Raw genomic sequence first — 56,439 nt, forward strand, 5'->3', positions numbered from 1 at the left:
ATCGACTACCAACCCTGCGTCCTGCCAGGCGACGTCAAAAGCCGCCAACGCGCCCACGGCGACTTCATGTGGCGCCAGTTCTACAACATGGTCCGTACCGGCGCCCAAGGCATCTACATCTCCATGTTCGACGAATACAACGAAGGCAACCAGATCGCCAAAAGCGCCGAAACCCTCGCCATGGTCCCCGCCAACTCCGGCATGCTCGCCCTCGACGAAGACGGCACCTTCTGCTCCTCGGACTACTACCTGCGCCTCACCGGAGACGGCGGACGCATGCTCAAAGGCCAGATCGCCCTCACCCCCACCCGCCCCACCCCACCGTCGGTCAACGGCGGGGGAGGAGACACCAACCTGGCGCGGGGCAAGGCGACGTCCGAGAGCGGTCACGTGCAGAATCTCGGGTCGCCCAACGTGGTCGACGGGGACGCCAACAGCTACTGGGAGAGTGTCAACAACGCGTTCCCGCAGTGGGTGCAGGTGGATCTGGGTGCGGCGGCGGCGGTCGGGCGGGTGGTTCTGAAGCTGCCGCCGTCGTCGGCGTGGCAGGCGCGGACGCAGACGTTGTCGGTGCAGGGGAGTTCGAACGGGTCCTCGTTCACGACGATCGTGGGTTCGGCGGGGTACACGTTCAATCCGTCGTCGGGGAACGCGGTGACGATCTCGTTCGCGCCGACCTCGGTGCGGTATGTGCGGCTCTCGTTCACCGGTAACACCGGCTGGCCCGCGGCGCAGCTCTCGGAGTTCGAGGTCTACGGTACGGCCGGTGACGGCGGCGACAAGCAGGCGCCGAGCGTGCCGGGCAACCTGACGGTGACCGGGAAGACGGCCACCACCGTCTCGCTGTCGTGGACCGCCTCCACCGACAACGTCGGCGTAACCGGCTACCAGGTGCTCCGCGCGGGCACGGTCGTGGCCACCGCCCCCGGCACCCCCTACACGGTGACCGGCCTGACCCCGGCCACGGCCTACACCTTCACCGTCACCGCCCAGGACGCGGCCGGCAACACCTCGGCGGCCTCGAACGCCGTGAGCGTGACCACGGACGCGGCGCCGAACACCAACCTGGCGCGGGGCAAGGCGACGTCCGAGAGCGGTCACGTGCAGAATCTCGGGTCGCCCAACGTGGTCGACGGGGACGCCAACAGCTACTGGGAGAGTGTCAACAACGCGTTCCCGCAGTGGGTGCAGGTGGATCTGGGTGCGGCGGCGGCGTTCGGGCGGGTGGTTCTGAAGCTGCCGCCGTCGTCGGCGTGGCAGGCGCGGACGCAGACGTTGTCGGTGCAGGGGAGTTCGAACGGGTCGTCGTTCACGACGATCGTGGGTTCGGCGGGGTACACGTTCGATCCGTCGTCGGGGAACGCGGTGACGATCTCGTTCGCCCCCACCTCGGCCCGGTATGTGCGGCTCTCCTTCACCGCCAACACCGGCTGGCCCGCGGCGCAGCTCTCGGAGTTCGAGGTCTACGGGGCATGACGCCCCCACCGGCTCCGGCCGTACGGACCGTACGACCTCGGGTGGCCGGAGCCGGCCAGATGCGGCTCGGCGGCGGCGTCAGGTGACACCGCCGCCGGTTTCCGCGTCCGGCTCGGCGTCCGGTTCGGCGTCCGGGCCGCCGCTCACTGGTGAAGGCTGGTCCAGACGGCGAGCGCCGTCCGCCACGCGACCAGCGTGATCTCAAGGCCCAGCCGCAGCCATTCCCGTCGTTCACGGTCGGAGTGCCTGCGGTCGTGTCGATTCCGCCTCTCGCCCATCTGGTCCCCCTCTGTCGTTCAGGGCCTGTTCAGAAGGCGGATGATCCGGGCCGGGCTCCGCCTGGTGTGCCGCTCCTCGTCGAGCGTCCCGCGCGGGGATGGGCGAATCCCTGGCCGAGGACCGGGGGGTTGGTCCGCGAGCCGTTTTCGAGGTGCGGCCATGCCGGGCGCGGCGGTAGGTGTCATCTCAGGTGCTCGCGCCGGCGGCAGGAGTTGCGCTTCGGCCGCGGTGCGAAATGTCGCACCTCACGCGCGCGAGTGTTGTCGCCATGATCGTACCCATGAGTAACAGGCCTATAACCTGCGAAGATCCTCCGGCTCGCCGCCGACCGCCCTGCCCGCGCCCGGCTCGCTCTCGTGGTGCGCCCGGTTCAGGGCCGTCACGTAGTAGGTGTACGCACCGGTGGGTGAGGCGGTGGTGTCGGTGAAGGAGGTCCCGCGCGTCGTGCCGAGCAGGTTACGCGCGTCGGCGAGCCGGCACGGGTCCGTCGTGGGTGTGCCGTCGACCCGGTAGACCGCGTACGAGGCCGCGCCGTGCGAGCCCCGCCGCCACGACAGCGCCACCCCGCCGGGGACGCGGGCCGCCGACCTGATCGAGGGCGCGCGCGGCGCGGTCGCGGTGCCGTACGCCGGTACCAGCGCGGGCCTCGCGTAGTGGTCGGCCGCCATCTGGCCGATGGCGCCGATCCGGTCGGCGCGGACGTCCTTGGCGCTGAAGAAGACGTCGCCGAGCACCTCGGGACGGCTCCGGTTGTAGTACAGGTGGTCGCTGAGCTCGCCGGGCCGCTGCCACGCCGGGTCCTGGCCCGCCACTCCGGCGCGGTAGGCGGCCTGCCCGACGAACAGTTGAACGCCGGTGTCCCTCACCACGTCGGCCCACCAGGCGGTGAGCACCTTGTAGTCGGCGACGGCGAATCCGATGTGCCAGTAGATCTGCGGCGTGAGGTAGTCGACCCAGCCCCGCTTCACCCACAGGCGGCTGTCGGCGTAGATCGCGTCGTAGGACTGCAGCCCGTTGGTGCCCGAGCCGAGCGGGTCGGTCGCGGCGTTGCGCCAGATGCCGAAGGGGCTGATGCCGAACCTGACCCAGGGCCTGGCCGCGTGGATGCGCCGGTCCAGCTCGCTCACCAGCAGGTTCACGTTGTTCCGCCGCCAGTCGCCGATATCGGAGAAGCCGCCACCGTACTCGGCGAAGGTCGCGTCGTCGGGTATCGTCTGGCCGCTGACGGGATACGGATAGAAGTAGTCGTCCAGGTGCACACCGTCGATGTCGTAACGGGTGACCGCGTCCATGATGGCGTCTTCGATGAAGGCGCGGACCGAGGGGATTCCCGGGTTGTAGTAGAGCTTGCCGCCGTAGGCGAAACGCCAGCCGGGGTTGCGCCGGGCGGGGTGGTCCGGCGTCAGCAGGCCGGGGTCGGCGTTGTTGGCGACGCGGTACGGGTTGAACCACGCGTGCAGCTCGATGTCGCGCGCGTGCGCCTCCTTGACCATGAACGCCAGCGGGTCGTATCCCGGGTTCACGCCTTGGGTGCCCGTGAGCCACTGCGACCACGGCTCGTGGCGTGACGGCCAGAACGCGTCGGCGGTCGGCCTGACCTGCACGACGACGGCGTTCATGTTCCGCTGCTCCGCGAGGTCGAGCCAGGAGCGGAACTCGGCCTGCTGCTCCGCCACGCTCAGGCCCGTCCGGCTCGGCCAGTCGATGTTGGCCACGCTGGAGATCCACATGGCGCGGAACTGCCGCTTCGGCGTCGCCGGGTCGGTCGGGCAGCCGGTGGGGACGCCGCTGGCGGGGGGCGCGGGATCCGCCCGCTGTGCCGCGGGACCGTCGTCCGCCCTCGCGAAGGGCGCCAGGGCGCCGGCGAGGACCAGGGCGAGGGCCATCGCCGTGCCGGCGGCGAGCCGCCTGGCGACGCCGCGATCGGGGGCTGCCGGGGTGAACCGCTCACGGCTCGCTCGATACGTGGTCACAGAAGGAAATCTTCAGTGCCTTCTTAGCGAAGTGCAATAGTCTTCAGCGGGTTTCCCTCCGGCGAATGTGGGCCCAGCGCCCGGTCCCGATGCCTGGAACGTGCCACCACGGGCGAGGGCGAGAATTTTCGGATACCACCCCAGTAATGTCAATTATCGACATTTGTCAGAAGTGCTCTTACTGTGACGGCACCCCCCACGCAAGGAGCACCCCCATGGCAGCCCCTCGATCCCGATTAGCCGCATTCGTCACCTGTGTCCTGGCCGCCTTCCTGGTCCTCGCCGGCGGCCCGGCGCTCGCCGCGCCGGAAGGCACCCTTGCCGCCGCCTTCGCCCAGGCCTCGACCGCCCAGGACGTGCCCCGTGACCTGCTCGTCGCGCTCGCCTACTCCGAGACCCACCTGGACGCCCACGGCGGCGAGCCGAGTGCGAGCGGCGGCTACGGCGTGATGCACCTGGTGGCCAACCGCACCACGCACACCCTCGAACGGGCGGCCGAGCTGGTCCGCCTGCCGGTGGCGACGCTGCGCACCGACACCGCCGCCAACATCCTCGGCGGCGCGGCGCTCCTGCGGTCGTACGCCGACGAGGCGGGGCTGGACGCCGGGGCCAGGAAGGACGCGGGCCGGTGGTACGCCGCCGTGGCCAGGTACGGCAATGCCTCCACGCCCGAGGTCGCCCGGCTCTACGCCGACACCGTCTATGAGCTCCTCGGCCTCGGAGTCCGGGCGGCCGGGGTGACGGTCGCCCCGAGGGAGGTCACGGCCGACCGAGGAGCCTACGCCCAGACGCTCGACCTCAACGCGCAGGCCGCGAGCCCCGACTACCCCGCCGCGAGCTGGGTGGCGGCGAGCTCCTCCAACTACACCGCCTCCAGCCGCCCGACGAGCTACGCGATCGACCGGGTCGTCGTCCACGTGACCCAGGGCTCCTACGCGGGCACGATCTCGTGGTTCCAGAACCCCAGCGCGCAGGTCTCGGCGCACTACGTCGTCCGGTCGTCCGACGGCGCCGTCACACAGATGGTCCGCGACAAGGACATCGCCTGGCACGCCGGGAACTGGGACTACAACACCAGGTCCATCGGGATCGAGCACGAGGGCTACGTCAGCGACGCCTCGTGGTTCACCGACGCGATGTACCGCTCCTCGGCCGCGCTGACCCGCGCCATCTGCGACAAGTACGGCATCCCGAAGGACCGCTCGCACATCATCGGGCACAGCCAGGTGCCCGGCGCGACGCACACCGACCCCGGCGCGTACTGGGACTGGACCAAGTACATGCAGTACGTCACCGGAGGCGGCGGCACCGCGTGGTCGGTCACCGTCGACAACGCCACCGCCGGGAAGTTCACCGCGGGCGCGAACTGGGGGACCTCCACCTACTCCGCACAGCGTTACGGCGCCGACTACCGTTACGCCACGCCCGTCGCCGCCAGCGATCCGGCCTGGTACCGGGCGGCCCTCCCCGCCTCGGGCGCCTACCGGGTGGAGGTCTGGTATCCGGCCGACGCCGGCTACAACAGCTCCGCGCCGTACATCGTCGCCGCCTCCGGCGGCAACCAGACGGTGTACGTCGACCAGCGCGCCGGTGGCGGCGGCTGGCGGAGCCTCGGCACCTTCACGCTCAACGCGGGGGACTACGACGTCGTCGCGGTGAGCAGGTGGACCTCCGGAACCGGCTACGTGGTCGCCGACGCCGTGCGGATCGTCCGGGTCTGAGGCCTCACGAGGGGCAAGGCTGGAGCGCGCCGCGGCCGAGCCGTGGCGCCTGCGGTCGCGATTTCTCCTCCCGGCTCGCCTGCGGCGCCTGCGCGGAGCCTCTGCGGCGACCAGGTCGGGGTGGACCGGGGGGAGGGCCGGTAGACAGGGACGAGGGTCCTTCGCTCAAGGGGACTTCGACTCTGTGATCGCGGGTCGCGCCGGAGGACCCTTGGAAGCGTAAGGCGATCTCGCCCTGAGTGTCAGCGGCGCGCGGCCGCCTTGCCGGCCAGGTGCGACGCTCCGAGAAAGAGGATCCTCATGAACAACCGCATCGCCCCTCCCGTACTGGAAGAGCTCGACGCCGACGAGTGCCTGAGGCTCATCTCCCCGGGCGGTGTCGGCCGGGTCGGCTTCAACACCCCCGCGGGTCCCGCCGTGCTCCCGGTCAACTACACGATGCACGGCAAGGCGGTGCTCTTCCGCACCGCGTTCGGCGGGCCGATGGACGAGGACCTGAGCACCGGGGTCAAGGGCGTCGAGTTCAAGATCGCGTTCGAGGTGGACCGAATCGACACCGAGACCCGCGAGGGCTGGAGCGTGCTCATCCAGGGGGCCGCGCACCGCATCTCCTCGGAGGAGGAGCTGGCCGCGCTGAGCGACTCCGCCGTGGAGCCCTGGGCCGGCGGCGAGCGGCGGCTGTACATCCGCGTCGACCCCGTGCAGCTCACCGGCCGCCGCATCCATCACTGACGAGTGGCGTCCCGGCTCGCCGGTCCCCGCCGGACCGGCTCGCCGGCGCTCCGCCCTGATGGAGCGTTCCCACCTGAGCCATGACAGGGACGGGCCCACTATCGCCGGAGGACCCGGGGGGAATAGCGTCCAAGGCATGATTCGGGTGTTCCTGGTGGATGACCATGAGGTCGTGCGGCGTGGCGTCGCGGCCCTGCTGGAGACGGAGGACGACATCGAGGTCGTCGGGGAGGCCGGGACGGCGGAGTCCGCCGTGGCGCGCATCCCGGCGCTCAGGCCGGACGTCGCGGTGCTCGACGTCCGGCTTCCCGACGGCAGCGGCGTGGACGTCTGCCGGGAGGTCCGCTCCCGCGTGCCCGGACTGGCCTGCCTGATGCTCACGTCGTTCGCCGACGAGGAGGCGCTGTTCAACGCTGTGATGGCGGGCGCGGCCGGGTGCGTGCTCAAGCAGATCCACGGATCGGACCTGGTCGGCGCGGTACGGACGGTGGCGGCGGGCCAGTCGCTGCTGGATCCGCAGACCACCGCGACCATGCTGCGGCGGCTGCGCGACCAGGCGGCACAGCAGGACCCGCTCGCCGCCCTCACCGGCCAGGAGCGGCACATCCTTGAGCTCATCGGCGAGGGGATGACCAACCGCCAGATCGGCGACCGGCTCCACCTGGCCGAGAAGACCATCAAGAACTACGTGTCGAACCTGCTGGCCAAGCTGAACATGCAGCGCCGTACCCAGGTCGCGGCCCTGGCGGCCCGCCTGAGGGCCGGCCACCCGGAAGGCGGCGGCCAGGGCGGCTGAGCGCCGCCCGTCCTCACCGCCGCGACCGCTCAGTATCAGGGGCCGCACGGGAGCGCAGCGGCCGGAGGGAGCCGCGGAGTGGTCGGGTGGGAGCGGAACGCACCGCGGGCCGGGGCCGTACACATGTGCCGGCGCCCGCCCTTCTCGGTGAAGGACGGGCGCCGCCGGTGCCATGAGAGGCCTACTTGAGGATGGGGTAGCGGCGCACGATCTCGGTGCCGCCCCACCACTCGCCGATGCCGAGGGTGTTGCCGGCGCCCACCAGGGCCAGGCCCGCCAGCACGACGGCGTAGATGAGGTGCTCGTCCATGAACGGGTTGGTCGCCAGCGGGAGTTCGGCGGCCCACATGAACACCAGGAGCACGCCGCCCGTCGTCGCGGCGATCCTCATTCCGGCCCCCAGGATGAGGGCGACGCCGATGCCGAGCAGGCCGGCCATGAACAGCCAGTCGAGCCACGCCTGGCCGGCCAGGCCGCTGAAGAACCCGCCGAGGGCATGGTCTGCGGTGCCCTTGAGGAACCCGGTGGTCGGGCTGCCGCCGTGGATCCAGGCGCGGTCGGCGGCGGTCGAGAAGCCCCAGCCGAAGGCCTTGTCGAGGAAGGCCCACAGGAAGATCCATCCGAGGGCGATACGGGCGACGGCCCAGACGTAGCCGGCGGCGCGGCTGTCCGCCTGCGCGGCGGCGGCCTTCACGACGGGGGTGCGGGGAGCGGCGTCACTGGTGTGGCGGCCTTCGGTGAGTGCCATGGCTGGCCCTTTCAGTGCGGGGGTCACTGTCTTTCTTCCACCTCGATCTCACCGTTTCCGCGCCCTGACGAGCAGCGCCATACGGCTGGGCCGCTCCCACCGGACTTCCCGGCTCACAGGGACCTTCGGCCCTGTCCCATCCCACCGGCCCGTGATCCGCCAGCCCAGGAGACGAGCCACCGGCCTTGGCAGGAGATGCCGCCTGGGCCCGGGCTTGGTGACTGGCCTTGGTAGGACGTGCCGCCTGGGCCCGCGCTTGGTGACTGGCCTTGGTAGGACGTGCCGTCTAGACCTGCGCGTGGTGCCTGGCCTTAACCTATGTTGAGGAAAGGTGTTAGGCTCGGGCCATGCCTCGCGCCCGTACCACGTTCCACGAACTGACCGTCGGCCAGCTGTCCGGCCGCAGCGGCGTGGCGGTGTCCGCCCTGCACTTCTACGAGCGCCACGGTCTCATCACCAGCACCAGGACGGCGAGCAACCAGCGCCGCTACGCCCGCGACGCCCTGCGCCGGGTCGCCTTCATCCGGGCCTCCCAGCGCGTCGGGATCCCCCTGGCCAAGATCCGCGAGGCCCTCGACGAGCTCCCGCACGAGCGAACCCCCACGCGTGACGACTGGGCGCGGCTGTCCACCGTCTGGCGGGCCGAGCTCGACACCCGCATCGCACGCCTGCTGGCCCTGCGTGACAACCTCACCGACTGTATCGGCTGCGGCTGCCTGTCCCTGCGCACCTGCCACCTCGCCAACCCGCGTGACGTCCTCGCCAGCGAGGGCCCAGGCGCCCGGCGCCTCCTCGACTGCTCGGCCGGCTCATCGGCGGACGGCGTCTGCCAGCCATCGGCGGACGACGGCGCCCGCGAGCGGCAGCGGCACGGTTCCCGCACCGAGGCCCACATCGACGAGCAGGTCGAAGACCTCCTTGCGCCGGGCGGCGGTGCCGATCGCCGCGTCGATGAAGCCGGGTGACTGGGCGGCACGGGCGAGCACGTCGGTGGTGCGCAGGTGGCGTCCGAGGGCCATCCGCACCCCGCGCCGGTACGCGGGCAAAGGGTCCCGGTCCGCCAGCACGGCCGCCTCGCCCGCGAGCCGGCCCGACAGCAGGGCGTAGTAGATGCCTTCTCCCGTGAGCGGGTTGATGAGGCTGGCGGCGTCCCCGGCGAGCATCACCCGGCCCGCGCCGAGCCTCGGCCGGCCGGGGGACAGCGGCAGGTGGTGGGCGCGCAGGTCGCGGGCGGGCAGGTGGGGCAGCAGTTCGGCGAGCCGTCCGTGGAGCACCTCGCGGCCGGGCAGCCCGGTGGCGCGCAGCCGGGGCAGGAGCATCCCGAAGCCCACGTTCGCGGTGCCGTCGCCGATCGGGAACGACCACGCGTACGCGGGCCATCCCTCCTTCTGCATGGCGATGAGCTGCACGTCGTCCTCGCCGGGCACGTCGGCGTAGCCGCGGACGGCGATCGCGACGTGCTTGTCCGGAGTTGCGGCGACGCCGATGAGGCGCCGTACGGCCGAGTTGGCCCCGTCGGCGGCGACGACGGCACGGGCGGCGATGACCCCGTCGAGGACGACGTGGCCGTCCTCCGCGGCCAGCGCGCGAACGCGGTGGCGGCGTACGTCGACGCCGAGGGCCCGTGCGGCGTCGACGAGGCGTGCGTCGAAGACCATGCGGGGGACGACGTGGTTGGGCCGGGCGACCGTGGCGGAGACCCGCGCGCCACCGGGGGAGACCACCGTCAGCCGCCGCGTCGGCCGGTAGTCGGCTATCAGGTCGGGGATCCCGAGCAGGGCCAGCTCGTCGCGACAGTGGGCGGCGATGCCGTCGCCGCAGGCCTTGTCGCGGGGGAAGTCCGCCTTGTCGAGCAGCAGCACCCGCGCCTCCGGCCTGAGCCGTTTGGCGCGGAGGGCGGCCGCGCTCCCGGCCGGGCCGCCGCCGACCACCACCAGATCCCACATGTCGTCCACCTTGGACAGCCTGCCACTCCGCGCGCGGGCGAAACCGCTCCGCCGCGTCAGCGCGCGGTGCGGAGGGCGTCGCGTGCGTCCATGAGCGCGAAGCCGAGCAGGTTGAGGCCCTGCCAGGTGGCGGCGGGCCCGCCATGACGATCAGACACGCGCCCCGCGGGCGCGGTTCGCGGCCAGTCGGAAGCGCCGGAGTCGCGGGTCCGGTTCGCGGTCAGGCGGGAGCGCCGAAGTCCTTGGCGTGGTCGGTGGCCCACTGGCGGAACGGGGTCGCCGGTGCCCCGGTCACCTCCTCCACGGTGGAGGTGACCGGCTCGGTCGCCGTCACCATCTGGGCGTGCGCGCCGAGGACGCCTTCCGCCAGCGCGGCCGGCCACCCCTGGGCGATCATCTCCTGGAGCGCCGACTCCGGTGCGAGCTCCTCCCACCGCACCGGGCGGCCGATCGCCTCGCCGATCGCGTGCACCTGCTCGACCTGGGTCAGCGTCTCGGGGCCCGTCAGCACGTATCTGGCTCCGCCGTGCCCCTCGCCGGTGAGAGCGCTCACCCCCACGGCCGCGATGTCCCGCTCGTGGATCAGCGGCCTGGAGGCCGCTCCGTGGGCCCAGCGGACGACGCCCGTGTCGCGGATCTGCGACGCCCACATCAGGGTGTTGGTCGCGAACCCCCCTGGACGCAGGAACGTCCACTCCGGTCCTGACCGCTCGATCAGGCGCTCAAGGAGTGCGTGCGACCCGAGGATGGTCTCCGGCCCCGCGTCGCCGGACGCGCCGTTCGAAGAAAGGTAGACGATGCGCCCGGCGTGTCCGACGCGCTTGGCGATCGCCTCGATGGTCACGGGCGCGGCCTGGTCGGCCGAAAGGGTGGGCCAGACCAGGAACACCGACGCGACCCCCTCCAGCGCGGCATCCAGGGTGGTGGGATCGGCCAGGTCGCCGCCCGCCACCTCCGCGCCTTCCGGCACGACGGCCGAGGCGGGGCTCCGGGTCAGCACACGCACCCCGGCGCCCCTCTCCAGCAACTGGGCTACAACGTGCCGGCCCACATTGCCGGTGCCCCCGGTAACCAGGATCATCAAAATGCCTCTCTCGTCGTCGGCCACGCGCGATGTCCCGCTCAGCATGTGCCCTCAACTTTGGTTGAGGTCAAGCGCGACGGCGACGGCCACCGCGACACCGCGGACGCCTGGACGGCCGGCGTCGTCTAAGAACGCGGTCACGTCAGGGGCGTCGAAGGTAGCGTGGGGCACGTCGAGATCTTCGGTCGGACGGCGAACGTAGGAACTCCATCCTGGAAGGCCTCGACCCCCGCCCCGCGACCGCCGCGCACACCCCGGCTCCACCCTCAACTGCGGAGAGCCGCTTCCCTGCCCCCACTTCAGGAGCCGACGATGGATAACGAGATTCAGCTGATCAGTGACGGCGATGGACTGGCGGTCATCGGGAATCCGACCGAAGTCGAACGCTGACCGTCAGCCTCGTGGACTCTCCGGTTGGACTGCGGGCCTCACCTACACCCTCGAATGGCGATGAGCCCGTTTGCCGATCGTCGGCGCAGTGGCGGCACATGTTGATATGAATCCAAAGGAGATTCGGCTTTCATGGTTCGACGTAGAACGTGGTTGTGGACCGGATCGATCCTGGGGGTGATCGGCTCACTTGGCGCCGTGACTCTCGTCGCGTCATCTACCGCCGAGACAAATGAGCGAGAAGCACCTGCCTTAGAGGTAGGTGGACGGCTCCCCGGCCACGACCCAAAGATCATTCATGCGGTCGAAGGCCTCTTTGCCGGAGACAGTGGACGTTATGCCGCGACGGAGGAGCTGATATATCGTTGTATGACCGGCAAAGGGCTTCCTTACGTCAAGCGCAAGGGCCCAGACCGGGACGCTAACCCCACGCTGGTAGCCGATACATACGGCACTCCTCTGAGCGAGGCTCGTAGTACTGGATATCGTTCCAAGGAGCACCTTCAGACTTCCGAAGACGGTGACTCGTCCGGACTCGGCCAACTCTCCGAAAAAGACAAGCAGAGGTGGGGGGATGCCTTCTTCGGACGCGATGACGCTCCAGTGGTGAGCGTCACTCTGCCGCAGGGGGGAACCACCGAGACTTCGAGCGACGGGTGTCTGTCAGAGGCGCGTTCGAGGCTGTTCGGATCGCTGGAGGATTGGTTGAAGTGGGGTACCTTCGCGGGCTCGTTCGCGATGGAAGTACAACAGCAGGTGAAATCCGACAGCCGAATCACCGATTTGAACAGGCGGTGGTCGGACTGCATGGCTGAAGCTGGTCACATGGGTCTCAAAGATCCGGAAGCCGCCCGAGAGGTGGCCGCGAGCGGGCATGCGCTCCAAAGGGTCGACTCCGAGGAGGCGCAGAACAGGGAAGTGGAGCTTGCTACAGCCGATGCCAAGTGTGATTCGGCGATCAGCTATTCGGAGAATCGTCGCAAGATCGAAGATCAATTCTATGCGACCGGGTTGGCCAAGCATGAGTCGGACATCGCCGGTCTTCGTAAAATGAACGACCGGGCTTCGGCTGAAGCTCGGAAGATCCAGGAAACCCCTTATTGATGTCCCGGCGCCGTTCTCTCGAATCAGAATCAGCACTGGGGCGCTGATGTTGCGGCGATGAATTCGCTCTCGTCCGCCGCGACCACCCCAACGCTGACCAGTACACCGCCCGGCGGCGACGTCGAGACGGACGAGGACCTTCTCGCACCCGTGGCCGGGAACCCGTCGTGCCGAGCCGCGCCGGGGGTGGTCAGGGGCGTAGTGCTGCGAGGTGCTGCTCGAACGGGACGACGGTGTCGGCGTCCGCCCGCTCCGGGGTGGCCGGTCGGCGTAGGACGAGGTCGGCCAGCTCATCCGCCGCGCGGCCGATCCGGCCGGCGAGGTCGTCGCCGGCGCCCGCGCTCCCGGCCGTCCCCCAGTCCTCGGAGGCGGCGTACACAGCGGTGGGCACGACGATCGCGCGCAGGTAGGCGAACAGGGGACGCAGCGCGTGTTCGAGCGCGAGCGAGTGCCGGGCCGTGCCACCGGACGCCGCGATGAGCACGGGTTTTCCGGTGAGCGCGGCGTTGTCGATCACGTCGAAGAACGACTTGAACAGCCCGCTGTAGGAGGCGGTGAAGATCGGGGTGACGGCGATGAGGCCGTCGGCCTCAGCGATCGCGTCCAGCGCCTCACGCAGGCGGGCGCCGGGGAACCCCGTCACCAGGTTGTTGGCGATGTCGGTCGCCAGGTCGCGCAGCTCGACCACGCGGACCTCGACCGTACGCTCCTCGGCCAGGCGCCGCCTGGCCGCCTCCAGCAGCCGGTCGGCCAGCAGGCGTGTCGACGAGGGCCGGCTGAGTCCCGCCGACACGGCTACGAGCTTCAGGGGCTTCATCTGCTCCTCCATGGGGTGCGGGGGTCGGTCAGGAGGGGGAGCCGGCGGCGACCGCGCGCTCCTCGTCCGCCTCGGCGTCGCGGCGGGCGACGAGGGCTTCGTGGGTGGGGCCGTCCGGCACCTGGGCCGGCCTGCCGGAGGCGAACTCCCTGCGCAGCACGGGCACGACCTCCTCGCCGAGGATGTCGAGCTGCTCCAGCACGGTCTTCAGCGGCAGGCCCGCGTGGTCCATCAGGAACAGCTGCCGCTGGTAGTCGCCGAAGGACTCCCTGAAGGTCAGCGTCTTGTCGATGACCTCCTGAGGGCTTCCCACCGTGAGCGGCGTCTGGTCGGTGAACTCCTCCAGCGAGGGGCCGTGGCCGTACACGGGCGCGTTGTCGAAGTACGGGCGGAACTCGCGCACGGCGTCCTGGGAGTTCTTGCGCATGAACACCTGGCCGCCGAGCCCCACGTAGGCCTGCTCGGGCGTGCCGTGGCCGTAGTGGGCGAACCGCTCCCTGTACAGCCGGATCAGGCGGATGAAGTGCTCCTTGGGCCAGAAGATGTTGTTGGCGAAGAACCCGTCACCGTAGTACGCCGCCTGCTCGGCGATCTCGGGGCTGCGGATCGACCCGTGCCACACGAACGGAGCGACCCCGTCGAGCGGCCGGGGGGTTGAGGTGAAGCCCTGCAGGGGCGTGCGGAAGTTTCCCTGCCAGTCCACGACGTCCTCGCGCCACAGCCGGTGCAGCAGCGCGTAGTTCTCGACGGCCAGCGGGATGCCCTGGCGGATGTCCTGGCCGAACCACGGGTACACCGGCCCGGTGTTGCCCCGTCCGAGCATCAGGTCGACGCGCCCGCCGGCCAGATGCTGGAGCATCGCGAAGTCCTCGGCGATCTTCACCGGGTCGTTGGTGGTGATGAGGGTCGTGGCCGTGGAGAGGATGATCCGCTCGGTCCGCGCGGCGATGTAGCCGAGCATGGTCGTGGGCGAGGACGGCACGAACGGCGGGTTGTGGTGCTCGCCGGTCGCGAAGACGTCGAGGCCGACCTCTTCGGCCTTCAGCGCGATGGCGACCATCGACGTGATCCGCTCGTGCTCACTCGGTGTCCTGCCCGTGGTGGGATCCGTGGTGACGTCGCCTACGGTGAAGATCCCGAACTGCATCGCGCTCATCCGTCCCTCATGTCGTTGAAGTTTCAACCGTCCTCAGCGTAGCGGCGGGGCGACTTATTCCGGTCAGGACGGCCTGACGGGCCGTACGGCGGGGATCATCGGGGGGAGCGGGCGGGGGCCGGGCTCATTCGTCCTCTCCGATGTCCTCGTTCCACAGGGCCGGGTTGGCGGCGATGAAGGCGGTCATCAGGTCGGAGCACTCCTCGGAGTCCAGGACGAGCACGTTCACGCCGTTGGCGGCGAGCCACTCGTGCTGGCCCGTGAAGGTACGGCTCTCGCCGACGACGAGCCCGGTGATGCCGAACTGGCGGATCAGGCCGCTGCAGTACCAGCAGGGCGACAACGTCGTCACCATGGTGGTTCCCCGGTAGGTCCGCTGGCGGCCCGCGTCGCGGAAGGCGGCCGTCTCGCCGTGCACCGACGGGTCGCCGTCCTGGACGCGGCGGTTGCGGCCCCGGCCGAGCAATCGGCCGTCCGCCGCGAACAGCGCGGCGCCGATCGGGATGCCGCCCTCGGCGTACCCCAACCTGGCCTCCTCCAGCGCTACCCGAAGCATGGCGGCCGGACTGACAACGTTGCTGGTCATGAGCCAACTATCGCCCATCCCGCACGCCCTCGCGCGGGGCCCGGGCGCGCGTGCCGGCGTGCCCGGGCCCCGCGTGCCCGTCAGGTGCGGGTCCACTTCTGGTTGGCGCCTCCGGTGCAAGTCCACAGCTCCACCAGCGTGCCGTTGGCGGTCGCCTCGCCGGTGACGTCCAGGCACAGGCCCGACTGCACGCCGGTGACCGTGCCGTCGGTGTTGAGGTTCCACTGCTGGTTCGCGCCGGTGTTGCAGTCCCAGATGATCACCTTGGTGCCGGGCGCGGTGCCGCCCGCCTCGGCGTCCAGGCACTTGCTTCCGTACACCTGGAACTGCTTGCCGGAGGTGAGGTTCCACTGCTGGTTCGCGCCGCCGTTGCAGTCCCAGATCGCCACCTGAGTGCCGTTCGCCTGGGACTGGGCGGGGACGTCGAGACAGCGGCTCGACGCGGCGCCGCGAAGTACGCCGGACGAGCCGTTGCCCGGTCCGGGCGTGATCGACAGGTTGTCGAACTGCGCCGTCTCGGTCGCGCCCGTGCCGATGCCGACCTGGCCGGCACCCCAGGTCGCGTCGGTGACCGTGCCCACCGTCGTACCGTCGATCTTGGCGGTGATCGTCGAGCCCGAGAAGCCGAGGGAGAGGGTGTGCCACCGGTTGGTGCCGAGGGCGGCCACGGTGCCGCCGCGCAGCGTCGTGACGGCGTTGGCGGTGGTGTTGCGCTGGATCGACCAGGCGCCGGAGTCGCTGACCTGCAGGTAGTACGCGTTCTGCCCGGCCGGGTCGTAGCGCTGCGTGCCCCCGCGGCCGATGAGCTTGACGTAGCCCGCCTGCTCCAGCAGGACGTCGGAGGTCACGGTGTAGTTGCTCCAGTTCACGTCGCCGAGCAGCGCGTACGGGTCGTAGTCCCCGTCCCACGTGATCGGCATGCGCGGGGCCATCTGCCGTACGCACCGGCCCGGGCGGCCCGCGCCGCAGGCGGTCACCTCGAAGGCCCCCTGCTGGTCCATCAGGTACTTGGCCTCCTTGCCCACCGCGTAGCCGTCGTAGGTGTCGGAGTACGGCAGCGCCATCGACCCGGACGCGGGGCTCGTGGCGGTGCCCTTGCCCTGGCCCGTGGTCGTCGTGATGGTGTACACGCGGCCGGGCTGGACGGTCAGCGAGTAGGCGCCGCCCGAGGGAGTGATGTCGGCGCCGCGCACCAGGTGGTCGGCGGGGTTGGTGGAGTTGAGGTCGGTCGACCAGACGTGAACGGTGCCGGTGGACAGGCCCCCGGTGACGGTGAGGTTCAGCGTCTGGGCCGCGGTCGCGTCCACGGTCTCGATGATCGTGCTGTAGCCGGAGTTGTCGGGCGACTTCAGCGAGACGTAGCTGCCGTTGGTGCGGACCCCGCCGATGTAGCCGCTGGAGGAGTCCAGATAGCGCCAGCCGGGCGCGGTGAACTGGGTGGTCTGCGCCATCGTCCAGGCGTTCCTGCCGACCGCGTAGTAGCCCGACCACGGCTGGGGCGCGATGGCGACGCCCATCGTGGGCCACGGGATGTTCGGGGTGATGGCGGCGACGATCGGCCAGTTGAGATAGGCGGTCATCTTGCCGTCGATGTAGTCGCGGTTGATGCCACGCGCGAGGGCCTTGGCTCCGTCGTTGTAGTCGTCGGAGCCGTTCTCGCTGGCCCACAGCGCCTTGCCGGAGTTGACGGCGTTCGTGGAGCTGGGGCAGTTGGTCTGGGCGCTCCGGTAGCCGCACACGTAGTGCGATCCGAAGATGTCCACGGCGTTGCGGAAGGCCGTGTTGTTCACCGCGTCGTCGGCCGCCCCCCAGCTGGTGTCGTCAGCCACGATCTTGACGTTGCCGAAGCCGTTGGCGTCCAGGGCGGCGTTCAGGTTGATGTACCAGTTGAGGTCACGGCCCCGCTCGTTCCAGCCGCCCAGGTAGTCGATGGTCAGCCCGTGGCCGTTCTTGGCGCACTTCAGCCAGTCGACCAGGTAGTTCACCATGTCCTGCGACCAGAAGGCGCGGTTGCCGATCCATCCCGGGGCGCCCCAGGACAGGCCCGCCAGCTTGATGTTCGGGTTGCGCGCCTTGGCCTGCTCCATCAGCCACCACTCGTACCCCCGGTCGCAGTCGAGGTCCGCGGCGGTGTGCCTGTGGCTAGGCTCGGCGCCGCTGGTCGAGTTGGTGTCGCCGCCGATCTCCACCTTCAGGATCTGCACGGCCGCTCCGTAGCCGGGCTTGAACATGTAGTCCAGGATCTGCCCGCGCTGGGGCTCGGGGTAGTCGATCAGCAGGCGGCTGTTGCCTCCGCCGCCGCTGATCGCGCCCACGCCGTCGAGCGTACGGCCGCCCGAGCCGCCGTTGATCGTGATGGACGCGGCCGCCAGGGCGGGCGTCTGGACGGCGAGTACGGTCACGACGGACATGACGGTGAGCAGGGCCAGCGCCATGGAGCGGAGCCTGCCTGCTCGGCGGTTTCTGAGGGCCGGTCTGTGGTTCCTGAAGGCCGGTCGAGGAACGGATCCTTGAGCCATGGGGGGTCCCTTCAGAAGGGTCTGGTTCAGCGCGGTGACACCGTCGACCAGGTGTCACATAAAGCACCAGATTCGCACTTGATTGAACACTGGCGCCCCCCACTGAATAGCGGCCGACCGGTCGAGTCAAGGGCGCGTCCACCATGCAACTCCACGTGGTCGACGCCCACATCGGCGGCACCGTGATGGCCGGTGTATGGACTCGCCGGCCCATGCCACGCCGGCATGCCAACTTTTCCTCCGAAAGGCGCGTCTCACCCTTATGGGAATATTGTTTCGCGGTACCGCCGCAGCCGTCGCCTTTCTCGTCTCTACGGGGCCGGCAGCCGCCCACGCCATGGCGCCGGCCGGTCCGTGGAGTGTCGTCCATAATGACCGCCGCGACTCCTACGACGCGGTGACGGTGACGCCGGGCGGGGCGGTCTGGGTCGCCGGGACGAGGCGTCCGGATCGCGGATCGACCGGTGCCGAGTCGCTCCTGTTGAAGGGCGGCCGGTCCACCTTCAAGCGTGTCACCGGGCCGGGCTTCCGGGTGAAGCGGCTGACGTCGGCGTCCGACACCAGGGTCTGGGCGTTCGGCGCGTCGCGATACGCCCGGTGGGACGGCAAGCACTGGCAGGTCAAGCGATGGCCCTACGGCCGGGTGGATCGGGCGTACGACATCGGCAGGAACCTGTGGGTCATCGAGGACTCTAGCGCGTTCCCGTCGGCCGGTAACGCTGGGTGGAAGGCGCGGTCCACGCTGCGGCGCCTGGCCGGGTCGGTGTGGCGCGGGGTCCACACGCCGATCGTGGTCAAAGGACTCGACGGCGCGTGGGCGGCGGGCTCGGTGCGGGGCACGGCGGCTCTGGCCCGCTGGACCGGCACGGCTTGGCGTGCGGTCGCACTCCCAGCGATTCCGTCCGCACACTCGGGCCAGATCTCGGAGCTGACGGATGTCGCGGTCGACGGTGAGACCGGCCGGGTGATGGCCGTCGGCTGGGTCGCCTGGCCGTGCGGCGGTGCGAAGCACTCCTTCTGCGGTGAGACTTTGCTGCTGTCCGGCTATCCGGGCGGCTGGAACTTCGAGGTCCGTGGTGAACCGGGCATCCAGCCGCGCGCCCAGGCGGAGCCCGACGGCAGAGGCGGGGCCTGGATCGTCTACGACGCCAAGGGCGGAGGCAGCGGGTTTCTGCACATCGGCGTCGATAGTGTCGAGTCGGGCACCTTTCCGGCTCCGCCGAACCAGAACGCGTCCGTCCGTGACCTCGCCATCCAGCCGGAGAGCGGTTCCGTCTGGGCGGTCGGCGCGGCACCTTCTGGCGGCAGCGGTTTGATCTGGGCCCACGGCCGCTGAGTGGGTGAACGTCTTGGGGGTCATGCCTCCCCGTGGTGTCCGCGGCCCGCCGTTCCGTCCGTCCGGGCGGCGGAGGTCGCGGGCGGGGGCGTGGTTCGCCGCACCCAGGGTGTTCCCGGGTCCGGCAGCTCCGGCCATGGCGGTACGGCCTCGAACAGGTGCCGCCACGGAAGCACCGGGCCCGCGTGCCTGATGTAGTGGCGCAGGAGCCCGGCCGCTGCGCGCGCGTCGACGAGGGCGTCGTGCTGGCCGTCGAGCGGGACGCCGGCCACGGCGCAGCAGCTCGCGAGGGTACGGGGATCGCCGGGCAGGAAATGGGCCGCCCAGGTCATAGTGCAGACTCCGAGCCTGTGGTCCAGCGGCACGCCGATTCCCAGGCGGCCGAACTCGTAGGCGAGGAACCGGGCGTCGAACGGGAGATTGTGCGCGGCCACGACGCGCCCGCGCAGCAGCGCGGCGACCGTGCCGGCGATTTCCTTGAACGTCGGTGCCCTTTCTGCCTCGGCGAGGGTTATGCCGTGAACATGCTCAGGGCCGAGGTCGCGCTCCGGATTGACCAGGGTGGCCCAATCGCCGGTGACCTCGCCCGCAGGGTCGAGATGTACGAGACCGATTTCCACTATTCGGTCATTCTCTGAGGTCCGAAATCCAGTTGTCTCCACATCGACAACCGCATAACCAGGCGACTGCGATACCGGCCCCATGAGCGGACTTTACGATGAATAACGTCTCGGTTAAACCGGTATTCCGCCCCTGTGAATTCTCGTGAGCCGTCATCGTCTTCCCCGGCCGCCGTCACCGATCCGAGCGCCCCCTTAACCACCCCATCTTTCCAGGTGAGACCTCCCACCGACAACTTGAGTAGTCTTGACAACTCGCATTGTCGGTGAGAACGTTGGAGCATGTTCGAAGTGGCGGTGATCGAAGATCCGGCGGCGGCGGAGGCCTCGCTCGATCCGGTGCGGTCCCGGTTGCTGGCCGAGCTGGCCCGGCCGGCGTCGGCCACGATGCTGGCCGCCAAGCTGGGCATGCCGCGGCAGAAGGTGAACTACCACCTGAAGGCCCTGGAGCGGCACGGCCTGGTCGAGCTGGTGGAGGAGCGCCGCAAGGGCAACACCATCGAACGGGTGATGGCCGCCACCGCGGCGTCGTACGTCATCTCGCCGGTCGCGCTGGCCGCGGTGGCCCCCGACCCCGCCCGTTCCCCCGACCAGTTATCGGCGCGCTGGCTGCTGGCCGTCGCCTCCCGGCTGGTACGCGACGTGGGCGAGCTGGTCACCGGCGCCTCCAAGGCCCGCAAGAAGGTGGCCACGTTCGCGATCGACGGGCACGTGCGGTTCGCCTCGGCCGCCGACCGCGCCGCCTTCGCCGAGAAGCTGGCGGAGGTCGTCACCGCGCTGGCCGGCGAATACCACGACGAGACCGCCGAGGGCGGCCGTGTCCACCGTGTGATCGTCGCCCTTCACCCGCAGCTGCGAACCGAGATATCCGACATTTCAGAGGTCTCTGACATAAAGGAGTCGTAAGATGACCCACCCATTCGAGTTGCGCAAGGAAATCGTGCTGCGGGCGACTGCGGAACAGGTATGGGAAGCGGTCGCCACCGGGCCGGGTCTGGACTCCTGGTTCATGGGGCGTAACGAGATCGAGCCCGGCGAGGGCAAGACCAGGCATTTCTTCGGTGACATCCCGGCGGAGAGCACCATCACCGCCTGGGAGCCGGGCAAGCGTTTCGCCTTTCGCAGCGGAGAGGGCGAGGACGGCACGTTCATGGCGTTTGAGTATGTGGTCGAGGGGCGTGACAAGGGCAGCACGGTGCTGCGCCTGGTGCAGAGTGGCGTCCTCGGCGACGGCTGGGAGGCCGAGTTGGACGCGTTGAACAAGGGCTGGGACATGTACCTTCACACCCTTGACCAATACCTCACCCACTTCCCCGGCCAGTTCGCGCTCGTGGTCTTCGGCGCCCGTCCGAGCGAGGCGGGAGAACCCGCGTGGAAGGTGCTCCAGCGCGGCCTCGGCATCGAGAGCGAGGTCGTCCAGGGCGACCGGGTACGGCTGACCCCCGAAGGGTTCGAGCCGATCGAAGGCATCGCCGACTACGTGGCCCCGGGCTTTCTCGGGGTGCGCACCGGCGACGGGCTCTACAGGTTCATCAAGGGGATGCACGAAACGGTGGTGATCGGCCACCACATCTTCACCGACGAAGCCGACCCCAAGGAGACCGAGCAGGCCTGGCAGAGCTGGCTCGCCAAGCTCTTCGCCTAGTACGACCCGCTCTCCACCGACCAGGGCGGCGGCCAGCCGGCCCACCAGAGTCACCGCGATACGCGCCACCGAAGGTCACATGGCAATGGATGAGAGCACCAACCCACAGAGCGTCGACGAGGGTCAGCCCTCCGGCGAGGACTCCCAGGCGGCCGAGCCGCGCGGCCGCCTGGGCGGTCCCGGAGACGAGAACACCTCTGGAGGCTACGAAGGTTCCGCCAGGGACGACGGAGCCGCCGACAGCCGGGCCGCGGCCGGCGACGCCGGAACCTCCGAAGAGCACGACAGCGGCGACGCCGCGGCCTCGCAGAACCACGAGAACGGCGGGGTCGTGACGTCTGAGGGCCACGGAGCCGTCGAAAGCCACGGCGCCGGCGAGCACCTGGCCGACGAGCGGGGCGGTCCCGCCGTCCGGGGCCGGCGCGATGAAGGCGACCCGAATGACCTGCGGACTCCGGGCGAGGAGGGCATCGGCGGGGACTCTCACGGTTCCAACCGGTCGTTCCTCCTGGGCCTGGCCTGGTGGCCCTGAGCCGCCCCCACGTCCGGTATCCGTGCCGCGAGGCGGCTGCCCGCACGACCGCTCTTTTGAACCACCGCACGTCTGAGCTCCCGGCCCGACGCGTCGTCGCTTGACGGCCACGCTCGACCGGCGGTCCGGCATCGCCGGCCGCGGCCGGAGTAGGACCCCGACGTGCCGGTGCCCACCGCATGGTGCGGTGTCGGTGGGCACCGGCCGTCGGCCCGCGCTCACGCGGCCGCTTCCGGCCGCGCGCAGGATGATCGGAAGCCCCGAAATCCCGTCGTAAAGCGGCCTTGGCGGGCGAGAAGCGTATCGATAACGACTGGATAGCGACCCCAAATACCTTCGTCATTGCGAGCAGGAAAACGGCACGGACGTGAGCCGCCGCCACTGACGAGGGGTCAGCTGAAATGAGCAAGTTCGTAAAGACCATCGCCGCCCGGGTCATCATTTGCACGATCATCAGCGTTGGCGGCGCAGCGGCTGTCAGCACCATGGCCATGGCCGAGACCGCGTCCGTCACCACGGATGACACCCCCACGCCCACCCCGACGCCCACCCCCACCCCCACCCCCACGGGCGGCCACAACACGCCTTGGGGCTGACGGTCCTTTCTTTGAATGGTTCGAGTGCGGCCGGAGCATTTGGCTCCGGCCGTTTTCAGTGTTTCAGGAACAGATGCCGATGAGAAATGACCACCGCACACGCAGGGGCCCGGAATTGAGTCGTGTCTTCTTCGTTCCCACCAGCGAACAGAGGGGAATCCCATGAATAGCCGGGCTATTGCCACCCTTATCGCCGTCCTCCGGCTGACGACGGTTCATGCTGAGCCGGTACGGCTGATCACCACGCCATGAGCCCGTACGACCGAGCGGTGCGCTCCGGGTCCGTACGGCCGAGCGTGCGCGCCGGGTCCGTATGGTCAGGCGGTGAGCGCCGGGGCGGAGTCCCAGGTCGTGCCGGTGGTGCCGGCGGGCGGGGAGTCCCAGGTGGTGCCCGTGGCCGAGACGCGGGACGCGGTGTCCCAGGTGGTGCCGGAGGCGAGGGCGGTGAGGCCGCCGATGGCGACGCTGCAAGCGAGGGCCGCGGCGGCGGCGGACGCTTTCGCGGTGAAAAGGGAATTCACCAGGGATGCGGCGGGGTTCGTCATACTTTCTCTCATTCCTGAGGGCTGTGCACTTCGTCCTCGCGCAATGTGCCGCCAGGGGCGGTGTCGCCGCGCGTCACACCCTCGGATCACTCCGCCGCCACCTCACCCGGCGGACACCAACTTCCCCTGGCCGGCGCGGTGAATCCCTTTCGCCGCACCCCCGGTGCGCACGGCCATCTGGAAGAAACGTGCGGCGCCCGTCACACCACCGCCGCGCGGACGCACAGCACGTCGGGAAGATGGGCGGCCACCAGCGCCCAGGAGTCCCCCTCGTCGCGGCTGGCGTACACCTCGCCCGACCGGGTGCCGAAGTAGACCCCGGCCGGGTCGGCGTCGTCGGCGCACATGGCGTCGCGGAGCACGACCGGATAGAACGGCCCGGAGGGCAGCCCTTCGGACAGGGGCTCCCAGGTCTTGCCGGCGTCCTGCGAGCGGTAGACGCGGCAGCGCAGGTCCGAGGGGAACCGCATCGAGTCGGCCACGAGCGGGTAGGTGTAGATCACGTCGGGGCGCCGGGGATGGGCCACGATGGTGAAGCCGAAGTCGCTCGGCAGGCCGTCCGCGATCGACTCCCAGTGGGCTCCGCCGTCGTCGGAGCGGTAGACCCCGTGGTGGTTCTGCGCGTAGAGCCGCTCGGGGTTCACGGCGTCACGGCTCACCTTGTGCACGCACTGCCCGAACTCCGGGAACCGCTCCGGCATGAACGTGGCCTGGATGCCGGCGTTGCCGGCCGCCCAGGAGGCGCCGCCGTCGGCGCTGCGATAGACGCCGCCCGTGGACATGGCGACCAGCAGCGCCTCCGGGTCGAGGGGGTGGGGCAGGACGGTGTGCACGGCCTGGCCGCCGAACCCCGCCTCCCACCGGGGGCGGTGTGGGTGATCCCAGAGAGCCCGTACCAGCTCGAACGTGGCGCCGCCGTCGTCGGAGACGAACAGGGCGGAGGGCTGGGTGCCCGCGTAGACGCGCTCGGGGTGCCCCGCCGGGTCGGGCGTGAGCTGCCAGACCCGCTCCAGCGCCGTGCCGGTGTCCTCGGGGAACGCGATCGGCCGCAGCGCGGGCTCGTGCCAGGAGGCGCCGAGGTCGTCGCTGAAGGCGACGCTCGGCCCGAAGTGCGAGCTGGTCACGCCCGCCAGCAGGCGGGGTGTGGCACGCCGCTTGTCGACGCACAGGCCGTAGACCCCCGTCATCGGGAAGTGCGGGCCGCTGACGTCCCACGACGCGCGGTCGTCGTCGCTTCGGGCCAGGAACAGCCCCTTCGCGGTTCCCAGGGCCAGCAGGACGGTCATCGCGATCTCTTCTCGTTCCGACGACATGGTGACTGCGCGTAAGTATCCATCCGGTGGGACCGTTATCGGAAGGGCCGACGCGCCACTTTTTCTGGAACATGTGTTTGGATCTCGATGTTGATCAGGCTGGCTCAGGCGGGAAGATCCGATTTTCGGGGATTTCAGGGCCGGATTCCGCACTCGCAGAGCGGTGACTGGGAGGGGCCGGTCCGCGGGCGGTGGGCGCGGGCGCCTCAGCTCGCCGGCATGGCCTCCCGTTCGAGGTCGGCGTCGGTCCTCGGCCGGACGCGCCGCCTGATGGCGAGGCCGAAGGCGACGACCAGCAGGCCGCACACGCCGGACACCACGAACGGCCCCGCGGGCCGCCACGCGTCGTAGAGCGCGCCTCCGGCGGCGGAGACGATCATGATGCCGGCGGCGCCGCAGAGCGTGTGCACGCCGAACGCCGCGCCCCGCACGTCGGCGGGTACCTGCTGCGCCAGCAGCGGGCCCGCTGTCGTGATCCCGGCGATCTCCCCCACGCCGACGAGCACCGCGACGATCATCATGCCGCCTCCGAGCGGATCGGAGATGAGCAGCGTCGACAGATAGGCCGCGGCCGCGAGCGACTGGGCGAGGATGACGAGGTTCTCGCGCCGCACCCGGTCGCCCAGCCAGCCGAACAGCGGCGCGCACACCAGGGCGACGGTTTGCGAGACGCCCACCACGGCTCCCGCCCTGGCCAGCGCCTCCGCGCTCGACATCCCGCGCTCGTTGGTCGCGAAGTCGACGATCCACAGGGTCATGAACCCCACGACGACGGCGAGGTCCGCGCGGGCGACGAAGGACGCGGCGTAGGACAGTGCGACGCCCGGGTCGCGTACGAGCACGAGGCCCTCGCGCGCCAGACGGGACAGCGAGGTGCGCTCGGCGGTGGCGCTGACCTTGGCCGTGGAGAGCGTCAGCCACAGCAGCACGGCGACGACCAGGATGCCGGCCGCGATCAGCAGGAAGGCCAGCCGGGTCGCCGCCACCGGTTCGAGTCCCCGGCCCTCCAGGATCTGCGGCAGCCTGACCAGCACCAGCACGGCGACCACCGCGCCGAGCCCGCCGCAGACGCCGATGAGGCCGTACGACTTGCCGCGCGACCGGGTGCGCACGTAGTCGATCGCGATGGTCGACATCATGGCGTTGAGCGCGGCCACCCCCAGCCCGAACACCACGCGAAGGGCCACGAGGACGGCGGTGTCGCCCGCGAACGGGAACAGCGCGGTGCCGATCGCGCACAGCAGCATCCCGAGGATCACTATCAGCCGCCGGCCGAACCGGTCGGCGAGCGCGCCGTACCACGTGAGGCTGAGGATCATCGCGAGCTCCGCGGCGAAGCCCAGGAGCCCGACGGTCGTGCCCTGGGCGGACTCGGGGACGCCGAGGATCGTGGTGAGAATGTGCGGCTGGGCGGACGGGAGAAAGGAGATCACCGCCGTGCCCGCCGTCGCCATCGACAGCAGGGCCCACATGTTGCCTTTGGTGATGCCGTCGGCTAGCTGAGTGCCCAGCACGCGGCGTGTCGGGGGAGTGGACATGCGAAGATCATGACATTCTGCATTAAGTTCTTCCTCCAAAAGCTGAAATTTCAGTACTTGTTGTTAAGATCGTCATGTGGTGCCGACCAGTAGAGGACAGCGATGAATCCGGCCTCGATAGGGGGAGGTTTCGACCCAAATACCCCCAATGCGGCACGAATGTATGACTATTTCCTGGGTGGCAAGGACAACCTTCCCGCTGACCGGGAAGCGGCCGAGAAGGTCCTGCGGTTCGTCCCGGAGATCCCCATCGGCATCAGGGAGAACCGCGCCTTCCTCGCGAGGGCCGTACGCTTCCTCGCCGAGCAGGGCATCCGCCAGTTCCTCGACATCGGTGCCGGCCTGCCGACGCAGCGCAACGTGCACCAGGTGGCCGCCGAGGTCGCCCCCGACGCCCGCACGGCGTACGTCGACAACGACCCGCAGGTGCTCGCCCACGCGCGCGCCCTGTTGCAGGACAGCCCGCAGGTGCTCGTCGTGGAGGGGGACGTGCGGCGGCCGGCGGAGATCCTGGGCCGGCCCGAACTGCGCGCCCACCTCGACTTCGACCAGCCGATCGCGGTGCTGCTGCTGGCGATCATCCACTTCATCCCCGACGGCGACGACCCGGTCGGCATCATCGCGGCGATCCGCGACGCGCTGGCCCCCGGCAGCTACGTGGCGATCTCGCACGTCGCCGTCGACGAGCGCCCGCAGGCCGCGCCCGGGGTGGAGGGCGTCTACAACAACGCCTCCGCGCAGTTCGTCGCGAGGATGAGCGGGGAGATCGCGCCGTTCTTCAAGGGACTCGACCTGGTCGATCCGGGAATGGTCAACCTGCACGAATGGCGGCCGGACATTCCCGTTGTCGCGCCAGTCCTGGAAAAGGTGAAATCCTACTTCCTCTGCGGAGTCGGACGCGTTTCCTAGCCCCGCCGTACGGCCCCGCGCGGTTGGGCCGGGTGGGGCCGTACGGGAGGGGCCGGGGTTAGCTGACCTGGAGGTCGACGCAGGAGTAGAAGGCGTTCGCGGTGTCGGCGATGTTCCAGACGGCGAGGACCTTCTGGCGGCCGGTCCTGTTTCCGAGGTTCACGGTGTGGGACACCGTGGCGCCGGGCTGCCGTCCCTGGTCGTTGAACTGCGCGATCCGGGTGCTGCCGATGAAGTAGTCCCACGTGCTGGTGGCGTGGCGGGCGGTCAGCACCCAGTTGAAGGTGACGGTCTTGCCGACGCTCGTGGCGGGCCAGTTCTTGCTCTCGTCGGCGAGCTGGGCGAAGCGGGCGACGCCGCCGTTGCAGCTCTTCAGGCCCTTCGGTCCTTCCACGCTCTGCGGCTCGTAGATGATCTCACCGCAGTTGGGGACGCGGCCCTGGGCGCACATGGCCTGCCGGCTCGCCGGCGAGGAGATGTAGCCGTGGGCGAGGGCGGGGGAGGCGACGAACACCGTGGCCCCGATGGCGAGCACCGCGGTGGCGAGGAAAGTGATCGTTCTTCGCATGTCCTGCTCCTTCTGTGGGGGGTGAGGACAATTGTGTAAGAAACTTTCCTAAGAGTAAATCCTGGCCTGACAAGATTTTCTCAGGTCAGTCATGGTGTGCTGCCTGCCGGGGAAGGGGTCAGTGCGACTCCCTTGCCACCTCGTCGCCGCTCGACCCGAGCAGGAAGTCCAAGTCCGCCCCGGTGTCGGCCTGCATGACATGGTCGACGTACAGCCGCTCCCACCCCCGCGACGGGTTCGCGAAGGCCTGGGCGGCGGCGGGCGAGGGGCTCCGCGCGGCGAACTCCATGGCGGGCAGGTCGACGTCCAGCCGCCGGGCCTCCACGTCGAGCACGATGGGGTCGCCCGTGCGGACCAGCCCGAGAGGCCCGCCGGCGGCCGCCTCGGGAGCGACGTGCAGGACGACGGTCCCGTACGCCGTGCCGCTCATCCGCCCGTCGCAGACCCGGACCATGTCCCTGACGCCGCGCGCGAGCAGCTTGGGAGGCAGGGGGAGGTTGGCCACCTCCGGCATCCCGGGATAGCCGCGCGGCCCGCACCCGCGCAGGACCAGCACCGAGGTCTCGTCGACGTCGAGCGAGGGGTCGTTGAGCCGGGCGCGGGCGTCCTCGACGCTGTCGAAGACCAGGGCGCGCCCGCGGTGCCGCAGTAGTTCGGGCGAGGCCGCGGCCGGCTTGATCACCGCTCCGTGGGGCGCGAGGTCGCCGCGGAGCACGGCGATGCCCGCGTCTTCGAGCAGCGGCCTCTCACGGGGCCGGATGACGTCCTCATCGAAGATGCTCGCGTCGCCGAGGTGCTCGGTCAGGGGAGTGCCGTCGACCGTCATCGCCTCCGGGTCGAGCAGGTCCCTGACCTCGCGGAGCACAGCGAGCAGGCCCCCCGCCCGGTACAGGTCGTCCATCAGGTGACGCCCGGCGGGCAGCAGGTCCACCAGCAGCGGCACCCCGGCCCCGGTCCGGTCGAAGTCGTCGAGGCTGAGGTCGACGCCGAGGCGGCCGGCGATCGCGAGCAGGTGCACGACGGCGTTGGTCGAGCCCCCGATCGCGGCCAGGGTGACGACGGCGTTGAGGAACGAGCCGCGCGTGATCACATCGCTGGGACGGCGGCCCTCGGCGATCATGCCGACGACCAGGCGTCCGGTCGCGTGTGAGAGTTCGAGCAGCCTGCTGTCGGGGGCCGGGGTCCCGGCGATTCCGGGAAGCGACATGCCGAGGGCCTCGGTCACCAGGGCCATGGTCGAGGCCGTGCCCATGGTGTTGCAGTGCCCCCTGCTCCTGATCATCGACGACTCCGACGCCGTGAACTCCCTCTGCGTGAGCGTGCCCGCCCGTACCTCCTCGCTGAGCCGCCACACGTCGGTGCCGCATCCGAGGGGGTGGCCCCTGAAGGTCCCGGTGAGCATGGGGCCGCCGGGGACGACGACGGCGGGCAGGTTCACCGACGCGGCGGCCATCAGCAGCGCCGGGATCGTCTTGTCGCACCCGCCGAGCAGCACGACGCCGTCGATCGGGTTGGCCCGGAGCATCTCCTCGGTGGCCATGGCGGCCATGTTGCGCCACAGCATCGCGGTCGGGCGGACCTGGGTCTCGCCGAGGGAGACCACGGGCAGGTTCAGCGGCACGCCGCCCGCTTCCCATATGCCGTTCTCCACGGCGCGCGCGACCTCGTCGAGGTGGGCGTTGCACGGGGTCAGCGCGGAGGCGGTGTTGGCGATGGCTACGTGCGGGCGGCCGTCGAAGGCGTGGCCGGGAAGCCCCCGGCGCATCCAGGCGCGATGGATGTAGGCGTTGCGGTCGTCGCCGGCGTACCACTGCTGACTTCGCTGTCCAGTCATGGGGTGATCTTCCCCGAATTGGAGCGTATGTCTACATTGTGAAATACATCGGCCTGAGCCATCGCCCGACGGCTGTGGCCCAGGCCAGGCGGAGAGGTTCCCATGCGCGTTGTCCCGGCCCGTGCCGGCGGACCCGACCGGTCCGCGGTTCCCGTCATGCCCGAGACGAGCCGGCGATGAGGGCCCTCGTACTGCGCGGGCCCCGCGTGGCTGGGGTCGAGGAGGTGGAGGCCCCCGCGCCCGGCGCCGGGCAGGTCGTCGTGGACGTACACCGTGTCGGGGTGTGCGGCACCGACGTCGAGCTGTTCACCGGGAAGATGGCCTACTACGCCCAGGGCAAGGCGGCATTCCCCCTGCGCCCCGGCCACGAGTGGTCCGGCGTCGTGTCCGCCGTGGGCTCAGGCGTCGAGGAGGGCTGGCTCGGAGCCCGCGTCATCGGCGACACCATGCTCGGGTGCGGCGACTGCCCGCGCTGCCGTACCGGGCACGGGTACGTGTGCGCCGCCCGGCACGAGGTCGGCATCCTCGGCGGCTGGCCGGGCGCGCTGGCGGAGAAGGTACGCGTTCCCGCCACGAGCCTGCACCGCCTCCCTGACTCGGTGGACGACCAGACCGGCGCCCTCGTGGAGCCCGGAGGCAACGCCTGGCGCGCCGCGACGGCCGCGAACGCCGGCCCGGGGGCCCGCGTCCTGGTCTGGGGGCCGGGGACCATCGGCCTGCTGACGGCCGCGTTCGCGCTGGCGGCGGGCGCCGAGGTCCACGTGCTCGGGCTCGACCGCCGCAACCAGGACCTGGCGCTCAAGCTCGGCGTCGAGAGCTTCTGGACGCGCGACGAGCCGCCCGGGGTGACGTTCGACGCGATCGTGGACTGCACCGACGACCCCCGCACCCCGCCCGCCGCCCTGGAACTCGTGCGGCCGTCCGGACGCGTCGTCCATATCGGGCTGTCCAGCACGCCCAGCCTGATCGACACCCGCGAACTGGTGCTGAAGGACGTCACCGCCATCGGCGTTCTCGGCGGCTCTCCCGGCCTGGCGCCCGCCATCGAGCACTACGCCGACGGACGGGTGACGCCCGGCGTCCTGGTCGCGGACACCGTCGGGCTCGACCGGGCGGCCGACGTGCTCGCGGGCGCGTACGAGGGGGGCCACGGGACCAAGATCCACATCGATCCCCGGCTCTGACGCGCCGTGCGATAGTTGTCCGGCCGATCACGACGGAACCAGGGGAGCCATGCCGCGTCCGAGTGTCGAGGTGGAGCGCCGGGAGCAGATCCTGCTGGCGGCGTGCCGGGTGATGGCCGAAGTGGGCCTGCGGTCCCTGCGCATCGGCGACGTCGCCAAACGGGCGGGCACCAGCCACGGCACGGTGCACTACTACTTCGACACCAAGCGCGACCTCGTCCACGAGGCCTTCGCCTTCAACTTCCGGCGCTCGCTCGACCGGCGCCGTCCGATCCTGGAAGCGGCGGGCGATCCGCTCTCGCGGCTGCGCGCGTTCGTCGACTCCTACCTTCCCGGCGACGACCCCGAGACCGTGCTCGCGTGGCGGGTCTGGATCGAGCTGTGGAACGAGGCCCTGCGCGAGCCCGACCTGCGCGAGCTCAACGAGCGGGTGTACGGCGAGTGGCGGCGGGTCGTCGCGGACATCCTGCGCGACGGCCAGGACCGAGGGCAGTTCCGCGACGGCGACGCGGTCGGCACGGCGAACGTGCTCATCGGCATGATCGACGGCCTGGCCATCCAGGTGCTGCTCGGATCGCGAGACATGACCGGCGACCGGATGCGCGCGACCTGCGACACCTTCCTGCGCGGCCTGGAGACCTAGGCGGCGCCGGGGCCGATCGCGGCTGGAAACCTGGCTTGGGTCCCGGCGGGAAACGGCTGGTGCCCGGATGAGAACACGGCCAGCGCGTCCACGGCGAGTACCCCGTCCAGGGCGGCCCGAAGCGGGTTCACCTCGCACTCGGTGACGTCCGGGCGCTCCGCCACCAGCCGTGACACCCCCGCGATCGCCTCGGCGACCGCCTCCACCGCGACCGGGGGACGGCCGCGCCAGCCCGCGAGCAGAGCGTGGCCGCGCAGCCCGCGCAGCATCTCCAGAGCCTGGGCCGGCGTGACGGGGGCGAGCTCTATCGCGACGTCGCGATAGAGCTCCGCCTGGACGCCGCCGAGCCCGGCGAGCACGACCGGACCGAACGACGGGTCTCGCCGCCCGCCGACGATCAGCTCGACGACGCCGGGCCGCGCGTCCATCTCCTCCAGCACGTAATCGCCCTCGCCCAGCCGCGCGACCATGGCTCCGAGTGCCTCCACCGCCGCCCCGGCGTCCACCAGCCCGAGCGCCACGCCGCCGAGGTCGCTCTTGTGCTCCAGCCAGGCCGCCTTGAGGGCGTACGGCGCGCGCAGCCTCCCGGCGGCGGCCATCACCGACGCCGCGTCGCGTACGGGCAGCGCGCCCGCGAACGGCACCCCGTAGGCGGCGAGCGCGTCGCGCGCCGCCAGATAGGCCGGGCCCCGCACGGGGGGCGCGACCCGGTCGTCAGCGGGCGGGCGCGGCGCCGGCCGGTCCGGCTGGACATGGTCATCGGCGGGCCGAGGCGCCGCCGGCGGAGTCGGCAGAGCACGCTGAAGGGCGAGCCGTGCAGGGTAGAGGGCGAGCCGTGCCGCGTACGCCAGGGCACGCGCCGCGGCGTCGATCGTGTGATAGGCCGGGAGTCCCTGCTCGCGCAGCGCGTCGACCGCCGCGCAGTCGCGGGTCATGCTGTGGACGACGACGGGCCGCCCGCCGGCACGTACGGCCGCGCCCAGCCGGGCGATGACCTCGTGCTCGGCGCCGGCCAGCGACGGCTCGTCCGCGCCGTACGAGCCGAAGTAGCCGGTGAGCACGACCGCGTCCACCTCACCGCTGTCCACGAGGCCCCGGGTGAGGCGCGCGTAGACGCCGAGGTCGCGCTCGCCCGCGCCCGCGAGGTCCACCGGGTTGCGCACCGCCGCCCCGTCGGGCAGTTCCCCGGCCATCGCGCGCGCGGCCCCGGCCAGCTCGGGCACGGCGAGCCCGGCACGCGTGATCACGTCGGCGGCGACGGCGCCCTGGCCGCCGCTGTCGCCGATGACCGCGACCCGCCGCCCCGCGAGGCGAGGCGCCCTGATCAGCAGCTGCGCCAGGTCGACGGCCTGGGCGGGCGTCTCGACCAGGACGGCTCCGGCCGCGCGGCACGCCGCCTCGACGACGTCGAGCCCGGCGGTCAGCGCGCCGGTGTGGGAGCGGGCGGCGGCCTGGGAGGCCTCGCTCGCCCCCACGGTCAGCACGATGACGGGCCTGCCCTGCTCGCGGAGGTGCCGGAGCGTCCCGATCAGCTCGCGGCCGTCGCGGAAGTCCTCCAGGTACAGCACGACGGCGGCCGTGCGCTCGTGGCCGGACAGGTCGGCGAGGATCTCGCGCGCCGACACGTCGGCCTGGTTGCCCACCGACACGAACCGGGAGACCCCGATGCCCGCCTCGCGCGCGAGCCCGGCCAGCTCCAGCCCGAGCTGCCCGGACTGCGACACGATCCCGAGCGAGCCGGGGACGAAGTTGCCCCAGGCCAGCTCCAGTTCGGTCGCCGCGTCGTAGATGCCGAGGCAGTTCGGCCCGATCATCCGGGCTCCGGCCGCGCGCACGCGTTCTGCCAGCCCGGTCTCCTCGATTCCCGCGGTGATCGCGAGGAAGCCGCGCACCCCGAGGTCGAGCGCCTCTGTGACGATCCGCACCGCCGACGCCGGCGGCACGCTCAGCACCACCAGCTCGGGCGGCTCCGCGAGGTCGGCCAGCCCGTGGACGGCGGGCACCCCCTCGATGGCGGCTCCCGAGCGGCTCACCAGGTGGACCTGACGCCGGTGAGCGCCGCGCAGCGCCCCCCGCGCCAGCCAGTACCCCCACTTGGCGCGATCGGCCGACGCGCCCACCACTGCCACGGACCGGGGGTCGGAGAAGACCCGGAGCGTCATGCGTTCACCTCTGCTTCTCAAACGCGCCCGGCGCCATCCGGCACCTGGTGATCCTCATCGCCCACTGGCCGGGCACGTAAATTAACTGATGGGTCAGTTATTCATCGGACTCTGGCGGCCCGCCGCGCGGCTGTCAATGGCTCTGCGGAGCCAAGTCTTGCTCTCCCCGGGCCTTGGCCGTCTTCTTGATCGGACCGGGGGAACGAACGGTGGCCGCCGGTTCGGGAACCGGCGGCCACCTGGTCATGCTGGGGTGCCTCTACAGGGCCGCGCGGTTCACGCGCGGCCGTACGCCGTGGTCACGGCCCGGTGCTAGCGGACCTTGCGTACCTCGACCTTTTCCTTCCTGTAGTTGTTGCCGTGCCCGTCCGGGCGGTAGTTGTTCTCGACGTTTCCTGCGATGTCCACCGAGAACCAGTGCACCTCGGTGGTCTTGTCGACCGTGATCTGCTGGGTTCCCTCGCGCATGCCGGAGGACGTGAGCTTCTGGGAGCTCAGCGTCGGGCGGCTGCCGTCCAGCGTGTAGTACACGTTCGCCGGCTCGTCGATCTTGAAGCTGAACGTCGTCGAGGTGCTGGTACGTCCGGTCACCTGGATCTTCGAGTCGGGGTTCTTCTTGTCGTCGGCGTAGGCCCGGGCGACCTCCAGGATGGCGATCTGACCGTTGGCGAACTCCATCGCCTCCTCGTGTCCCTCGGTGAACGCCGGCTGGAAGCCCACCGCGTCGAACTGCTTGGTCGTGGCGTTGTAGACGTCCGCGCCGACCTCGAAGTCCCAGCCGATGATGCCGCGGTTGAACCAGTGCTCGTCGGCGCTGTTGCCGGCCGCCGAGTACAGCACATCCGGGACCGGGCCCGTGCGACCGGGCCAGATCGCCGTGCCGCGCCAGGCCTGCACCGAGGACAGGATGTGGCTGGAGGCGTCCCAGAAGTAGTTCTCCGTGCCGAAGTCGACGCGCGGCAGCAGCTCGCGGCCCTGCGTCTTGTACGCGCCCGGAGGCCACATGAAGTAGCCGCCGTAGGAGTGGGTGTTCATCGCGAACTTGATGTTCGGGAACTGGTTGGTGAGCCAGACCTCGTTGCGCGCCTCAGGCTCCGACAACTCGGACGGACCGGCGTACGTGGCGCTGGTGCAACTCGACGAGGCCCCGCTGTACCCGTCGAAGAGCGAACCGACCGAGAAGTTCCTGTTCAGGTCCACGCCCCAGGAGTTGCGGTTCGCGGGGTCGGCCGCGTTGGCGGCGCAGTGGTTGGTCATGTTCTTGCGCTGCATGTTGTAGTCGTACATCGAGTAGTGCGCGCCGTCGGGGTTGATCGTCGGCACCACGAAGATGTCGAGGTTGTCGACCAGCTTCTTGGTCCGCTCGTCGCGCGAGTAGTTGCGCAGGAGGCGCTCGGCGGACTCCACGCAGACCAGCGGGGTGACCCACTCGCGTGCGTGCTCCTGGCAGTAGAGGAACACGCCCACCTTGGAGCCGTCCCGCTTCTTGCCGATGCGCAGCGCCTTCATCTGGAACGGCTCGCGCTTGACCGTCGCCGGGGCCTTGAGATTGTCGGTCAGCTTGGTCGCCGGGGCGGCGGCGACGAGGCCGGCGCCCGCGTTGCCCCGGTACGTGCTCGCGCTGAGCAGGGCCGAGGCCGCCGCGTGGGCGTTCAGCGCGGCCACCACCTGGGCGGCGGAGCTGCTGATCGCGTTGGACCCGTCCGTGGCGAGGCTGACCACCACGTCCTTGCCGCTGACCGACACGCCGAGCGCGCTGGAGGCGGCGTCCGGCTTCACCAGGGCCACGCTGATGTCGTTGCCGCCCTCGGACCCGAAGGCCTTGGAGGTCACGTACAGCGTGCTCGCCGTGACGGTGCCGAACTGCGCCTGCGCGGCGCGGCGGTAGCCGTTCGTCTTGTACGGCAGGTCGATGATCTGCGAGATCTTCGGGAACTGCGACGCCAGGGAGGTGAACCGGCCGGTGATCTCGGTCGGGTCCATGTAGTGGTCGACGAAGTCCTGCACGTAGTGCTTGTTCGGGGCCTTGCGCTTGTCACCCAGCCACTTGGTCACCGGCACCGTGATGGTGCCGCCGCGGTTGCTGGTGATGGTGACCTTCGTGGGCGCCTGCGTGATGGGCAGGGGCGAGTTGAACCGGTGGTACATGTACTGCCCGGCGTCGGTGAACCGCGACATCGTCGCAGTGCCGCCGGAGTCGGGGGCGGTCTTCGGGCCGCTGTCCCAGGTGGCGGTGAGCACCGTCTCCGCGTCGGTGGCGCTCGACTTGACCTCGACGGAGATGAACCGCTGGTCGTCGGTGCTGGTGAACCACTCGGCGCGCAGCGCGGTCAGTTTGTCGGTCGTCGCCTCCGCCGCGTCGGCGGACTTCATCGCGGACCGCCTCTCGGCCTGGTTCGCGACGGCGTCGGCTTGGTCGGAGATGGAGCCGCGCACGTCGAAACCCTTGGCGCGGAGGTCGTCGGCCTCCTGCGGGCTGAGTACGGCGTGCACCTCGATGCCGTTGTCGAGGGGCTTCTTGTACTCGGCCAGGTCGACGCCCAGGTCGTTGAGCTCCTCCACGCCGGCCTCGTCGGGGACGACGATGCGCAGCAGGGCGACGCCGTCCTGGACGGTGCTGGACTGCCGGTCGGGTGTGACCGGGGAGGGGGTGGGGGCCGCGAGAACGGGGAGCGCGGTGAAGGTGAGAACGACAGGTAGTGCGAGGCCGGCCGCGAGGCGACCGGCTCTCCTGCTGGTGAAAGAACTCCTCAAGAGATTCCTCCTGTTGGCATGCGGTCCCGGGTAGGGGGTCATACCGGGTCGAAGCACGCAGGTGGTGAGGAGTCTCGGTCAATTAAAGATCTACCGTCAAGACCTAAAGGTGACATTTATATCGATCGACCATGGTTATAGGGCTTAACGTGGAATTTCGGGACATATCGCCCAGTGTTAGGTTCGCGGGTCATTGATCATGTCAAGCGCGGTTGGCGCGGGATCGGTGGCCGGCCGGCGCGGCCCCGGCTCATGGGGCGCCCCGTCCTCGTCATGCGCGCATCCGGCCTCCTCGGCGGCGGCGGCCGGGAATTGTCGGTCGGGGACGCTATCAATGGGCGGCGAGGTGCGACGAAGGCCGATCACGAGCAAGATTGTGCGCGGCCTGTGGAGCACTCCGCGTTCGTCCACAGGCACGGTCCGCGCCGGTCCCGGGGGTGAGATCTTCGTGTATCCATGAGTGTGATCGGCTCTGTGCTCGCACAGGGGGCTCGCCGCGAGGTGAGGGTTTGCCGGGGGAGAGGGCCGTCCTCTCGTCCCGGCGGGGTGCTGACAGCCGCACGAGGTCGTTTCTCCGAGCGACCTCACGGCCGGCCGGGGGAGTGGGGATGACGGAGAGAGCTGTCACGGGCGCGTCGCGCGCGTTCGACCTGGGCGCGTTCGCCGTGAGCGACCGCTTCCGCCTGTTCAACTTCACCAGGCGCGACGACCACCTGGTCTACCTCTGGGTGCTCCGCTCCATGGACCGCCTCCGGGCCGTCCACCAGCTCCAGGCTCATCCCGACGACGTCGCGCGCGTGCTCGCCGAGCTGGGCGCCGCCTATGACGACGCGCCCTCGGCCGACGAGAACCTCCGGTCCCGGCTCGACGCGCTCGCCGACGACGGCGTCGTCCACCGGCTCGAAGACGCCTCCCGGGCCGGCAGCCTCGTGCGCTACCGCAACCGCCAGTCGGTCTACCAGTTCAGCGAGCTGGGCTACCAGGCGTTCGTGGCCGTCGAGGAGGTGATCGCCGCCCGCCCGCAGGACGTCAACCTGTCGCGGCTGGTCTTCTCCGACATCCTTGAGGACCTCAAGGCGCTGGCCGGGGCCAACCGGTCCGGCCATGGCGAGCAGGTCTGGCGCAGGCTCTCCCGTCTGGACACGGTCATGGAGGACATGGCACGCCGCTCCGCCCGGTTCCACCTCACCCTCGCGGAGATCACCCGGTCCACCGACGCGTCCCCCGAGGCCTTCCTCCGCTACAAGAACACCCTGCTGACGCACATGACCGATTTCATGGCCGAGCTCGACCGCTACCTGCCCCGCCTCGACAAGGCGGTCCGCGACGTCGAGCGGACGGGCGTCGAGACCCTGCTGGGCCGGGCGGCCGCGGCCGACGAGCGGCTCTTCATGGACTACGCCGACAGGCTCGAAGACTGGCGCCGCCGCTGGGCGGTGCTGCGCGCCTGGTTCGCCGCCGACGGGTCCGAGTCCTCGCGCGCGGCCGAGTTGCGCGCCGCCACCCGCACCGGCGTGTCGAGCGTCATCGCTCTGCTCCGGCAGATCGCCGAGGCCCAGCGGGGTGGCGTCAACCGGTCCACCCAGCTCCGGCACCTGGCCGAGTGGGTCTTCAACGTGCCCGACGAGGGCGCCGCCCACGCCCTGATGACGGCCGCGTTCAACGCCCGCACGGCGCGGCACCTCGGAGGCGCCCACGACGACGCCGAGGTCATCTCCATCCGCTCCACCTGGTGGGACGCGCCCGGTGTGGAGATCTCCGTGCCCCTGTTCCGCCGGGGCAAGGCGCCCACTCCCGGCGTCCCGCAGCCGGTCCGGGGGCGGGCCGGCATCCGTGGCGAGTTGCGCCGGCGGCAGGCGTCCGGCCGCGCCTCCGAGCGAGAGGCCGCCGAGGGCCTGGTGAAGGCGGGAGTCCACGGGCGCGTCCTCGACGAGGTGGAGACCCGCGTGGTCCTCCGGCTCCTGACACGGGCCCTGGAGGCCCGCACGGTCGTCGCCGGCCGGCTGCGCTCCGCCTCCGGGGGGAACGAGTCGATGACGGTCCGCCTGGTCCCCGAGCCGGGTGGAAGCACGGTGCGCACGGTCCATGGGGTCCTCCACCTGCCGGGCCTCCGGCTCGACCTCGAACCGGCCGCGCACACCGCAGGATCCCTCCGCGCCCGGGCACGAGCCGCCGCCACCACAACCCCGGCACCGCCCGCGGGCAGGCACGACAAGCCTTCGCCGGCAGGCGGGTCCGACGAGCACCGGCCCGTCGGCGGGGATGACGGGCGTCCGCCCCCTGGTGAGCTTGAGAAGCACTCGCGGGCCGAGGGAGCACTCCAATGAGGGTGTGCGGGGCGACCGTCGCCTCCCGGCCGCCCGTCCGGAGGCCGCAGGGGCCCCTGCCCGGCGCTGAGGTGACCCGATGAGGGCGCGTGGCGCGGCGGCCGGGGTGCTGCCGAGCGAGCTGGGTTCCTACCAGCAGGCCGTGCGCCTGGCCCTGACCAACGACCTGATCACCGCGTCCCGTCCGCGTCCAGGCGCCCTTGAGCAGGTGCTCCAGTGGGCCGACCAGCTCACCCGCGACCTCCGCGAGCTGTTCGGGTACACCGTGATCGCGACGACCACGCAGGTCCGGGTCGTGCGCAGGCTCGACGCGTTCGACGAGACGCAGCGGCTGCTGTTCGCCAAGAAGGGCAAGCCGTTCGACCGGCGCCGCCTGGCCTACCTGTGCCTGGTGCTGGCGCTGTTCCAGCGGTCCCGCGTGGAGATCAGCCTCGCCGACCTCGTACGGGCCTTCGCCCCGGCGGCCAACACGATCGAGGGGCTCGGGTTCGATCCCACCGTCGGCGCGCACAAGGCCGCGGTGGTCGACTGCCTCGACTGGCTGGTCGAGCGCGGCGCCCTGCGGCTCTCCGACGGGTCGCTGGACGACTGGGCGCACGACACCGAGCGCGGCGACGCCCTGTTCGACATCGACCACGACATCTGCGCGATCCTGTTCAAGCCCGCGCGCCCGGTGCAGCATCTGACCAGCGCGGCGGGCCTGCTGGAGGGTTCCGGCGGCCACGGCCGCGTGCGTCCTGAAGACGCGGCGCGCCGTGCCCGCCGGCTCCTCGTCGAGCACCCGGTCGTCTACTTCGCCCAGGTTGAGCCCGAAGTCGCCGGCTTCCTGCGGCAGCCCGGCCTTGCCGCCGACCTGGCGCGGCTGACCGGGCTCGCCGTGGAGTGCCGGGCCGAGGGCGCCATGCTCGCGGACGCGGGGGGACGCTTCACCGACAAGCCTTTCCCCGGGCGGGGAGGCGCGGTCAACCGGGCGGCGGGTCTTCTCCTCGCGAAGATGGCCGACCTGCTCGAAGACCCTTGCGAGCGTGCCTCGGTGACGTTCCTCGACCTGCCGAGCGAGGCCGGCGACCAGCGCGACCTCCTCGCGCGCATCGACTCCGCCCTTCCCCGGGCGGGGGTCGTCCGCGAGCTCGCGTGGGCACCGACTCCCGGAGCGGAGCCGGGCGCCGGAGTCCCGGCCTCCGCCGAGGTGGCGCTGGTGGAGCGGGCACGGCTCACGGCGATGGTCGGCGAGCTGTACGAGGAGCTGGGCGCGGCCTCGTTCTCCAGCATGTGGCAGCACGATCCCGAGGGCCTGCTCGACGCCGCGGTGACGCTCCTGACCGAGCTCCGGCTGGTCCGGCGGCATCCCGGAGGCGTGCTGCTGCTCCCGGCCTTCGCCCGCTACCGCAACATCACCCTGGCGCTGCCCGACAGGCGCCACAACCAGGGCCAGCTCGGCCTGCACCTCTCGCCGTCTCTTCCGGAGGGATCCCCTTCATGACACCCGCATCCGGCCGATTCAAACCGTCCCGCGCAGGTGTGATCAATATCTGGGACTACATCGACGAGGAGTTCGTCTTCGCCGACGGGCGACTGGTGCTGCGCGGGCACAACGGTTCGGGCAAGACCAAGGCCCTGGAAGTGCTGTTCCCGTTCGTGCTCGACGGCGTGAGCGACGCCAGGCGCCTCGACCCCTTCAGCGGCGAGAACCGCACCATGAAGTCCAACCTGCTCTACCGGGGCCAGGAAGCCGAGTACGGCTACGTGTGGATGGAGTTCACCCGAGATCCAGCCGACGGTAACACAGATGAAACCGGCAAGGGTGTGAGCGCTGCCTGGGACGCCGACCACACCGACGGACGTGGTGGGGAGGCGGTCACGCTCATCATCGGGCTGCGGGCTCACCGGCACCGCGACGGCGTCACGCCGTCGTTCTTCGTGACCGGCAGGCGCGTCGGCGTGGACTTCGGGCTGCTGTCCGCCGACTCGCGGCCCCTCACCGAGAAGCAGCTCAAAGCGGTCCTGGAGCCCGGAGCAAGGCACAGGACCGCGACCGAATACCGGGCCGCGGTGGACGCCCGCCTTTTCGGCCTCGGCAAGGAGCGCTACGCCCAGCTCCTCGACCTGCTCCTGGCACTGCGCCGCCCGCTGCTCGCCAAGGATCTCGACCCGGTCAAGGTGTCCGACACCCTCAGCGCCGGGCTCAGCCCTGTCGACCCCGTGCTGGTCGAGCAGGCCGCGCGTGACTTCGAGAACCTCGCCGCCGTGCAGCGCCTCTTCGAAGACCTCACCCTCGCCGACGGGGCCGTCAAGGAGTTCCTCGGCCACTACACCGCGTACCTGCGGGCCCACGTCCGGCACCACCTCGACCGCATCCACGAGCGGCTCGACGGGGCGGCGAGCTGCGCCGCCCGCATCGCCCGTTCGGCGTCCGAGCTTCGCCGCGCCCGTACGGCGCACGCCGCCGCCACGGCCGGGCGCGAGGCCGCCGAGGCCGAGCTCGCGAGGTACGACGGCAGGCTCGCCGTGCTGAAGCAGCACGAGGCGTACAAGGCCAGGGGAGAGCTCGACGGGCTGCGCCGCCAGATCGCCGACGACAGCGCGGGCATCGCGAGGGAACGGCAGCGCCTCGACCAGGTGCGAGGCCACATCGCCAAGCTGGGCACCGAGGCCGGGAAGGTCGCCGAGCGGCTGAGAGACGCTCGCGACAAGGCCGGCCGCCACCTCAACGAGCTGGCCGACGCCGCCGGCCATGCCGGCGTGACGGACATCGCCGACCTCACGCCCGCGGACGGGCCCTCCGATGCCGGTGCGGCCTCCGAGGGTGGTCATATCGCCGGTGGCTTCGGTGGCTCCGGTGCCTCTCCGCGGGAGAGCCCCGCTTCTCCGCGGGAGAGCCTCGCGCTGGCCAGGGCGAGGGTCACGGCCCGGCGCGGCGACGTCGAGACGGTACGTGGTCATCTGGCCCTGCTCGCTGGGGCCGAAGCGAAGCGGAAGCGTGCCGAGACGGCGGCGGAAGAGGCCGACCGGGCGGTGACCGCGGGCGAGGAAGAACTGTCCGCCGCCCAGGACAGGCTCGACCGATCCCGCCACGCAGCCAAGGACGCCCTGACGCGATGGACCCAGCGCTGGGTCGTGGCCGCGAATCCAGCGGCCGCCACGGCCGATGGTCCGTGCGTGGCCGCGGTCGGTGGTGCTGGGGGAGCGCCGGTCGGCGAGGCGGCGGGCGGTGGTGCTGGGGGAGCGCCGGTCGGCGAGGCGGCGGGCGGTGGTGCTGGGGGAGCGCCGGTCGGTGAAGCGGCGGGTGGTGGTGCTGCGGGAGCGTTGGTCGGTGGGGTCGCGTTCGGTGGTGCTGCCGGACCTTCGGCCGGCGAGGTCGCGGTGGTCAGTGCTGGTGATCTTGCGGCCTTGGAGGAGACGCTCGGGGCGATCGGCGAGGCCGGGGCGCGCAGGTTGCCGGAGGTCTTCGGCGAGCTGACGGAGGAACGTCGTGCCGCGGTGATCGAGGCCAGAGCCCACGTGGCCGCCGAGGAGGCGCGTGTCGCGACGCTCCTGCGGGAGCTGCGCGCCGAACGGGAGGCGGTTGCGGCCGAGCGCGACGACGCGCCTCCCGCCAACGACCTGCGCACGGCCGTCCGCGACGGGCGGCCAGGCGCGCCGCTGTGGCGGCTGGTCCGGTTCGCCGACGGGGTCGACGAGCGTGACGCCGCCGGCATCGAGGGCGCGCTGTACGGGGCGGGGCTGCTGACGGCCTGGATCCATCCCGATCCGGAGCTCACCGTCGCGGCGCTGTCCGAGGGCGAGGCCGATGGATACCTGGTGCCGCTGCCCGAGGAGCGGCGGCCACAGGGGCAGACCCTCGCCGGCATCCTCGTCGCCGAGCGGCAGGGCATGGTGCCCGCCGAGGTGATCGAAGCCATCCTGCGCTCGATCGCCCTCGACGACGCCCATGCGCGAGTACCTGCGAGAGTTCCCGTCGGGCGTCCGGGCGACGACGCGGGAGCCGATGCCGGGAGCGGGGAACGCTCGGACCTGGCATCCGGTCCGCACCCGGGGGTCGGTTCGGACCTGGCGGTTGGGTCGCCAGCGGGGGGTTTGGAGGGCGGGGTCGGTTCAGATGCGGCGGAGGGTTCCGGCGCGGGGGTCGGTTCGGGCGGGGCGGTTGGGTCGCCAGCGGGGGGTTTGGAGGGCGGGGTCGGTTCGGACGCGGCGGAGGGTTCCGGCGCGGGGGGCGGTTCGGGCCTGGCGGGGGGTTTGGATTTGGGGGTTGGCAGGGGGGGTTGGTTTGGGGTTGGTCCCTACGTGGGTGGGCGGCCCAAGGCGGCGGTGGAGTACATCGGAGCCACCAATCGCGCGGCTCGACGGCTGGTGCGCATCGCCGAGTACGACCGGCTCATCACGGCGCACGTCGAGACCCAGAAGGGCTTGGGCGAGGAGTCCCAGCGTCTCAACGGGCTCGTAGCCGATTTCGGCCGTGCCAGGAAGGAATTGCCCGAGACCGGGCCGATCGTCACGGCGGCGGGCGGGGTCGCCGATCGGGCCACCCGCCTGGCGGTGGCGCGAGCGCGGCTCGCCGAGACCGCGAAGCACGTCGACAGCGCGGTGGCCGAGGTGGGCGCGGCGGCCAGACGGCTCCGGCAGGCCGCCGCCGAGCTGGCGATGCCGCGAGACCCCCGCGAGGTGGACGCCGTCGCCCAGGCGCTGGACGACCTGACGCGCGCGGCGGAGGGACTGTGCGCCGAGCGCGAGAAGATCGCCACGGCGCAGGGTGACCTCGCGGAGCGCGAGGAGACCATCGAGCGGCTGAGCCAGGAGCAGGCCGAGGGGGAGATGGCTCTCGGCACGCGCGAGGCGGCGCACGCCGTCCTGGCCGAGCGGCTCGAAACCCTGGAACGCACCTTCGACGCCGACCTGAAGGAAGTGCTCAGGCAGATCACGGAGACCGAGGGCCTGCTCGCCCGGGCGCGTACGACCCGAGGCGAGCAGGAGCTGGTGGCGACCCGCGAGCGGGAGGCCGAGGTCCTCGCAGGGGCCGAGCTCGAACACGGGCGTGAGGCCCTCGCCGGTGCCTTCTTGAGCATGGCCGGGCAGATCGCCGAGTTCGTCCCCTACACCCAGGCCGACCTCCGCCCGCTGGCCGGGGTCGCCGATCCCACACCCTGGCCCCTGGAGGATCGCCCTCGGGGGCCGGAGCGGGCGGGTGAGGACGTCGCAGAGCTGATGCTGGCCGACCCGTCCCCCGATCCGCTGGAGGCGGTCCGCGCGACCCTGCCGGGCGACGCCCTGGCGATCATCGACGCCTACGACGCGGCGACGCAGGGAGGGCGGGCGGTCACCGACGCCACGCTGAAGAACACGCTCGACCGCATCTCCAACGCCCTGCGCGACTTCCAGGCGGCCCTGGAGAAGTGCCAGGAGGACTACCGCCTCGACTGGGAGCCGGGCGCGGTGCTCACCGTCCACGTCATCGACGCCGACGGGCGGGGCCCGGTGTCGGCGTTCGCCCGCGGCGTCGCGGAACGTGCCGAGGAGCAGGGGGTGCTCCTTGAGGACCGCGAGCGCACCGTCCTTGAGGACGAGCTGCTGACGGGCCTGGCACAGCAGATCCACTCCCGCGTCGTCGCCGCCAAGGACCTGGTCCGGGGCATGAACGCCGACACCCGTTCCAAGCCCATGTCGTCCGGGACGACGATCGGCATCCGCTGGGTCCAGTCCGACAAGATCGACGACAGGCAGCGTGCCGTGGCGGCCCTGCTGGTGCGCGACACGGCGGCGCTCGGGAACCAAGGGCTCGTCACGCTTCGCGGGCACCTCAGGCAGATGATCAGGGACCACCGGGCCAGGAACTCCCGCGCCACCTACAAGGAGGCGCTCGCGGCCGTCCTCGACTACCGCTCCTGGTACACCTTCGAGCTGCTGATGGCGCGGCGCGGGGAGCCCGAGGTCAGGCTGACGCGGGCGAAGCACTCGCAGATGTCGGGTGGCGAGAAGTCCGCCTCGATCCACCTGCCGCTGTTCGCCGCCGCCAACGCGCTCTACTCGTCGGGACGGGCGTCGTGCCCCCGGGTGATCGCCCTCGACGAGGCGTTCGCCGGGATCGACGACAACTACAAACCCGAGCTTCTCGGGCTGACCGTGCAGTTCGGGCTCGACCTCTTCATGACCGGTCATGACCTGTGGTGCACGTACTCCACGGTGCCGATGATCGCGCACTACGACCTGCTGCACGACAGCGAGCTCCGTACGGTGTCGACCATCCTCGCGCTCTGGGACGGGGCCCAGGTCTTCGACGCCGACGCCGGATACGCCGGCAACGACGAGCTGGTCAAGGAGCTCCTCGGGTTCACCCCCCGGCGGCACGCCCCGCCCGGCTCGCGGGAGGACACCCTCTACACCGACGACGAGGACGACCTTGAGGAGCAGGAGGCCATGGTGTGACAGGCGAGGCGCGTACGGGTGACAGGAACGCGCGAATACGTTAGGACCGAAACGGCCGAATTGAGTTGGTGCATTTATCCCTAAAAAGAGGTGTCAACGCGACCAGAGCGGGCACGCGACTTCTCGGGCTGGGCCGGCAGTCGTTACGTTCACTCACTTGTATGGGATAGCTATGGTCATCCAGGACACCGTCATACCTGCAGTTTCGTGGCTGCGTCGTGCCGCCTGTCGCGGAGAGGATCCGGAGCTGTTCTTCCCGATCTCCGCGAAGGGCCCCGGCCACGTTCAGCACGAGCGGGCCAAGGCGGTCTGCCGCCGCTGTCCCGTACGGACACCCTGCCTGAACTACGCGGTGACGAGCCGCGAGGAGCACGGCATCTGGGGAGGCACCGATCCCGACGAACGCAGGGCCAACGCCCCCCGGAGCCAGGATTGGCGCGTCCACGCGGGGTAGTGATCACCTCATGAACGACGACCTCCCAGATCCGGACCACCGGCGGCCCGCCGGGCTGGACGACGCCACCGTCGAGGCGCTCGGCAAGCTTTCGGAGGCCCTGGAGACCGCCGAGCGGGCACGAGGTCACCTGTACGCCTTCCACCAGCTCACCGGACGGGCCCACCGGATGCTGGAGGACGCGGTGGCCCTGCTCCGCGAGGCCGGGCACGGCGACCATGCCGACACGGTGTGCTCCGACCTGCTCGGCCGCGACGTGCTCGCCGGAAAGTGGACCTTCCAGATCGTCGAGGAGTACGACGACGGTTACCGCCGCTGTTTCGTCGACCTGGAGGAGCGCATGAGGAACCAGCTGGCGGGGGGCCGGCGGCACATCTACGAGGCGGAGATGAAGCAACGCCTCCACGGCTGACCGCCCTCCCCGACCAGCCGCGGGTCCGGCCTCGGAAAGCCCTGCGCGACCTCGGGAAGGCTCCCGCCCGGCCTCGGGAGGCCCAGGCTGCTTCGCGGAAACCGGGGCCCGGGTGCCCTCATGGAGACGGGACGGGCTACTTGAGGGCTCCGGCGGTGAGGCCGGCCTGGATCTGGCGTTGGAAGATCGTGTACACGATCAGCATGGGCAGGATGGCCATGCTCAGCGCGGCGAACAGCGCGGACCAGTCGGCGTCGTATCCTGCCGCCGTGGAGATGTCCGCGATGCCCTGGGTGATCACCCACTTGTCCTTCGACTGGCCGCTGAGCAGGACGAGCGGTATCTGGTACTGGTTCCACTGGCCCAGGATGTTGAAGATCGTGATGCTGACGATGCCCGGCCGGGCCATGGGCAGCATGATCTGGAAGAACACCCGGCTGTGGGACGCGCCGTCCACGAACGCCGCCTCCGCCACCGCGTGGGGAAGCGTGCGGAAGAACGCCGACAGGAAGAACACCGTGAACGGCAGCGAGTAGGCGATGTACACGAGCACCAGCCCGCCCCGCGTGTCCAGCCCGATGAACTGGCCGATCAGCGGGATGCTGCCCATGTTCCGCACCACGAAGAACAGCGGCGTCAGCGCAAGGTACACCGGGAAGGCCAGCCCCGAGACGAACAGCAGATAGATCGCCCGGTTGCCCCGGAACCGGTAGCGCGCGAGCACGTACGCCGCCATCGAGCCGAACAGCATGGTGCCGAACGTCCCGAACGCCACGATGACGACGCTGTTGATCATGTACTGGCCGACATGGGCGTGCTCCCAGGCCCGTGCCCAGTTGTCCCAGCGCAGGGTGGCGGGGACCGACCAGGCGCTGCCGAAGATCTCGTCCTCGCTCTTCACCGAGGCGAGGAACGTCCACACGATCGGCACCACCACCAGCACGGTCCACACGATCAGCGCGAGGTGGGACAACCCCGACAGCGGGCCGAGGCGGATCCTGCGCCGCTCGCGCGCCGCGCTCCGGCTGAGCGTCACCTTCTCCGCCCGCGAAACCATTGTCAGGCCCCCTCAGAACTCGATCCGCTCGCGACGCGACAGGCGCATCGCCAGCACCGCGAAGGCGACCGTGAAGAAGAACAGCACCACGCCCATGGCCGAGGCGTAGCCGAACTTGAAGTACTGGAACGCGTTGCGGTAGATCTCGGCCGCCATCACCGTCGTGGAGTGGTCGGGCCCGCCGTGCTCGGCCGTCATCACCCACACGATGGCGAAGACGTCCAGCGCGGCGATGCCGAGATAGATCAACCCGACCTGCACGGTGTCCCAGAGCAGCGGCAGCGTGACCCGGGCGAACAACTGGACGCGTCCCGCCCCGTCGATCTGGGCGGCCTCGTACATCTCGCGCGGGATGGACGCCATGCCGGCCGAGAAGAGCACCACGTAGAACCCGACGGCCTGCCAGACAAGTACCCCCAGGATCGACCAGAACGCCACATCCGGGTTGGACAGGAACCCGACCGGCTCCAGCCCGAGGGCCACCAGCGGCCCGTTCAGCATGCCGCTCCGGTCGGGCCGGAACACCTGCTGGAACAGGACGGCGACGATCGCCACGGCCAGCACCTGGGGGAAGAAGAACACCACGCGGTAGAACCGGGAGCCCCAGATGCCGGACACGCCCCCTCCCGTCCCCCCGGCGTTGAGAAGGAAGGCGAAGAACAGGGCGATCGCGATGGTGAGCAGCGGCAGCAGGACCAGCAGCAGGCCGTTGTGGCCGACCGCCGTCCAGAAGGTGCCGTCGCCCAGAAGCCTCTGGAAGTTCTCCAGCCCGACGAACCGGGGGCCGGCGCTCACGCCCCGCCAGTTGGTCATCGCGATGTAGAAGGCCTGCGCGTAGGGGGAGATCACGTAGATGAGGTAGAGCAGCACCGGAACCGCGAGAAAGCCCGTTATGAACCGCGCCCTGGTGAAGCCGGCCCCTCTCATGACGCGCGTCCTGCCGTTCGTCATCCCGCTCGCCGCCTTTCCTGCCGCTACCGGGCGACCGTTTCGGTCAGCGGGTGAACTTCTTGACCGAGGAGTCGTTCTTGATCTCGTCGGACTTCTTCTGGATCCGGTCGGCCCACTCCGCGACCTTCAGCCGGCCCGACATGAGCTGGCCGGTGGCCGCGGCCACCTCGTCGTGCAGTTCCTTGTACCACTGGCGGAACCGGAAGTAGGTGACGTTGGTCCCCGCGTCCTTCAGGGCCGAGGCGGCGCTCTCCAGGCCGGGCTTGAGCGTGCGCCCGTCCGCCGCGCCGTTCACCACGGTCAGCGTGCTGACCAGCTCGGTGAACTTCCCCGCGCCGTCCTTGGAGAGCATGGCGCGCATGTACTCCACGCCGGCGAGCGGGTTGGCCGACTTGGCCGCCACGAAGTACTCCTCACCGGGCCGGGAGTGCAGCGTGCCGTACGGCAGGGCGTCGGACCCGGTGAACGAGGGGAGCGGGAACATGGCGTAGCCGAAGTCGGCCGGCGTGGTGTCCTTCTGCTCGTTCTCCAGCCACGACCCGCAGGGCAGCATGGCCACCTCGTACTTGTTCTGCGCCGTCTGGGTCTGGATGTGGTCAAGCCCCTCGGTGCCCTGGAGCAGGTACTTGGCCCCGATCTCGGCGAAGGCGCCGGCGGCCTTCGCGACCGGCTCGGCCTTCCACGCGCCGTCCGCCAGGTTGTCGATGTTCTTCAGGACATCGGCGCCCCCGATCTTGGCGGAGAGCGTGAGGATCGTCTCGTAGATGTAGAACGGGTGCTTTCCGGCGTAGGTGAACGGCGCGGCCCTGCCGGACTTCTTGATCTTCTCGCACAGCGCCGTGAACTCGTCCCAGGTCTTGGGCACCTCCCAGTCGTTGTCGCCGAAGAGCTTCTTGGAGTACCAGATGCCCCACACCGTGCTGGCGTAGTTGAGCACGGAGAAGGTGCCGTCGTAGGTGCCGAGCTCGATGGCGGAGGGCAGGATCGTGTCGCGCACCTTCACGCCGGGGTCGTCCCAGCTGGGCGCGTCCAGCAGTGCGCCGAGGTCCTGGAGCTGGCCGTCCTGGGCCAGCGCGCCGAAGTCCATCGCGTTGTCGCCGGAGTTGTTGATGAACTCGGGAGGGTCGCCCCCGGCGAACCGGGGCTGCAGGGTCTTGGCGATCTCCTTGGTGGCCGTGTGCTTGATCTCGACCTTGGCGTGCTTGCCCTTGAACAGCGGCTCGTGGATGTCCCGGGCGTAGGCGTCGCCGAAGCCTCCGTCGAAGATCACCACTTCGAACGGTCTGTCCTCGGCGATGCCGAGCGGGTTGGTCGCCGTCTTGGCCCCGGTGGCCGGGGCCTGCGACCCGCCGGGGTTGCCGCCGCCGGCCGGGGACGCGCACGCCGACAGCGCGGCCGCCGCGGGAAGGAGCAGGCCGGCGAGGGCGGCGCTTCGCAGTAGTTCGCGCCGGGAAAAGGAGCTTTCCGCCATGAAGTCCTCCTGGGGGTGGAGCGTCCGCCGCGGCCTCTGCTGCGAAGGGCCTCGTACGGGAGCGGGGGTTCTCTGGTCAAACCTGGTGTCAATACATTGGATCAAGAACTGCGGCCCTGCCACGAGATTCGACCGATCAGCCGCCGCGGCGGATGCGCCCGGCGTAGCGGCTTTCGAGCGCCCGGTTGTGCTCGTCACCCCCGACGACGTTGGCCGAACGGTAGATCGGTGGCACCTCGCCCGCCTCCAGCAGCTCCCGCACCACCTCGGCGACGACCATCTGCGCGAGCAGGGCCGAGGTGATCGTCGACACCGCTCCGAAGGCGCCGCCCTCCGGAAGCGGCATCACCGCGTCCCCGTACGGGGCACCGTTGTCGAGCACGACGTCGGCGAGGTCGAGCAGCTTGAGCCCGGAGGCGTGGCGGGACCTCATCTCGGTGCTGTGCCGCACCGAGGTCAGCGCGACCAGCCCGTGGCCGCGCTCCTTGACGATCGACGCCAGCTCGATCACCGAGCCGTTGACCCCGGAGCTGGAGATCATGACGAAGGCGTCCTGCGGCTGGATGGGCGCGAGGTCGTAGATGCGGTGGGCGATCGACGGGTCGCGTTCCAGCTCCGTGGACCGGAGCGCGCTTGGAGACTCCCCGCCGTAAAGTACGAGGTCACGCAGGGCCAGCCGGTTCGTGGGGACGAGCCCGCCGGCACGTCCAGCGATCTCCATCGCGATCGCCTCGGAGTGCCCGGAGCCGAACGCCTGGATCACTCCGCCACCGCGCAGGGCGGCGCAGAGCAGCCTCGCGGCCTCGCCCACGGCCCGCGCCTGGCTCGCGGCGACGTCGTGCACCAGCCTCTCGACCTTCTGTACGTAGTCGGCGGCACTGATGTCCACTCGTCTCAGCTCCTCTCCACGGGGCGGCCCTCGAAGGCCCTGATCGCGAGCTCGGCCGCCTGGCGGGCACGCTCGTACGCGAGCCGCGCACCCCAGGCCACAATCATTCCTTTCACTCACAGGCGATTGGATGAAAATAATTGCCCACGGCACGCTTAGCAAGAGCGTTCCCGCCAGATTCCGGACGGCACGCGGGCGCGGTCAGGACATCGCGGTATTCGGGCCCGCGCACGCGTGTGGGCCGCCCGGCTCCTCTGACGGCCGGGCGGCCCCGTACGGGCGCCGGCGGTTACCGGACGACGCTGTGCTTGCTCTTGGGGAGCGCCTCCACCATCGAACGCGGGATGTCGAGTGTGTCGGCGCTGACCTGCGGCGGGGTGTTGGCCATCCACTGGGTCAGCGAGATGTCCTCGAAGCGCGGGTTGCGGAACATCTCCAGGAACACCAGGGGCTCCGTGCCGAGGTTCTCGACGTAGTGCCCGTAGGCGAACGGCACGTACCCGACATCGCCCGCCTGGAAGTTGAACGTCCGGTTTAGCCCCGAGCTGGCGAACACCCCCATGCGGCCGAATCCGGAAATGTAGTACTGCCACTCGTCGTCGGTGGGATGCCAGTGCAGCTCCCGCAGCCCGCCCGGCTCGATCTCCACCAGGGCGGCGGAGATGGTGGTCGCCGCCGCGAAGTTCGTGGAGTCGGTGACGCGCACCGATCCGCCGTCGAACCGCTGGGGCGCCTGGGCGAGCATCCGGTGCTTGAACGTGCGCGGCACGTCGCCCGTCGGGCTCACCACCCGGTCGGACTCCAGCGGCGGCGGCACCTCGCCGCGGAAGATGTACTTCTCCTTCTCCGGCAGGTTCTCCATCTGCTCGGGCGTCCACCCGAAGTTCTTCGCCAGCACGCTCTTCGGCGTGTGGGCGAAGAAGTCGCTCATCATGAAGGTGGAGTTCTCCGAGAAACCGCCGTCATCGAACACCAGGAGGAATTCCACGCCCTCCTCCAGTGCCTGGATATAGTGCGGCACGCCCTTGGGGAAGAACCACAGGTCGCCTTTCTCGACGTCGTCGAGGAAATTACGTCCCTCCTGGTCGACGGCGCCGATCCGGCAGCTTCCCTCCAGCACGTAGGCCCATTCGGCCTCCTTGTGCCAGTGCAACTCGCGGTAGACGCCCGGGTCGAGCTTCATGTCGACGCCGGCCAGCGTGGTGGCGATCGGGAGTTCCCGCTGGGTCACCTCCCGGGTCCAGCCGCCTTCCTCGATCCTGGTGTGGGCCATGGAGAAGGAGAACTTCATGTTGGGCACGGTGCCGTAGTCGGTCGCCGGCGGGGTGAGCAGGTCGGGATTCTGCCGGTCCAGCTCGATGTTCCGGGGGCCGGTGTCCAGGGCGCCCTGGCTGCCGCGCTGTGGTTGCGGGATGCCGTCGGTCGAATAGGTCATGCGGGCTCATCTCCTCGAATCGCTGGGGCCGGTTTCCGGCGGGGCTCGGTGTTCAGAACAGGAGGGTCAACGGGAGGCAACATCCAAGGACGGCCACCGCGGCCCCCGCGCACGCCGCGATCCGCGTGGTGAGCGGAGCGTTGACCAGCGGGCCCATGACGGAGCGGTCGCGGCAGAAGTAGACGAGAAGGAACAGCGCCACGGGCACGCCGAGGGAGATGACCACCTGGCTGAGGATCAGCAGGCTGGTCATGGGCACGCCGAGCATCAGCGCGACGACGGCCGGGGTCATCGTGACCAGGCGCCGCAGGTAGACGGGTACGCGGCGGCCGAGGAAGCCCTCCATCACCACGTCGCCCGCCAGCGTCCCGACCCCGCAGGACGAGATCCCCGACGACAGCAGCGTGACGGCGAACGCCAGAGCGGCGGCGCCGCCGGCCCGGCTCAGCAGCTCCGCGTGGGCCGCCGGCAGATCACCGGTCCAGGTTCCGCCCGTCCAGGCGCCGAGCCCGGCGCCCAGGGCGAGCATCGCCACGTTGACGATCGTGGCGGTGCCGAGGCCGAGCAGGCAGTCCGTACGCAGCGCCCGCCGTACGAGAGCGGGTCGCCGCCAGGCCGCGCCGGCCGGCCACCCCCGTCCCTGCACGAGCGCGGAGTGCAGGTAGATGGCGTGCGGCATGACGGTGGCTCCGACGATCCCCATGGCCAGGATCACCGAGCCCCCGCCGTCCAGGCGCGGTACGAGCCCGCCCGCCAGCCCGGCCGCGGACTGATGACCCACGAGCAGGATGTCGTAGACCACGCCCGCCCCGACGAGCACCAGGCTCGCGGCGCTCATGAGCTCGAACCGCCGCGTCCGGCCGCGCCGCCGCATGCGGAGCATGAGCAGCGCCACCACGGCGGTGATCAGCGCCGACATCCCGGGCGGCATCCCGAAGAGCAGGTGCATGCCGATGGCCGCGCCGACGAACTCGGCCAGGTCCGTGGCGAGCACCACCACCTCGGCCTGCGCCCACAGCAGCAGGCCGCCGCGCCGGGAGAACCGCTCGCGGCACAGCCGGGGCAGGCTCTTGCCGGTCACCATGCCGAGCTTGGCGGCCTGGAACTGCACGAGGATCGCCACCAGGCTCGCCAGCACGACCACCCATACGAGCGTGTAGCCCGAGGTCGCGCCGGCCATGAGGTTCGTGGCGACGTTGCCGGGGTCCACGTAGGCGATCGAGGCGACGAAGGCCGGTCCGAGCACCGGTGCCATACGCGAACCGCCGGGTCTCAGGGAGCCCCGTGGCGCCGCGGGGAACCGAGCGGGGGACCGCCCGAGCACCAGCGTGCCGTCGTCGTTCATCCTGCCTCCCGATGTGTTTCCTGACCGCGGCGTGCGGTGACGGCGAGCGTCCACCGGCCGGCGGGCATGGAACCCCGCCTCGACATCGCAGACTTCCCACTACCAATGAGTTCCAGAAAAGTCTGAATTAGAGGGATGTCGCAGTCGTGGCACCGTGAATCATGAATTACCCATTCAAGGGATGAAGACGCAGGCATGACGCCTCGATGAAGCAAATAAACAGCACGCTCTAGTAATTCACCCCTCTGCCTTTAAAGAACATGAAGTCGTATAAATAGCGACTTTCCGGTAAAGGGTCGTGGGGAAATATCCGCTTTCTTCGCCACGAAACCCCTGACACCCCTGGCACACACCACCCGCTTGCGGATCCGGGACCTGTGCCGCCTTGGAGGGGCCACAATGATGGGGGAGAGGATCGGCGAGCCCGCTGGGGTCAATATGTGTGGGGGTCTGATCGCGTCCGGCAGGTCCGGGCCGTACGGCACATCATCGTCTGAGTCGATTGGCTGGAGATCATGAGCGAGGAAGAGATCAGGCGCGTCCTCGGACTGCTCTATCAGGACGACACGCTGCGGGTCCTCTCCGCTCTGGTCCTGAACGGCGGCACGGACGCCTCCGGGCTCGACCAGGAGGCCGTACGACGGGCCCTCGACCGGCTCGAACGCGGCGGGCTGGCCGAGAGGTCCGAGGACGGCTGGCACGTGCGGCGCGAGAGGTTCCGCGAGCTGCTGCACGCCACGGCCAAACCCGCCGCCCCGGTCTCCGCCGAGGACAGGATGATCCAGAAGTTCCTGGTCGAAGGCCGGTTACGGGCGATCCCCACGCGGCGCGAGAAGCGGCTGGTCGTGCTCGACTACATCGCCCGCGTCTTCGAGCCCGGCATACGCTACGCGGAGAAGGACGTGAACGTCGCCCTGCGCGGCTTCCACGACGACTTCGCGGCACTGCGCCGCTACCTCGTCGACGAGGGCATGCTGACCAGGGAGAGCAACATCTACTGGCGCAGCGGCGGCTCAGTGGACACCTGACCCGCCCTCGCCTCGTCCGGCGCGCCGGAGGTGATCGGCACCGACCCTCCTCGCACGAGATCGAGCTGCACGGTCTGGCGGGGCAGCACGGCGGCCAGGAGCCAGCTGCCCGCGATGCGCGTACGCCCCCCGGGAATCGCCAGCAGATGGTAGCCGCGCGTCACCGCCTTGGCGACCAGGCCCGACAGCGGGACGCCGAGCGGGTTGGCGGCGGCCTTCACGCCCCCGAGGTCGACCACGAAGCCCAGATCGTGGTGCCGGTACGGGCGGCGCTCCGCGCGGCCGTACGACGCGGCGAGGTTGTAGGCCACGCGCTTGCCCTGCCGGCCGGCGTGCTGCGCGGTCATGGCCGTGTACTCGCCCGGGCGGGTCAGGTCCGGCACCGCCGCCGCGTCGCCGCAGGCGAAGATCTCCGGATGCCCCGGCACGTTCAGGTACTCGTCGACGAGGAGGCGCCCCTTCTTCGTCGGCAGTCCCAGCGTCTCCACGAGCGGGTCGGGGCCGACCCCGACGCACCAGACCAGGGAACGGGTCGCCACGAACTCCCCGTCGGAGAGCTTGACCCCTTCGTCGGTGGCCTCGGCGACGGTCGTACCGGTGCGGATCTCCATGCCCCGGTCGGCCAGGGTCCGGTGGGCCGTGCGGGAGAGGCGTTCGTCCAGCTCGGGCAGGATGTGGGGGGCCTTGTCGACCAGGATCCAGCGGAGCTCCTGCTCGCGCAGGCCGGGCCTGTGCCGCTTGGCGTCCACGGTGAGCAACTGCCCCTGGGCCGCCACCTCGGTGCCCGTGTAGCCCGCGCCCACGACGACGAACGTACAGCGCGCGTTCCTCTCCTTGGCGTCGGTGGCCGTGTCGGCCAGCTCGATCTGCCGGATGAGATGGTCGCGCAGGTACAGCGCCTCGGCGATGCTGCGGAAACCGTGCGCGTGCTCCGACACGCCGGGGACGGGCAGCAGCTTGTTGACGCTGCCGACCGCGATGACCAGCCTGTCGTAGCCCAGCTCGCGGGGCCTGCCCTCGGCGTCGGTGCACTCCACCCGGCGTCCCTCGATGTCCACCTTGTCGACGCTCGCCAGGAGGTTTCGTACACCGGGGCAGCTGCCCGCCAGCGGTACCGCCACCTTGCGCGGGTCCAGGATCCCCGCCGCCACCTCGGGCAGCAGAGGCAGGTAGAGGAAGTAGTCGGCCGGGTTGATCAGGACGATCTCGATCGCGCCCCTGGCCAGGCGGGAGAGCCGCCGCGCCGCGGTGAAGCCCGCGAATCCTCCGCCTACGATGACGACGCGCTGCCGATTGGGCATGGACACGTTCCTTTCAGCTCGGCTGCGGGCGCTTCACGTGCTCAGTCCTCTCGCGTACCCGTCTGGGTCCCCAGGAATCCATCTCGCCGGCACGACCCGCTCCCGCGGCCGGGAGACGGGCGCCGCCGGTCCGCGCCGACGACGCCGGTGAGACGATCAATATTTACCTACCGAGTGACTGGGTTGTAGTGTGCCCGGCAAAGGGCAGTCCGGCGGGATGACGGTTCTCGGTCAGGCGCACTCCGTGTGCCACGGGGGCAGGGAGTTGCGGGACACATGAAGATCAGGAAGAGGGGCGCCGCCGGCGCGATCGCGCTCGGCCTCGTCCTCGCCCTCGCCGCGTGCGGCGGTTCGAGTGATCCGGGCGCTTCCGGCGGCGGTTCCGGCGCCGCGGGCGGCACGTTCACGTACTGGACGAGCGGCTGGCAGCCCGACCAGATCGCCGAGATCGACGCGGCCTTCGACAAGGCCCACCCCGGGATGCACGCCAAGGGGCAGTACATCGCCAGCTCCGACCAGTTCCTGCCCAAGGTGATCGCGGCGCTGAAGAACGGCACCCAGCCCACGGTGCTGCTCACCCAGAACCCCTCTGATCTCCCGGTGATCGAGCAGAGCGGGAAGCTCGTCCCGCTCGACGGCAAGCTGACCGCCGAGACCGACGCGCTGTACCCCGGCATCAAGGAATCGCTGTTCTACAAGGGCCACCAGCTGGGCATCGCCCTGGCCGGCGTGGGCGACATCGTGCTGTTCTACAACAAGAAGGCCTTCGCCGACGCGGGCATCAAGAGCCCGCCCGCGACCTGGACCGAGCTCGCCGAGGACGCCAGGAAGCTGTCCGACCCCGCCAAGAACAAGTACGGCTTCTACGTGCCGCTCGGCGAGGCCGAGTGGATCACCTTCGCGTGGACGCCGATGCTGCACGCCGAGGGCGGGTCGTTCCTCAACGCCGAAGGCACGGCCACCGCCTTCAACAGCCCCGCCGGGGTCAGGGCGCTCACCACCTGGGTCGACCTGGTCAAGGGCAAGGCGGCGCCGAGCACCAGCTACGCCCAGGCGGGCAGTTTCGACGGGGCGCCCGCGTTCGCCAGCGGCACCGTCGCCATGATCGTGAACGGCCAGTGGGCGGTGCCGACCTTCGGCAAGGCCGGGGTCGACTTCGGCGTGGCCCCCATGCCGAAGGGCGCCGCCGGCACCTCGACGAGCATGGGCATCGGGGTGGCCGCGCTGCTGAAGACGGGCGCGGACGCCGAGAAGGCGGGCCTCGCGTTCCTGAAGTTCCTGACCACCCCCCAGCGCGGCGCCTACCTCGCGGCCAAGAACGGCGGCCTGCCGTCGGACCCGGCCCAGCTGGAGCAGCAGGCGCTGAAGGACCACATCGCCCAGGACCCGACGTACACCGTCTTCGCCGAGGCGGAGAAGACCGGCAAGGTCCGCCCGATCACCCCCGCCTACAACGCGATCTCCCAAAGCCTCTGGACGGAGATCAACGCGGCTCTGAAGGGGCAGAAGACCCCGGCCGAGGCACTGGCCAAGGCGGCGCGAGAGGGAGACGCGGCGCTGAAGAAACTCGGCTGATGCGGCGACGGCACCGCACCTGGACCCTCGCCTACGCGTTCGTGGCGCCCACGGTGGTGCTCACCGTGGTCTTCTCCCTCGTCCCGCTGGCGATGCTCCTGTGGCGCAGCCTGTACAGCGGAGGGGTGTTCGACGCCTCGCCCGAGTTCGTCGGGCTCGGGAACTACGGGCAGATGCTGCGCGAGGGCGGCGGCCACGCGCTCGGCGTGACCGGCGTCTACACGGCAGGCTTCATCCTGCTGACGATGGGGGTGGGCCTCGGGCTCGC

The 56,439-nt window shown here is 70.4% G+C and carries 45 protein-coding genes and 1 pseudogene (1 of these 46 only partly in view); 22 read left to right on the top strand and 24 right to left on the bottom strand.

What is annotated here, in order from left to right:
• Positions 1–1,476, top strand: a 1,476-nt coding sequence (locus ACGFIV_RS30425) for a discoidin domain-containing protein (RefSeq protein ID WP_392838355.1), incomplete at its 5' end; no start/stop codon positions are given.
• A 143-nt stretch (positions 1,477–1,619) separates the two neighbouring features.
• Here ACGFIV_RS30425 and ACGFIV_RS30430 read toward each other — a convergent pair.
• Entirely contained in the window at positions 1,620–1,754 is a 135-nt protein-coding gene (locus ACGFIV_RS30430) for a hypothetical protein (protein WP_358561157.1), read from the bottom strand.
• 294 nt (positions 1,755–2,048) lie between these two features.
• A complete protein-coding gene (locus tag ACGFIV_RS30435) occupies positions 2,049–3,728 on the bottom strand; it encodes a glycoside hydrolase family 10 protein (protein ID WP_392838356.1) in 1,680 nt (559 codons plus the stop codon).
• Between the two features lie 215 nt (positions 3,729–3,943).
• On the opposite strand from ACGFIV_RS30435, the gene ACGFIV_RS30440 reads away from it, so the two are divergent.
• The 3 genes from ACGFIV_RS30440 to ACGFIV_RS30450 all read left to right on the top strand — a co-directional run bounded on the left by ACGFIV_RS30440 (position 3,944) and on the right by ACGFIV_RS30450 (position 6,977).
• Positions 3,944–5,449 carry an N-acetylmuramoyl-L-alanine amidase gene (locus tag ACGFIV_RS30440; protein WP_392838357.1) on the top strand — a complete coding sequence of 502 codons (1,506 nt, stop codon included), beginning with the start codon at positions 3,944–3,946 and terminating at the stop codon, positions 5,447–5,449.
• Positions 5,450–5,749: 300 nt separating this feature from the next.
• Positions 5,750–6,181: a pyridoxamine 5'-phosphate oxidase family protein gene (locus ACGFIV_RS30445; RefSeq protein ID WP_358561148.1), complete on the top strand. Its 432-nt coding sequence runs from the start codon at positions 5,750–5,752 to the stop codon at positions 6,179–6,181.
• A 136-nt stretch (positions 6,182–6,317) separates the two neighbouring features.
• A complete protein-coding gene (locus ACGFIV_RS30450) occupies positions 6,318–6,977 on the top strand; it encodes a response regulator (RefSeq protein WP_392838358.1) in 660 nt (219 codons plus the stop codon).
• 181 nt (positions 6,978–7,158) lie between these two features.
• Here the strand turns inward: ACGFIV_RS30450 and ACGFIV_RS30455 are convergent, their stop codons facing one another.
• Positions 7,159–7,725: a hypothetical protein gene (locus ACGFIV_RS30455; protein ID WP_392838359.1), complete on the bottom strand. Its 567-nt coding sequence runs from the start codon at positions 7,723–7,725 to the stop codon at positions 7,159–7,161.
• A gap of 347 nt (positions 7,726–8,072) precedes the next feature.
• Between ACGFIV_RS30455 and soxR the strand changes: the two are divergent.
• A pseudogene (gene soxR, locus ACGFIV_RS30460) lies at positions 8,073–8,519 on the top strand (redox-sensitive transcriptional activator SoxR); the annotation flags it as partial.
• Positions 8,520–8,534: 15 nt separating this feature from the next.
• On the opposite strand, the gene ACGFIV_RS30465 reads toward soxR, so the two are convergent.
• Together ACGFIV_RS30465 and ACGFIV_RS30470 are read right to left on the bottom strand one after the other, a co-directional pair.
• A complete protein-coding gene (locus tag ACGFIV_RS30465; RefSeq protein ID WP_392838379.1) occupies positions 8,535–9,671 on the bottom strand; it encodes an NAD(P)/FAD-dependent oxidoreductase in 1,137 nt (378 codons plus the stop codon).
• 220 nt (positions 9,672–9,891) lie between these two features.
• Positions 9,892–10,752 (bottom strand): NmrA family NAD(P)-binding protein, encoded by an 861-nt coding sequence (locus ACGFIV_RS30470; protein WP_392838360.1) that lies wholly within the window; start codon positions 10,750–10,752, stop codon positions 9,892–9,894.
• A 525-nt stretch (positions 10,753–11,277) separates the two neighbouring features.
• Between ACGFIV_RS30470 and ACGFIV_RS30475 the strand changes: the two genes are divergently transcribed.
• On the top strand, positions 11,278–12,249 hold the full coding sequence (locus ACGFIV_RS30475) for a hypothetical protein (RefSeq protein WP_358560604.1): 972 nt from the start codon (positions 11,278–11,280) through the stop codon (positions 12,247–12,249).
• A 190-nt stretch (positions 12,250–12,439) separates the two neighbouring features.
• Here ACGFIV_RS30475 and ACGFIV_RS30480 read toward each other — a convergent pair whose 3' ends face one another.
• The 4 genes from ACGFIV_RS30480 to ACGFIV_RS30495 form a co-directional block, all read right to left on the bottom strand.
• Positions 12,440–13,066, bottom strand: a complete 627-nt coding sequence (locus ACGFIV_RS30480) for an FMN reductase (RefSeq protein ID WP_392838361.1) — start codon at positions 13,064–13,066, stop codon at positions 12,440–12,442.
• 28 nt (positions 13,067–13,094) lie between these two features.
• Positions 13,095–14,213 (bottom strand): LLM class flavin-dependent oxidoreductase, encoded by a 1,119-nt coding sequence (locus ACGFIV_RS30485; RefSeq protein ID WP_392838380.1) that lies wholly within the window; start codon positions 14,211–14,213, stop codon positions 13,095–13,097.
• A gap of 133 nt (positions 14,214–14,346) precedes the next feature.
• A complete protein-coding gene (locus ACGFIV_RS30490; protein ID WP_358560600.1) occupies positions 14,347–14,808 on the bottom strand; it encodes a nucleoside deaminase in 462 nt (153 codons plus the stop codon).
• 80 nt (positions 14,809–14,888) lie between these two features.
• On the bottom strand, positions 14,889–17,243 hold the full coding sequence (locus ACGFIV_RS30495) for an RICIN domain-containing protein (RefSeq protein ID WP_392838362.1): 2,355 nt from the start codon (positions 17,241–17,243) through the stop codon (positions 14,889–14,891).
• A gap of 421 nt (positions 17,244–17,664) precedes the next feature.
• On the opposite strand from ACGFIV_RS30495, the gene ACGFIV_RS30500 reads away from it, so the two are divergent.
• Entirely contained in the window at positions 17,665–18,663 is a 999-nt protein-coding gene (locus ACGFIV_RS30500; protein ID WP_358561616.1) for a hypothetical protein, read from the top strand.
• 20 nt (positions 18,664–18,683) lie between these two features.
• On the opposite strand, the gene ACGFIV_RS30505 is transcribed toward ACGFIV_RS30500, so the two are convergent.
• Entirely contained in the window at positions 18,684–19,367 is a 684-nt protein-coding gene (locus ACGFIV_RS30505) for a 3'-5' exonuclease (RefSeq protein WP_358561625.1), read from the bottom strand.
• A 198-nt stretch (positions 19,368–19,565) separates the two neighbouring features.
• On the opposite strand from ACGFIV_RS30505, the gene ACGFIV_RS30510 reads away from it, so the two are divergent.
• The 4 genes from ACGFIV_RS30510 (at position 19,566) to ACGFIV_RS30525 (ending at position 22,056) form a co-directional block, all read left to right on the top strand.
• Complete coding sequence (locus ACGFIV_RS30510; protein WP_358561628.1) at positions 19,566–20,189, top strand: helix-turn-helix domain-containing protein; 624 nt, start codon at positions 19,566–19,568, stop codon at positions 20,187–20,189.
• A 1-nt stretch (position 20,190) separates the two neighbouring features.
• Entirely contained in the window at positions 20,191–20,928 is a 738-nt protein-coding gene (locus tag ACGFIV_RS30515) for an SRPBCC domain-containing protein (protein WP_358561631.1), read from the top strand.
• A gap of 85 nt (positions 20,929–21,013) precedes the next feature.
• Complete coding sequence (locus tag ACGFIV_RS30520) at positions 21,014–21,460, top strand: hypothetical protein (RefSeq protein ID WP_392838363.1); 447 nt, start codon at positions 21,014–21,016, stop codon at positions 21,458–21,460.
• Positions 21,461–21,861: 401 nt separating this feature from the next.
• Positions 21,862–22,056: a hypothetical protein gene (locus ACGFIV_RS30525; RefSeq protein WP_358560057.1), complete on the top strand. Its 195-nt coding sequence runs from the start codon at positions 21,862–21,864 to the stop codon at positions 22,054–22,056.
• A gap of 317 nt (positions 22,057–22,373) precedes the next feature.
• Here ACGFIV_RS30525 and ACGFIV_RS30530 read toward each other — a convergent pair whose 3' ends face one another.
• The 3 genes from ACGFIV_RS30530 to ACGFIV_RS30540 all read right to left on the bottom strand — a co-directional run bounded on the left by ACGFIV_RS30530 (position 22,374) and on the right by ACGFIV_RS30540 (position 25,452).
• Complete coding sequence (locus tag ACGFIV_RS30530) at positions 22,374–22,601, bottom strand: hypothetical protein (RefSeq protein WP_358560059.1); 228 nt, start codon at positions 22,599–22,601, stop codon at positions 22,374–22,376.
• 200 nt (positions 22,602–22,801) lie between these two features.
• A complete protein-coding gene (locus ACGFIV_RS30535; protein WP_358560074.1) occupies positions 22,802–23,887 on the bottom strand; it encodes an exo-alpha-sialidase in 1,086 nt (361 codons plus the stop codon).
• A gap of 233 nt (positions 23,888–24,120) precedes the next feature.
• A complete protein-coding gene (locus tag ACGFIV_RS30540; RefSeq protein ID WP_358560061.1) occupies positions 24,121–25,452 on the bottom strand; it encodes an MFS transporter in 1,332 nt (443 codons plus the stop codon).
• 159 nt (positions 25,453–25,611) lie between these two features.
• Between ACGFIV_RS30540 and ACGFIV_RS30545 the strand changes: the two genes are divergently transcribed.
• The gene (locus tag ACGFIV_RS30545; RefSeq protein WP_392838364.1) at positions 25,612–26,361 is read left to right on the top strand and encodes an SAM-dependent methyltransferase; all 750 of its coding nucleotides are present in this window, start codon (positions 25,612–25,614) and stop codon (positions 26,359–26,361) included.
• Between the two features lie 58 nt (positions 26,362–26,419).
• On the opposite strand, the gene ACGFIV_RS30550 is transcribed toward ACGFIV_RS30545, so the two are convergent.
• Together ACGFIV_RS30550 and ACGFIV_RS30555 are read right to left on the bottom strand one after the other, a co-directional pair.
• Positions 26,420–26,929 carry a lytic polysaccharide monooxygenase auxiliary activity family 9 protein gene (locus ACGFIV_RS30550; protein WP_358560065.1) on the bottom strand — a complete coding sequence of 170 codons (510 nt, stop codon included), beginning with the start codon at positions 26,927–26,929 and terminating at the stop codon, positions 26,420–26,422.
• A gap of 118 nt (positions 26,930–27,047) precedes the next feature.
• Positions 27,048–28,763, bottom strand: a complete 1,716-nt coding sequence (locus tag ACGFIV_RS30555; protein ID WP_358560066.1) for a dihydroxy-acid dehydratase — start codon at positions 28,761–28,763, stop codon at positions 27,048–27,050.
• A 176-nt stretch (positions 28,764–28,939) separates the two neighbouring features.
• Here ACGFIV_RS30555 and ACGFIV_RS30560 point away from each other — a divergent pair, with 176 nt between their 5' ends.
• Both ACGFIV_RS30560 and ACGFIV_RS30565 read left to right on the top strand, forming a co-directional pair.
• On the top strand, positions 28,940–29,947 hold the full coding sequence (locus ACGFIV_RS30560) for an alcohol dehydrogenase catalytic domain-containing protein (protein WP_358560068.1): 1,008 nt from the start codon (positions 28,940–28,942) through the stop codon (positions 29,945–29,947).
• Positions 29,948–29,996: 49 nt separating this feature from the next.
• The gene (locus ACGFIV_RS30565; RefSeq protein ID WP_358560070.1) at positions 29,997–30,590 is read left to right on the top strand and encodes a TetR/AcrR family transcriptional regulator; all 594 of its coding nucleotides are present in this window, start codon (positions 29,997–29,999) and stop codon (positions 30,588–30,590) included.
• Here ACGFIV_RS30565 and ACGFIV_RS30570 read toward each other — a convergent pair.
• Positions 30,587–32,752, bottom strand: coding sequence for an acetate--CoA ligase family protein (locus tag ACGFIV_RS30570; RefSeq protein WP_392838365.1), 2,166 nt, complete (start codon positions 32,750–32,752; stop codon positions 30,587–30,589). The two genes, ACGFIV_RS30565 and ACGFIV_RS30570, sit on opposite strands and share 4 nt — an antisense overlap.
• 312 nt (positions 32,753–33,064) lie before the next feature.
• Entirely contained in the window at positions 33,065–35,506 is a 2,442-nt protein-coding gene (locus ACGFIV_RS30575) for a M14 family metallopeptidase (RefSeq protein WP_358558586.1), read from the bottom strand.
• Positions 35,507–36,114: 608 nt separating this feature from the next.
• Here ACGFIV_RS30575 and ACGFIV_RS30580 point away from each other — a divergent pair.
• The 5 genes from ACGFIV_RS30580 to ACGFIV_RS30600 all read left to right on the top strand — a co-directional run bounded on the left by ACGFIV_RS30580 (position 36,115) and on the right by ACGFIV_RS30600 (position 45,119).
• The gene (locus ACGFIV_RS30580; protein ID WP_358558588.1) at positions 36,115–37,833 is read left to right on the top strand and encodes a TIGR02677 family protein; all 1,719 of its coding nucleotides are present in this window, start codon (positions 36,115–36,117) and stop codon (positions 37,831–37,833) included.
• A 79-nt stretch (positions 37,834–37,912) separates the two neighbouring features.
• Positions 37,913–39,316, top strand: coding sequence for a DUF2398 family protein (locus ACGFIV_RS30585; RefSeq protein WP_358558590.1), 1,404 nt, complete (start codon positions 37,913–37,915; stop codon positions 39,314–39,316).
• Entirely contained in the window at positions 39,313–44,253 is a 4,941-nt protein-coding gene (locus tag ACGFIV_RS30590; RefSeq protein ID WP_392838366.1) for an SbcC/MukB-like Walker B domain-containing protein, read from the top strand. Before ACGFIV_RS30585 ends, ACGFIV_RS30590 begins: the two co-directional genes overlap by 4 nt.
• Before the next feature lie 172 nt (positions 44,254–44,425).
• A complete protein-coding gene (locus ACGFIV_RS30595) occupies positions 44,426–44,707 on the top strand; it encodes a WhiB family transcriptional regulator (protein ID WP_358558599.1) in 282 nt (93 codons plus the stop codon).
• Between the two features lie 10 nt (positions 44,708–44,717).
• On the top strand, positions 44,718–45,119 hold the full coding sequence (locus ACGFIV_RS30600) for a hypothetical protein (RefSeq protein ID WP_358558594.1): 402 nt from the start codon (positions 44,718–44,720) through the stop codon (positions 45,117–45,119).
• Between the two features lie 136 nt (positions 45,120–45,255).
• On the opposite strand, the gene ACGFIV_RS30605 is transcribed toward ACGFIV_RS30600, so the two are convergent.
• The 6 genes from ACGFIV_RS30605 to ACGFIV_RS30630 form a co-directional block, all read right to left on the bottom strand.
• Positions 45,256–46,176: a carbohydrate ABC transporter permease gene (locus ACGFIV_RS30605; protein ID WP_358558596.1), complete on the bottom strand. Its 921-nt coding sequence runs from the start codon at positions 46,174–46,176 to the stop codon at positions 45,256–45,258.
• A gap of 12 nt (positions 46,177–46,188) precedes the next feature.
• Positions 46,189–47,103 (bottom strand): carbohydrate ABC transporter permease, encoded by a 915-nt coding sequence (locus tag ACGFIV_RS30610; RefSeq protein WP_392838367.1) that lies wholly within the window; start codon positions 47,101–47,103, stop codon positions 46,189–46,191.
• 67 nt (positions 47,104–47,170) lie between these two features.
• Positions 47,171–48,598 carry an N-acetylglucosamine/diacetylchitobiose ABC transporter substrate-binding protein gene (gene ngcE / locus ACGFIV_RS30615; protein WP_392838368.1) on the bottom strand — a complete coding sequence of 476 codons (1,428 nt, stop codon included), beginning with the start codon at positions 48,596–48,598 and terminating at the stop codon, positions 47,171–47,173.
• 136 nt (positions 48,599–48,734) lie between these two features.
• Positions 48,735–49,487 (bottom strand): sugar isomerase domain-containing protein, encoded by a 753-nt coding sequence (locus ACGFIV_RS30620; RefSeq protein ID WP_392838369.1) that lies wholly within the window; start codon positions 49,485–49,487, stop codon positions 48,735–48,737.
• 289 nt (positions 49,488–49,776) lie between these two features.
• Positions 49,777–50,922 (bottom strand): oxalate decarboxylase family bicupin, encoded by a 1,146-nt coding sequence (locus ACGFIV_RS30625; RefSeq protein WP_358556316.1) that lies wholly within the window; start codon positions 50,920–50,922, stop codon positions 49,777–49,779.
• 52 nt (positions 50,923–50,974) lie between these two features.
• Positions 50,975–52,267, bottom strand: a complete 1,293-nt coding sequence (locus tag ACGFIV_RS30630; protein WP_392838370.1) for an Nramp family divalent metal transporter — start codon at positions 52,265–52,267, stop codon at positions 50,975–50,977.
• Between the two features lie 515 nt (positions 52,268–52,782).
• On the opposite strand from ACGFIV_RS30630, the gene ACGFIV_RS30635 reads away from it, so the two are divergent.
• A complete protein-coding gene (locus tag ACGFIV_RS30635; RefSeq protein WP_358556322.1) occupies positions 52,783–53,295 on the top strand; it encodes a DUF2087 domain-containing protein in 513 nt (170 codons plus the stop codon).
• Here ACGFIV_RS30635 and ACGFIV_RS30640 read toward each other — a convergent pair.
• Positions 53,262–54,596, bottom strand: coding sequence for an NAD(P)/FAD-dependent oxidoreductase (locus ACGFIV_RS30640; protein ID WP_358556324.1), 1,335 nt, complete (start codon positions 54,594–54,596; stop codon positions 53,262–53,264). The genes ACGFIV_RS30635 and ACGFIV_RS30640 overlap by 34 nt on opposite strands.
• A 276-nt stretch (positions 54,597–54,872) precedes the next feature.
• Here ACGFIV_RS30640 and ACGFIV_RS30645 point away from each other — a divergent pair, with 276 nt between their 5' ends.
• The gene (locus ACGFIV_RS30645) at positions 54,873–56,171 is read left to right on the top strand and encodes an ABC transporter substrate-binding protein (RefSeq protein ID WP_358556327.1); all 1,299 of its coding nucleotides are present in this window, start codon (positions 54,873–54,875) and stop codon (positions 56,169–56,171) included.
• Positions 56,171–56,439: the beginning of a carbohydrate ABC transporter permease gene (locus ACGFIV_RS30650; protein ID WP_392838371.1), read on the top strand. Its footprint extends 607 nt past the window's final position; the window shows 269 of its 876 coding nt (coding positions 1–269); the start codon lies at positions 56,171–56,173; the stop codon falls past the right edge of the window. The genes ACGFIV_RS30645 and ACGFIV_RS30650 overlap by 1 nt, the downstream gene beginning before the upstream one ends.

The sequence above is a fragment of the Sphaerisporangium sp. NPDC049003 genome (assembly GCF_043197795.1).
Classification (GTDB): domain Bacteria; phylum Actinomycetota; class Actinomycetes; order Streptosporangiales; family Streptosporangiaceae; genus Sphaerisporangium.

What these genes read in the sequence shown, in the direction of transcription:
- ACGFIV_RS30430 (WP_358561157.1), bottom strand. Translation starts at nt 1,754, where the DNA reads ATGGGCGAGAGGCGGAATCGACACGACCGCAGGCACTCCGACCGTGAA.
- ACGFIV_RS30440 (WP_392838357.1), top strand. Translation starts at nt 3,944, where the DNA reads ATGGCAGCCCCTCGATCCCGATTAGCCGCATTCGTCACCTGTGTCCTG.
- ACGFIV_RS30445 (WP_358561148.1), top strand. Translation starts at nt 5,750, where the DNA reads ATGAACAACCGCATCGCCCCTCCCGTACTGGAAGAGCTCGACGCCGAC.
- ACGFIV_RS30450 (WP_392838358.1), top strand. Translation starts at nt 6,318, where the DNA reads ATGATTCGGGTGTTCCTGGTGGATGACCATGAGGTCGTGCGGCGTGGC.
- ACGFIV_RS30455 (WP_392838359.1), bottom strand. Translation starts at nt 7,725, where the DNA reads ATGGCACTCACCGAAGGCCGCCACACCAGTGACGCCGCTCCCCGCACC.
- ACGFIV_RS30465 (WP_392838379.1), bottom strand. Translation starts at nt 9,671, where the DNA reads ATGTGGGATCTGGTGGTGGTCGGCGGCGGCCCGGCCGGGAGCGCGGCC.
- ACGFIV_RS30470 (WP_392838360.1), bottom strand. Translation starts at nt 10,752, where the DNA reads ATGATCCTGGTTACCGGGGGCACCGGCAATGTGGGCCGGCACGTTGTA.
- ACGFIV_RS30475 (WP_358560604.1), top strand. Translation starts at nt 11,278, where the DNA reads ATGGTTCGACGTAGAACGTGGTTGTGGACCGGATCGATCCTGGGGGTG.
- ACGFIV_RS30480 (WP_392838361.1), bottom strand. Translation starts at nt 13,066, where the DNA reads ATGAAGCCCCTGAAGCTCGTAGCCGTGTCGGCGGGACTCAGCCGGCCC.
- ACGFIV_RS30485 (WP_392838380.1), bottom strand. Translation starts at nt 14,213, where the DNA reads ATGCAGTTCGGGATCTTCACCGTAGGCGACGTCACCACGGATCCCACC.
- ACGFIV_RS30490 (WP_358560600.1), bottom strand. Translation starts at nt 14,808, where the DNA reads ATGACCAGCAACGTTGTCAGTCCGGCCGCCATGCTTCGGGTAGCGCTG.
- ACGFIV_RS30495 (WP_392838362.1), bottom strand. Translation starts at nt 17,243, where the DNA reads ATGGCGCTGGCCCTGCTCACCGTCATGTCCGTCGTGACCGTACTCGCC.
- ACGFIV_RS30500 (WP_358561616.1), top strand. Translation starts at nt 17,665, where the DNA reads ATGGCGCCGGCCGGTCCGTGGAGTGTCGTCCATAATGACCGCCGCGAC.
- ACGFIV_RS30505 (WP_358561625.1), bottom strand. Translation starts at nt 19,367, where the DNA reads ATGGGGCCGGTATCGCAGTCGCCTGGTTATGCGGTTGTCGATGTGGAG.
- ACGFIV_RS30510 (WP_358561628.1), top strand. Translation starts at nt 19,566, where the DNA reads ATGTTCGAAGTGGCGGTGATCGAAGATCCGGCGGCGGCGGAGGCCTCG.
- ACGFIV_RS30515 (WP_358561631.1), top strand. Translation starts at nt 20,191, where the DNA reads ATGACCCACCCATTCGAGTTGCGCAAGGAAATCGTGCTGCGGGCGACT.
- ACGFIV_RS30520 (WP_392838363.1), top strand. Translation starts at nt 21,014, where the DNA reads ATGGATGAGAGCACCAACCCACAGAGCGTCGACGAGGGTCAGCCCTCC.
- ACGFIV_RS30525 (WP_358560057.1), top strand. Translation starts at nt 21,862, where the DNA reads ATGAGCAAGTTCGTAAAGACCATCGCCGCCCGGGTCATCATTTGCACG.
- ACGFIV_RS30530 (WP_358560059.1), bottom strand. Translation starts at nt 22,601, where the DNA reads ATGACGAACCCCGCCGCATCCCTGGTGAATTCCCTTTTCACCGCGAAA.
- ACGFIV_RS30535 (WP_358560074.1), bottom strand. Translation starts at nt 23,887, where the DNA reads ATGACCGTCCTGCTGGCCCTGGGAACCGCGAAGGGGCTGTTCCTGGCC.
- ACGFIV_RS30540 (WP_358560061.1), bottom strand. Translation starts at nt 25,452, where the DNA reads ATGTCCACTCCCCCGACACGCCGCGTGCTGGGCACTCAGCTAGCCGAC.
- ACGFIV_RS30545 (WP_392838364.1), top strand. Translation starts at nt 25,612, where the DNA reads ATGTATGACTATTTCCTGGGTGGCAAGGACAACCTTCCCGCTGACCGG.
- ACGFIV_RS30550 (WP_358560065.1), bottom strand. Translation starts at nt 26,929, where the DNA reads ATGCGAAGAACGATCACTTTCCTCGCCACCGCGGTGCTCGCCATCGGG.
- ACGFIV_RS30555 (WP_358560066.1), bottom strand. Translation starts at nt 28,763, where the DNA reads ATGACTGGACAGCGAAGTCAGCAGTGGTACGCCGGCGACGACCGCAAC.
- ACGFIV_RS30560 (WP_358560068.1), top strand. Translation starts at nt 28,940, where the DNA reads ATGAGGGCCCTCGTACTGCGCGGGCCCCGCGTGGCTGGGGTCGAGGAG.
- ACGFIV_RS30565 (WP_358560070.1), top strand. Translation starts at nt 29,997, where the DNA reads ATGCCGCGTCCGAGTGTCGAGGTGGAGCGCCGGGAGCAGATCCTGCTG.
- ACGFIV_RS30570 (WP_392838365.1), bottom strand. Translation starts at nt 32,752, where the DNA reads ATGACGCTCCGGGTCTTCTCCGACCCCCGGTCCGTGGCAGTGGTGGGC.
- ACGFIV_RS30580 (WP_358558588.1), top strand. Translation starts at nt 36,115, where the DNA reads ATGACGGAGAGAGCTGTCACGGGCGCGTCGCGCGCGTTCGACCTGGGC.
- ACGFIV_RS30585 (WP_358558590.1), top strand. Translation starts at nt 37,913, where the DNA reads ATGAGGGCGCGTGGCGCGGCGGCCGGGGTGCTGCCGAGCGAGCTGGGT.
- ACGFIV_RS30590 (WP_392838366.1), top strand. Translation starts at nt 39,313, where the DNA reads ATGACACCCGCATCCGGCCGATTCAAACCGTCCCGCGCAGGTGTGATC.
- ACGFIV_RS30595 (WP_358558599.1), top strand. Translation starts at nt 44,426, where the DNA reads ATGGTCATCCAGGACACCGTCATACCTGCAGTTTCGTGGCTGCGTCGT.
- ACGFIV_RS30600 (WP_358558594.1), top strand. Translation starts at nt 44,718, where the DNA reads ATGAACGACGACCTCCCAGATCCGGACCACCGGCGGCCCGCCGGGCTG.
- ACGFIV_RS30605 (WP_358558596.1), bottom strand. Translation starts at nt 46,176, where the DNA reads ATGGTTTCGCGGGCGGAGAAGGTGACGCTCAGCCGGAGCGCGGCGCGC.
- ACGFIV_RS30610 (WP_392838367.1), bottom strand. Translation starts at nt 47,103, where the DNA reads ATGAGAGGGGCCGGCTTCACCAGGGCGCGGTTCATAACGGGCTTTCTC.
- ngcE (WP_392838368.1), bottom strand. Translation starts at nt 48,598, where the DNA reads ATGGCGGAAAGCTCCTTTTCCCGGCGCGAACTACTGCGAAGCGCCGCC.
- ACGFIV_RS30625 (WP_358556316.1), bottom strand. Translation starts at nt 50,922, where the DNA reads ATGACCTATTCGACCGACGGCATCCCGCAACCACAGCGCGGCAGCCAG.
- ACGFIV_RS30630 (WP_392838370.1), bottom strand. Translation starts at nt 52,267, where the DNA reads ATGAACGACGACGGCACGCTGGTGCTCGGGCGGTCCCCCGCTCGGTTC.
- ACGFIV_RS30635 (WP_358556322.1), top strand. Translation starts at nt 52,783, where the DNA reads ATGAGCGAGGAAGAGATCAGGCGCGTCCTCGGACTGCTCTATCAGGAC.
- ACGFIV_RS30640 (WP_358556324.1), bottom strand. Translation starts at nt 54,596, where the DNA reads ATGCCCAATCGGCAGCGCGTCGTCATCGTAGGCGGAGGATTCGCGGGC.
- ACGFIV_RS30645 (WP_358556327.1), top strand. Translation starts at nt 54,873, where the DNA reads ATGAAGATCAGGAAGAGGGGCGCCGCCGGCGCGATCGCGCTCGGCCTC.